This window comes from Acetivibrio cellulolyticus CD2 (genome assembly GCF_000179595.2).
Classification (GTDB): domain Bacteria; phylum Bacillota; class Clostridia; order Acetivibrionales; family Acetivibrionaceae; genus Acetivibrio; species Acetivibrio cellulolyticus.
In genome coordinates this window covers 246,340-304,010 of record NZ_JH556657.1, presented here as the reverse complement: position 1 = coordinate 304,010, position 57,671 = coordinate 246,340, and the positions used below count along the sequence as shown (strand labels likewise).

The following is a 57,671-nucleotide window of genomic DNA, read 5'->3' as shown; positions in this document are numbered from 1 at the left end:
GCTGATACTGAAGCACCAAAAATTGCGGGCATCTGGCCGAATAGTGGTAAGACACTTTCAGCAAACCCTCAAATATCAGTAGTAGCTTATGATAATTACAAGCTTGCTAATCTCAAGGTGGAAATAAAGAAAGCTTCAGATGAAGCAGGAACATGGACTACTGTATTAAATAAGGCGCTTAGTACATATAACGAAAATGTAACCTTCACTTTGGATACATCAGCTTTGTTTGAAACAACTTATATTATAAGAGCTACAGCTACTGATGAAGCTGGAAATGTAAGTGAAATAAAGAATGTTTCCTATGACTTCAATCTTACACCTCCGACTAAACCTGCAGTAACTGCTAAAGCAGGTGGATGGAAGGTTGATCTGACTTGGGAAAGAGCTGCAGAGCCTGATCTTGCAGGTTATAGAATCTATAGATCAACTACTTCCGGTGGAACATATCAGATGATTAAGGAAATAAATGCAGACTCTTACTCTGATACTAGCGTAACACCGGGAATTGCGTATTATTATGTTGTTGACTCAATAGATACCTTCAGAAATACAAATAGAAGTGCGGAAAGTTATGCTATACCAACTTCAGAAGATAGTATCGCTCCAGTAGCGGTTGCAGGAGAAGAACAAATAACGACAACAAATCTTCCGGTATACTTTGATGGAACTTTATCAAAGGACAATAATCGCATTGCAGAATACCTGTGGGATTTTGGTGATGGAACATCTTCCATACAGTCACAACCATCTCATATTTATGCTGCTGCTGGTGTTTACACGGTAAAATTGACAGTAAAAGACCCAGCAGGAAATGCGAACTCTGCGACTACAACTGTTACTGTAAAACCAGCAACTCAGGTTGGAGTTGTTGAAGTTAAGGTTATTGATAATGCAACAGGATCACCTCTTGGTGCGGCAAGTGTAGTTGTTGAATATGCTGATGGCACAAGATACAATACAACAACTAATGGTGCAGGCTTTGTAAACGTAACTGTACCAGCAGGAGATTGTAAGGTTTATGCGTATAAGACAGACTATAAGCCGAACTATATTGCTGCAAAATCTGTTATTGGAACAAAATCTACTGTTACAGTAGGTCTTGAAAGCGGACAATTGGTAGTAGGAGAGCTTACAGTTAATAGAATGACACTTGACCAGATCAAGGACGCAGGTATAGATGTCACTGCACCAGAAAACAACTGGGTATACAAATTTGAAGTGCATCTGGCATTCCAGAACAGACCTTTACCTGTACAGACAATTATGGTTAATGGTAACGGTGGGTTGTTAGGTGGCAGTGGCGGTGGATTTTATATTTCAGGAGGAGGCTCTGGCGGAGGAGGTTATTATGCTTATCCAAAGGCAATACCAGTACCAAACCATCCAGAAATAAGACCAACGATTGCTTATCTTGTAATACCGGGTGAAGCAAGATTCCTTAAAGAATTCTTTGAAGTACAGCTTGCTCTTGAAAATACAGCAGACCCTGTATTTGTTATTGAGCAATCAAAAGCAGTGCTTACATTACCTGATGGATTGGCATTGGCAACAACAAGAGAAGGACAAAGTCTTGAAGTAGATATTGGTGATTTCAAGGGCGGAGAAAAGAAAGAAGTAAAATGGATCATCCGTGGTGACAAAAAAGGAATGTATACTTTGCAAGCTGATTTTACAGGTATACTCCAGCCATTTGGTGAAGAAGTAAGCGCAACATTTAAGAATAAAGAAGCCTTCAGAGTATGGGGCGATGATGCATTGAAGTTGCATATTTATGCTCAGGATAAGGTAGACAAAGGCTATCCATATGACGTAAGATTTGAGCTTGAAAATGTATCTGATATACCTGTATATTATCCGGCGATAGAGCTTTTGGAAAATGGTAAGCAAAACTACTTCTATGCACCAAATCAGGAGCTTGTAAAGAGCGTAGAAACACTTAAAGCAGGAGAGAAGCTGGTAAAAACATATACATTGGTACCTTCAATTACAGGTGATCTTGTATTGAACGCATCATATGTATTAAAAACTGGCGGTAATGCAACAATTGAGTCATTCATACATCCAATGAGCGTACCTGAAAACATGCTTAATGTTGCACCAAAGCTAACTGAGACTCAGAACGGAAATGTTGTAACGCTTTCATGGGGAGCAGTTGCAGGAGCTACAGGTTACAAGATCTACAGTGTAAGAAAAGATCTGAATATGGCAAAAGCTCCTGGCGAGCTTATTGCAACTTTACCGGCGGGAACACTTACCTACAACATAACTGAGACTTCAGGTACAAAGGATTATATTGTTACTACACTTTCTGCAAGCGGGGAGAAAATGAGGCATGCAATAAAATGGCCGGATGTAGGCGACCCAGCACCAGCGGTTATAACAGTAAATCCAAATACAATTGAGGTAAATAAAAACACCGAGCTATGGATTACAGTTAATAATAACGGGTTTCCTGTAAGTGATGGAACTGTGGATGTAGGCTCATACTATACCGGAGTTAAGCTTGACAGCAATGGCCAGGCAAAGGTATTTGTAAATCCTACACAGGCAAATGACTTTACGGTGACTGCATATGATGCGGCACACAATAAGTTGGTTGATACTTTGGTGAAGGTCGTAAACGCATTGAAACCTACTATAGGATACCTTGAAAGCCCTAAGGCAAATCAATCTGTTACAGGAATTGTAAACGTGAAAGGTTGGTTTATCGACCAAAACGGAGTTTCAAAGGTTGAGGTAATGGTGGATGGAAATGTTGTAGGTGAGGCAGTATATGGAGATCTTAGGGCAGATGTATTGGCAGCATATCCGGATTATAATAATGCAAATGCAGGGTTCCACTATGCACTTGATACATCAAAGCTTTCAGAAGGAATACATACATTAAGTATCTATGAAACATCAAAAACAAATGATCAGACATTATTGAAAACTGTAAGTGTAAATGTTGAGTTAAAGTCTATTGGTAGAATAGATTCTCCTAAAGCTTCACGAACCTGTAACGGTAAAGTTGAAGTAAAAGGATGGTTTTTGGATCAATCTGGGGTAACTAACGTAGATGTTTTTGTAGATGGTGTATTCTCAGGAACAGCTGTCTACGGTGGTTCAAGACCTGATGTTAAAACAGTATATCCAAATTACAACAATAGTGCTAACTCAGGATTCCAGTATGTTCTTGATACTACAACGCTTTCAACAGGAACACATTCTGTAAAGGTTTGCGGTACAGGTAACAGTGGAACAATAACAACAATAGGTACAGTTTCCATAACAGTACTTCCAACAATAGGTCGGATTGATTCACCAAAAGCCAATGCAACTATTAGTGGTACAGTGACTTTTAGAGGGTGGATACTTGATCCTAACGGAGTTTCTAAAGTAGAAGTGCTTATAGATAATGCTTTGGTGGGAACAGCTACTTATGGTGACTTAAGACCGGATGTAGAATTAGTGTATCCGTTATACAAGAATGCAAATTCAGGTTTTCACTATGAACTTGATACATCAAAGCTTTCAGAAGGAATACATACATTAAGTATCTATGAAACATCAAAAACAAATGATCAGACATTATTGAAAACTGTAAGTGTAAATGTTGAGTTAAAGTCTATTGGTAGAATAGATTCTCCTAAAGCTTCACGAACCTGCAACGGTAAAGTTGAAGTAAAAGGATGGTTTTTGGATCAATCTGGGGTAACTAACGTAGATGTTTTTGTAGATGGTGTATTCTCAGGAACAGCTGTCTACGGTGGTTCAAGATCTGATGTTAAAACAGTATATCCAAATTACAACAATAGTGCTAACTCAGGCTTCCAGTATGTTCTTGATACTACAACACTTTCAAAAGGAACACATTCTGTAAAGGTTTGTGGTACAGGTAATAGTGGAACAATAACAACAATAGGTACAGTTTCCATAACAGTACTTCCAACAATAGGTCGAATTGATTCACCAAAAGCCAATGCAACTGTTAGTGGTACAGTGACTCTTAGAGGGTGGATACTTGATCCTAACGGAGTTTCTAAAGTAGAAGTGCTTGTGGATAATGTTTTAGTAGGAACTGCTACTTATGGTGACTCAAGACCGGATGTAGAATTAGTGTATCCATTATACAACAATGAAAATTCAGGTTTTCACTATACACTTGATACATCAAAGATTTCTGAAGGTAAACACACTATTACAATCCGTGAAATAAGTAATAAAGTAGACAATGCAATGCTGATTAAGAACGTAGACATCACAGTATCAAAACTACCGTAAAAGGATGGATAGACAGTCCGACAGGAACAACTGATTTAAAAGGAATAGTTTCAATATAGGGTTGGTTCCTTGACTTAAGCGGTGTATGATGATGTGAGAAACGATGTTTTTGATGTATATCCTCAATATGGCAATAAAAACTCGGGTTTTCACTATATGCTTGATACAGTGAAATTATTCAACGGGAAATACACCCTTAAGGTTGTTGAAATTGGGAGTTCATGGCGAACAAATAATCAAACAAAAGGACATAACAATAAGTAATTAAGATGAGTATTAAAAATTGACTTGATTTTCAAGGCTAGGGGCTGTTGCAAAACTAACTAAGAAAGTTGGTATTGTAGCAGCCTTTTTGCAACAAAATGTAACATGCAATTTTTCTGATACTTTTATTGATGTTTACAACAAAAGTTATTTTTTTGATATAATGGTGTTTGGAAATTGGAAATAAAACAAGTTTTACTTTTGAGTTAATACAAACATCTTTACACATAGATAAAAAATAGCTATTAAAGGAGGGGTGAAATGTTTATATTAAGAGTTAAGTCGATATGAGATTCTTAATAGATTGTAAAAATTGATGAAAGTATACAATTAATTCTATTTTAGGGGGTCAACGTGAAATGAAACGTAAATCAAACATAGGAGCGTTGTTATTAGCATTTCTATTAATGATATCTTCTGTTCCTACAAAAGCAGAAACGTTACAAACAGTCAATACCACAACATCAGCTGAGCCATCAGCAATCCCAAGTGCAGCACCGAGCACAGCTGAGCCATCAACAAGCCCAAGTGCAACACCGAGCACAGCTGAGCCATCAGCAATCCCAAGTGCAACACCGACCGCAACTGTGCCGCCAACAATGGGCTCAGGTGGAACGGCAACAAATGAATTACGGAAAGTTATGTTTAATGGAAGTGATTTTGCTACAAATAGCATAAACCTTGATGTACCATCTTCTGAAGCTATGAATGAAATTAAACTTGTTCCATTGACAGGTTATGTGTGCCCTGAAATGATTAATGTCAATGGAAAGGTTTTAAGGAGCGTTGCAGAAGCGGTTTATGGCATAGAATATGACCAAGTGGCAGGTACCATTTCTGGGATTCCAAGTGAAAATCTCATAACAATTGAAGCAAAAGCTCTTGTTGATAATTCATGCGCAATTGCAGAATGTACTGATACATCAGCAAAGGTTTTAGTGGATATAGGTCCGAGCAACCAGACTATTGAAGGTATTACAATAAAAACTGGTAATAATGATTACGGAGCTTTAATTTCTTTTATAGGAAATGTTGTAAATGGTAAGGCGTTATTTTGGCTAACGGATTTAAGCCCAAATACTAATTATATTGTGCAGCCAAAGTATAATGACAACAAGTTGGGCAAAACATTTACATTTACTACAAGAAGTGTTCAGCCAGAAGGAATAAGATCCGTTTGGAATGGTAGCATAATTGATGTAAAAGGCATTAATGGTCTTCAGACAACCTATGGAAATGGTGGGTGGGGATTTAATAATGCTCTTGATGGAAATGTCCAGTCATTTATTACTACATATAATCTTAGCCAAAACGTGAATGAAGTAACAGTTGTATTGCGAAATAATGGAAGCAGTGCTGTTAGCGGTCAGCGTTTTGCTTTTCATGCAGATGTTCAAATCGGCTATAACGATCGCGCACCTATTAGCAATGTACTAAATCAAGGTTTTCTGATGACAGATGGAGTCAATAAACTCTATATAATTAATGAAGGAAATGGAATCAAAAACGGGCACAATCCTCTTGGTGGAATCACTGCTGCGACGACTACCAAATGGTGGGGATACTATTCGGATAGAGGGTATTATTTATATGCTAACCGAGATGGCTTTTCCGATCTAACAGGTACGGACAGTGGTGCTGCTTTTTCTTGGCAAAACATTAGTTTGGAGCCAGGAGAAACTAGAGTGTATACTTTTAAAATTGCGGCAGGCAGCTACGATAGTGGTGATTTGACAGATGTAGAAGCGCCAACTGATCCAACAGGGTTGAAAACTGAATCAAAGGATACTGAAAGTATAAAAATATCATGGACTCCATCTACAGACAATGTAGCTGTTGCAGGTTACAGGGTATATCGTGATGGAATACTCATCAAAACATGTACTGAAACTTCCTATGAAGATACAGGATTGACTCCGGCAACAAGTTACACATATACAGTAGAAGCATTTGACGAGATAGGAAATACTTCAAATTCAAGTCAGAGTTTAGTTGAAACAACACTCATTGATAATGAAGCTCCTTCCATAATCTCAATGGTACCGACAAATGCTATTAGGATTGGAACTTTAAATCAGTTGTTTTTCGGTCCCAATGCCTACATAACTGTAAAAGCACAGGATAATATGGCATTAACAAGTATTAAACTTCAATATTCAACAAATGGAACTACATGGAATGATATAGCTACACAATATACAACAGTTGGACCAAATATAGTAGAAACTGCATATTTTAACTGGAGTACAGCGCCTCTTAATGCTAACGTATCAGTTAGGGCTGTAGCATATGACAAGTCTGGAAATGCAAGTAATGGAACTCCAGTTGGTACCTATGTGGTTGATAATCAAGGTCCAGATAAGGTGACAGGGCTTGAGGTTACAGCACATTCGACATATGTTGTATTAAAATGGAATGATGTTGCGGATCAGGATTTCTCATACTTTATGGTAGAGAAGAAAAAAGATGATGGAACATTTGAGAATGCTGGTACTACAAGTACTACATTAGGTATGAATATGTTAAATCTTATGCCTGATAAATCATATGTTTACAGAGTTGTTGCTTATGACAGGTTTGGAAACAGAGGAACAGTTTCTGATGAGATTACAGCGGTGACACTTAGTGATACAACTGCTCCATGGATAACTGGCATGGGACCAAGTTCAAGCTCATTTACAGATAAAATATCATTATGGGCTAGTGCAAGAGATAATGCAAATGTTTCATCTGTCAAATTTCAGGTTTCAACAAACCTAATAAGCTGGACAGATATAGCAACAATTACAAACTCATACTATAACACTGATTTTACTGCGATGTATGAATATAATGTGTCAGGTCTTGCAGCTGGAAAGATTTATATAAGACCTGTAGCTATTGATCCAGCAGGACTTACAAGTAAAACAACAGAAAGCTTTACTTATGCAGAGTATGTTATTGATCACACAGCACCTGCAGCACCTTCTGGTATTTATGCAGAGCCAGAACCAGGGCTTATTACATTGAAATGGCAACAGAATGCGGAAACTGATCTCAAATCCTATAAAGTATACAGAGCAGAAAATGCTGATGGTCCATTTACATTATTAGCTCAGGATGTTGAATCTCTAGGCTATAGAGATAGAAGCATTGATCAGACTACGACATATTATTACCAAGTATCTGCAGTTGATATTGCGGGTAATGAAGGATCAAAGAGTGCAACAATTTCTGATAAGGCTGCACCTGATACACAAGCACCAAAGGTTTTGGGTATATGGCCGGATAGTGGTAAGACACTTTCAGCAAATCCACAAATATCAGTGGTAGCATATGATAACTATAAGCTTGCAAATCTTAAGGTGGAAATCAAGAAAGCCTCAGATACAGAAGGAACATGGACTACTGTATTAGACAAAGCGATTAGTACATATAACGAAAATGTAACATTCACTTTGGATACATCAGCTTTTCTTGAAACAACTTATACTTTAAGAGCTACAGCAACGGATACAGTAGGAAATGTAAGTGAAATACAGAGTGCATCCTATGACTTCAATCTTGTACCTCCGACTAAACCTGTTGTTACTGCTAGAGCAGGTGGATGGAAGGTTGATTTGACTTGGGCAAGAGCAACTGAGCCTGATCTTGCAGGCTATAGAATTTTCAGATCAACTACATCAGGTGGAAATTATCAGTTGATTAAGGAAATAAATTCAGACTCCTACACTGATACAAACGTTACACCAGACATTACATATTACTATGTTGTTGATTCAATAGACACATTTAGAAATTCAAATAGAAGCGCTGAAGTAAATTGTATTCCAACTACAGAAGATTTCATTGTGCCGGTAGCGGTTGCAGGAAGTGAACAGATAACGACAGCAAATCTTCCAGTATATTTTGATGGAACTTTGTCAAATGACAATCATTGCATTGAAGAATACCTTTGGGATTTTGGTGATGGATCATCTTCTACACAGTCACAGCCATCTCATACTTATACAACTGAGGGTGGTTACACAGTAAAATTGACAGTAAAAGACTCTGCAGGAAATGCTAATTCTGCCACCACAACTGTTACTGTAAAATCAGCAGTTTCGTATGGAATTGTTGAAGTTAAGGTTGTTGATAGTGCAACAGGCTCACCACTTGGTGCGGCAAGTGTAGTTGTTGAATATGCTGATGGCACAAGATATAATACAACAACTAATGGTGCAGGCTTTGTAAACGTGACTGTACCGGCAGGAGATTGCAAGGTTTATGCGTATAAGACAGACTATAAGCCAAACTATATTGCTGCAAAATCAGTTATTGGAACAAAATCTACTGTTACAGTAGGTCTTGAAAGCGGACAATTGGTAGTAGGAGAGCTTACAGTTAATAGAATGACACTTGACCAGATCAAGGACGCAGGTATAGATGTCACTGCACCAGAAAACAACTGGGTATACAAATTTGAAGTGCATCTGGCATTCCAGAACAGACCTTTACCTGTACAAACAATCATGGTTAATGGTAATGGTGGATTGGTAGGCGGCGATGGTGGATTCTATATCCCAGGACCGACAGGAGGCTATTATGCTTATCCAAAGGCAATACCTGTACCAAACCATCCAGAAATAAGACCAACTATTGCTTACCTTGTAATACCGGGTGAAGCAAGATTCCTTAAGGAATTCTTTGAAGTACAGCTTGCTCTCGAAAATACAGCAGATCCTGTATTTGTTATTGAGCAATCAAAAGCAGTGCTTACATTACCTGATGGATTAGCATTGGCAACCACAAGAGAAGGACAAAGCCTTGAAGTAGATATTGGTGATTTCAAGGGTGGAGAAAAGAAAGAAGTAAAATGGATCATCCGTGGTGACAAAAAAGGAATGTATACTTTGCAAGCTGATTTTACAGGTATACTCCAGCCATTCGGTGAAGAAGTAAGCGCAACATTTACGAATAGTGAAGCCTTCAGGGTATGGGGCGATGATGCATTGAAGCTTCATATTTATGCACAGAATAAGGTAGATAAAGGATATCCATATGACGTAAGATTTGAGCTTGAAAATGTATCTGACATACCTGTATATTTTCCTGCTATAGAGCTTTTGGAAAGTAATAAGGAAAACTACTTCTATGCACCAAATCAGGAGCTTGTAAAGAGCGTGGAAACACTTAAAGCAGGAGAAAAACTAGTAAAAACATATACATTGGTACCTTCAATTACAGGCAATCTTGTATTGAACGCATCATATGTATTAAAAACTGGTGGTAATGCAACAATCGAGTCATTCATACATCCAATTAGTGTACCAGAAAACATGCTTAATGTTGCACCAAAGCTTACAGAGACTCAGAACGGAAATGTTGTAACTCTTTCATGGGGAGCAGTTGCAGGAGCTACAGGTTACAAGATCTACAGTGTAAGAAAAGATATGAATATGGCAAAAGATCCTGGCGAGCTTATTGCAACTTTACCGGCAGGAACACTTACCTACAATATAACTGAGACATCAGGTACAAAGGATTATATTGTTACTACACTTTCTGCAAGCGGGGAGAAAATGAGGCATGCAATAAATTGGCCGGATGTAGGCGACCCAGCACCAGCGGTTATAACAGTAAATCCAAATACAATTGAGGTAAATAAAAACACCGAGCTCTGGATTACAGTTAATAATAACGGGTTTCCTGTAAGTGGTGGAACTGTGGATGTAGGCTCATACTATACCGGAGTTGAGCTCGACATCAATGGTCAGGCAAAGGTATTTGTAAATCCTACACAGGTAACTGACTTTATGGTGACTGCATATGATGCAGAACATAATAAGCTTGTTAATACTGTTGTTAAGGTTGTAAACGCAATAAAACCTGCTATTGCATACCTTGAAAGCCCTAAGGCAAATCAATCTGTTACAGGAATTGTAAACGTGAAAGGTTGGTTTATAGACCAAAACGGAGTTTCAAAGGTTGAGGTAATGGTGGATGGAAATATTGTAGGTGAGGCAGTATATGGAGATGCTAGAGCAGATGTATTGGCAGCATATCCGGAGTATAACAATGCAAATGCAGGGTTCCACTATGCACTTGATACATCAAAGCTTTCAGAAGGAATACATACATTAAGTGTCTATGAAACATCAAAAACAAATGTTCAGACATTATTGAAAACTGTAAGTGTAAATATTGAGTTAAAGCCTATTGGTAGAATAGACTTCCCTAAAGCTTCACGAACCTGCAACGGTAAAGTTGAAGTAAAAGGATGGTTTTTAGATCAATCTGGGGTAACTAATGTAGAGGTTTTTGTAGATGGTGTATTCTCAGGAACAGCTGTCTATGGTGGTTCAAGACCTGATGTTAAAACGGTATATCCAAATTACAACAATAGTGCTAACTCAGGCTTCCAGTATGTTCTTGATATTACAACGCTTTCAACAGGAACACATTCTGTAAAAGTTTGCGGTACAGGTAATAGTGGAACAATAACAACAATAGGAACGGTTTCCATAACAGTACTCCCAACAATAGGTCGAATTGATTCACCAAAAGCCAATGCAACTGTTAGTGGTACAGTGACTCTTAGAGGGTGGATACTTGATCCTAACGGAGTTTCTAAAGTAGAAGTGCTTATAGATAATGCTTTGGTGGGAACAGCTACTTATGGCGATTCAAGACCAGATGTAGAATTAGTGTATCCGTTATACAAGAATGCAAATTCAGGTTTTCACTATACACTTGATACATCAAAGCTTACTCCAGGAATACATACATTAAGTGTCTATGAAACATCAAAAACAAATGATCAGACGTTATTGAAAACTGTAAGTATAAATGTTGAGTTAAAGCCTATTGGTAGAATAGATTCTCCTAAAGCTTCACGAACCTGCAACGGTAAAGTTGAAGTAAAAGGATGGTTTTTGGATCAATCTGGGGTAACTAACGTAGAGGTTTTTGTAGATGGTGTATTCTCAGGAACAGCTGTCTACGGTGGTTCAAGATCTGATGTTAAAACAGTATATCCAAATTACAACAATAGTGCTAACTCAGGCTTCCAGTATGTTCTTGATACTACAACACTTTCAAAAGGAACACATTCTGTAAAGGTTTGTGGTACAGGTAATAGTGGAACAATAACAACAATAGGTACAGTTTCCATAACAGTACTTCCAACAATAGGTCGAATTGATTCACCAAAAGCCAATGCAACTGTTAGTGGTACAGTGACTCTTAGAGGGTGGATACTTGATCCTAACGGAGTTTCTAAAGTAGAAGTGCTTGTGGATAATGTTTTAGTAGGAACTGCTACTTATGGTGACTCAAGACCGGATGTAGAATTAGTGTATCCATTATACAACAATGAAAATTCAGGGTTCCATTATACACTTGATACATCAAAGCTTTCTGAAGGTAAACACACTATTACAGTCCGTGAAATAAGCAATAAAGCAGACAGTGCAATGCTGATTAAGAACGTAGACATCACAGTATCAAAACTACCGTAAAAGGGTGGATAGACAGTCCCACAGGAACAACTGATTTAAAATGAATAATTTCAATAAAGGGTTGGTTCCTTGACTTAAACGGAAATATACAGATTGATGATGTTCTGATAGGTCAAGCGGTGTATGGCGAACAAACAGTCAAACAAAAGGACATAACAATAAGTAATAAAAATTGACTTGATTTTCAAGACTAGGGGCTGTTGCAAAACTAACTAGGCAAGTTAGTATTGTAGCAGTCTTTTTTCTTATTTAGATTTATTATTTTGCAAGCAGATATAAATAAAAAGTATTATAATAGGATTGATAATACTAAGTTTTTAACAGGAAATGGAATGTGTGATATGAAGATTTTATTGGAATTAACAATTATATATGAGGAGAAGAATTGAAATGAACATTATAGTAACTGGCGGAGCAGGGTTTATTGGATCAAACTTTATATATTATATGTTAAACAAGTACCCAGACTATCGGATTATTTGTGTAGATTGTCTTACCTATGCTGGCAACCTGTCTACATTAAAGGAAGCGTTGAAAAATCCTAAATTTCGTTTTTGCAAAGTAGACATTCGTGATCGAAAAGCTATCTACAACTTATTTGAAGAAGAACATCCGGATATGGTTGTAAACTTTGCAGCAGAGTCTCATGTTGACCGCTCTATCGAGAATCCGAAAGTGTTTTTAGATACCAGCATAAATGGGACTGCAGTGATGATGGATGCTTGTCGGAAATATGGCATCAAGAGATATCATCAGGTTTCTACCGACGAGGTATATGGTGATTTGCCTTTGGATAGACCTGATTTATTCTTTACAGAGGAGACACCGCTTTACACTAGCAGTCCTTACAGTTCTTCAAAGGCTGGAGCTGATTTACTTGTGCTATCATATCACAGAACCTACGGTTTGCCAGTGACGATTTCTCGTTGCTCCAACAATTATGGTCCATATCACTTTCCAGAAAAACTAATTCCGCTGATGATTGCTAATGCGTTGGCGGACAAGCCTCTTCCGGTTTACGGAAAGGGAGAAAATGTTCGTGACTGGCTGTATGTAGAAGACCACTGCAATGCTATTGACTTGATTATCCATAATGGACGTGTCGGTGAAGTCTATAACATTGGCGGACACAATGAGATGAAGAACATTGATATAGTGAAAACCATCTGCAAGGAACTCGGCAAGTCTGAAAAATTAATTACATATGTGACTGATCGAAAGGGGCATGATATGCGTTATGCCATCGATCCGACCAAGATTCATAACGAGTTAGGCTGGTTGCCGAAAACGAAGTTTACTGAAGGAATCAAAAAGACTATTCAGTGGTATTTGGATAACCGAGAGTGGTGGGAGACTATAATTTCAGGCGAATACCAGAAATATTACGAGAAGATGTATGGCAACCGATAACTTTTAGCAGTAGAAGATAGTATTGTTGGTATAACTGAATAAGTTCTGTAAAATTTGGGGGATGTTCATATAAAATGATAAAATATAAGTATATTTTAAATTTAGCAAATGCTATTGCTTCTATAGCATTTGTGTATTCACTAGTATCCTATGGTTCCGGGAACATAGATTTTATTAGAAAACAAATTTTGCTTATAGCAAGTGTGTGTTTAATATTGATAAACATTATGTGCTTTTTTGGAAAAGTTCCCATATATAGCACTAAAGAATGGGCTAGGCAAACTGAATATACATGGGTGGATACTTTGGGGATAATAATGTCCTCAATAATTGTTGGGCTTTTTGCTTTCGTTTTTTGGCATGGATAGCTTCATTTTGCAGATATTTTTTGGTCATTTGTATTCTGGGGAATAATTATCAATATACTATTAAGAAACTATAATACTAGAAGCTCTCCTGGAGGTAATTCAACATGTTTAATGATGCTATTGGCTTTGACCGTATATACATTGCATGTGGATATTCCGACTTACGTCGTGGAATGTGGAATCGATGGCCTCGCTGGGATTGTCCAAAGTGAATTCTGCTTAGATCTTTTCCAAAATGTCCTGTTTCTTTTCTGTTGTAAGGAAGACAGTAACTTACAAGTATGACAACAATGGCAACCAAATTTCACAGCAAGTAAGCTTTACCAAGGCATATACGCCTGTTAAAGAGGAAACCCTTGGGATTGTTGTTGAAGGTGCAACTACAACAGAAGTAATTGATAGCCATACAGAGGTTACTATCAACAAATTTGATGGTTTTAACAGGCTGACAAAAGTTGAAACCACAAAATCAGGAGTCAAGACAATAACTGAGTTTGTTTACAATGGAGATGATTTGAGAGTAAGAAAAACTGTTAAAAAGTCCTCAAATAATTATACTCCTGTGGTGACAAATTATCTTTACGACAGACAGCATGTTATACTTGAAACTGATGGAAGTGATAATGTAAAATCAAGATATATAAGAGGAATTAACTACATTGCTAGACTTGATGCTTCCGATAAACATTCATACTTTATGTATAACGGACATGGTGATGTGGTACAGACAGTAAGCGAAGCTGGAGTAGTAGAAAACAGCTATGATTACGACATTTGGGGTAATCCAACACTGACTATCCAGCAGTATGATTGTGCCATAAGGTATGCAGGTGAGTTCTATGATTCAGAGACCGCGTTGTATTACCTTAGGGCAAGGTACTATAATCCTTACACAGGAAGGTTTATAAGTGAGGATAGCTACTGGGGTGAGGATACAAATCCACTTAGTTTGAATTTGTATACATATTGTCATAATGATCCTATAATGTTTACTGACCCAAGTGGACATTCTCCATTTAATCCTGGGAAACTTGTTGGCGGAATAGTGGGTCGTTTTGTAGGCGGTGCAGCTGGTAAAAACGTTGAAATGGTAGTAAATAAGGGCCGTGAACTAGGGAAGAAGGAGAAATCTATAAAGGCGGCTAAAGAGATCGTATCAAAAAATCCGATTGAACTAATTTCAGTTAGTGGAGCTATTTCAATAGGTCTTGGAATGGTTTCAATAGGACTTGAAGAAATAAATCAATCAAAACAAGTTTCAGATAACTCTATACCTAAAGTTTCTGAAACCCCTGTAGAAATCAGTAATATTATTGTGAATAAAGGGGAAAAGGGGGCAGTGGTAGAAGAATTACAGAAGATGTTAGAAAGGATTAAGGATAAAAGTGGGAATCCTTACTTTATACTTCCATCTAGCGCTAGGTATGGAACCTTCGGAATTGTTACAGCTGATTCTGTCAATAAGTATATGATTGATAATAACTTGGGCAGTTTAGATGAGGCTGGCGGTGTTGATATTAAAACATGGGAGCATATAAAAAATAATGTTGTTCAACAAGTAGTTGGAGGAAGTTCAGATTTAGATAAAAGCCTTGTTCAAGGAATGGAAGATGAAAATGTAGAGGCTCTCCAGAAAATGCTTGAACAATTGAAAGACGCCAATGGCAAACCATACTTAACAATGCCTGAAAACACTAAATACGGTTATTTTGGTCCTTCAACACTAAAAGCAGTAAATAAGTATAAAATAGATAAAGATATTAAAAATAGTGATTATGATTATGGAGTTGTTACAGATTCAGTCTGGAAGGATATGAGGAAAAGATTATTTAAGCAACTTATGTCTGAACCAGTAAACGGTAAGAACAGCGAAGTTAAGCCTTCTGATAATAACCAACCTAAATCTTCAGAGAGTAAGGGGACGGGTAAACCTGGAGAAATGACTCTTAGTGAACAAGGGCTAAAAACAATAGCTGACTTTGAATTAAGTAAAGCAACAATAAAAGCTTGGGGACTAGGTGCGTATGATGCAAATGGTAATCTAATTGGGGTATATCCTCATTATGTATTTAAAAAATCTGATAATGGCGAGTGGGTTAGCGATGGTGGTATTACAATTGGCTATGGACATTATATAAGTGAAGGTGAGTATAATGATGTTTCTTCAAGTGAACGAGCACTTGTTGATAAATATGCAAAAGGAGCACCAATTTTACCTAAAAAAATACCAAGTAATGGCGTGGCATATAGAGTCCCAGATTCATCACCTGTGCCAATAGCAGAAGTAATGAGGTTATACAAAGAAGATTTATCAGGGTCAGTAAAAGCAGTAAATGTTTTTCTGTCTACTCATGAAATTTCGTTAAAACAACACCAATTTGATATGTTAGTTTCATTTAGTCATAATTATGGAGATGGCTGGTGGAGTAAAACTAATAAAGTGTTGCCCAAATTTATCATCGAGGGAAAAGGTAATTATGATCCTAAGGAGGTTATTAGAATATTTGAGATGCACAGTAATAAAGAGCGGAGAACACAAGAAGCAATTATATTCAATAATGGATATGATAAATAGGAGGTTTTCATGATAAAGAAAAAGGATCTCATTTTAATATTATTAGCCAGTTTGATTTTAACACTATTAGCTGGATGTCAGGTAAATAAACATTTTACTGACAAGAGTAATTCTATAATTGAAAAACAAGCAGAAATTAATAATAGTAAGGGGGGCGAAAATGCAAAAATTATAGCTGAAAACAAAATGACCACTTCTCCTAAAAATAATGATGATGTGTTAAATGGCGGAGATAATAACGAAAAATTAAATTCCAAAAACAAAGATGAATCTAGTCTTGAAATATTTGGAATATGGCATCTGGGGAAAATTGTATTAAAATCGGATGCTTACGATGGTACATCTAAAGATGCTCTTGGTGGTATTGATGAAGAGGAATATGTTGGATTAGAACTGGAATTTACAGACAAATTTCTTCGACTAGGTAAGGATAAATTTTTGAATCCTGAATATACATTGGAGTATATGTCGGTTGCTAAGTATAATGATGGTGGAAAATTTAGATTGCCAGATGTCTATAGTTTTATTCACGATGAGAACGTTAACATTGTGAATAGAGAAAAATATAAATCGTTGTCAGAAGTACCACTTAAATTTTATCAAGCCAGCTTCAAAGAAGATTATTCTATACCAGTAGGTACACAAGTAGTTATGCTAAATAATGATACAATGTTAGTTGGGATTTGGGGGAAGATTATTTTAGCTCGTCGTGTCAAAATGTAAAGTGGCAAGAGATTGTTAGTGGCGGAAGAATTTGGGCATGGGATAGCCAAAAGTATGAATTGGAATAGTATATTAGATTATTACTGCAAAAATCATTCTATGCTGACATAAAACTGCTTCAAACTAGCTAAAATGCAAAAAATCAGCAGCCACAAGGCTTCCAGCTAAATAAACTTACCCGGCAAACCAATAAAATAAAAACCACCCAGAACTTCTATACAAGTACCTTCCATGGTCAAAGGACTTACGTAAGCGGTAAACCAAAGATGAAATAATAAATCGTAAGCTATGGAACACAAAAGCCGTAGTGTAAATCAACACCCAGTCAGGATGGATACAATAATATGTAAGTGCTTCAAAAGATGACGTCTAGCTATATCACGATCATTGCGATAAGCTAATGGTGTCATTTTTTGAAGTATATTCCATTTGTGGGAAGATAGCCATAAGGATTATAAGCTCACAGATGTGCTTGAAATAAGATTTATAGAACTTCCAAAGTTCAGAAAAAAGCAACCGGATATGAGTAAGCCATTAGACAGATGGTTGCTATTTTTAGAGGATTCACCCAAGGAGGTGTTGGAGATGGCTATGAAAGCAGAGCCTGCCATAGAAAAGGCTCAAAAGGTATTAGAATACCTTGGAACAAACGAAGAAATAAGAAGGTATTATGAGTTGAGGGAAAAGGCAATTCATGATGAAATAACTCGTATAACAGGTGCAAAAGAAGAAGGAATACAACAAGGAATACAACAACAAAGACTTGAAGTGGCAAGAAAAATGATTAAAGATGGTTTTGACGATACCATGATTGAAAAGTATACCGGAATTTCCAAAGATGAAATAATGAATTTAAAAAGGGAACAATTTAGTTGAACATTCAAAACCCGTGACGTTTTAACAGTCACGGGTTTGATTTTATTCAATATTTTAAAGATCAATATCGTGGATTTTTACATGAAATGTAAAAAAGCTTTGTAAGTGCTTCAAAACATACAGTAGTGTAATTATCAACTAATTCTGTTATGCTTTCTGATATAAAACTCATGAAGTCAGAAGGCATTTTAAATGGCACAAAGAAAATCCGAGACAATATGGAAGCAGACAATTTCAGATTGCAAAGCCGGTGGCTTATCTGCTAGGAAATGGTGTGAAAAAAGTAATGTAAAATTATCAACGTACAAATATTGGCTCACGAGACTCAATAAGCAAAAGAACTCAGAAACAGATATATGCTGGGCAGAAATGAAGATTCCAGAATAAATGATAAGACATAAGGGTTTTGCTTCTATCACAATACGGTACGACAATTATGTATTGGACATACACGAAAAGACTGATCTTCAGTTGCTAGCAACAGTGTTAAAAGCACTGCGTTCAATATGTTAGGCGGATTTACCCAGGGAGCTGATCATATCTACACAGCCTGTAGTTCCACAGATTTTTGGAAGCAGATTGATGGATTGGTGGCGATTGTGAATCTACAGTTTAAACTCGATCCATTTTCAGACAGCTGTGCTTTCGTCTTCTGCAATAAAAGAAAAACAGCTATTAAAGTTTTGAGATATCTTTATGCCACAAAAAAGGATTTGTTTACCACTTGCACATATGACACCCAGAAGGATGGATACAACAATATTTACACAATTTCTGAAAACAGGTGTTAATTAAGCAGTATTTTTGATAGAATTATACTATAGGGAAGGTGAAAAGCAAATGAGCGAAAAGGGAAGAATACAAGATGATAACTTTATAATGCTTCCAACAATAGATTTTGTGTTTAAATTATTGTTTGGAGATGTAAATCATAAAGAACGCTTAATATCATTGATAAGTGCACTATTGAAAATACCAATAGCAGAATTTGAAGGAATAGAGTTATTGAATTCAGAGTTACAAAAGTTATTTGAAGATGATAAGTTGGGAATACTTGATATAAGAGCAAAAATGAAAGATGGTAAGCAACTGGATATTGAAATACAGGTACTTCCAACAGTATACATGCCGGAGAGATCTCTCTATTATTGGAGTAAAATGTATACAACACAAGCAAAGGAAGGTGATTCCTTTAAGGTTTTAAAGAAGTGTATAACGATAAATATATTAGACTATAAGTTTTTGCCTGTAAAAAAGATGCATACATGTTACCACTTAAAAGAAGATGATACAGGACATCAACTGACAGATGTAATAGAAGTTCACTTTTGTGAATTGGAGAAACTGAGGGACATGACAGATATAAGCGATTTGAATGATCCATCTGTGGATTGGCTTAGATTTATAGGGGCGAAGACGAAAGGAGAGATGGAAATGGCAGCAAACAATAACGAAATGATCAAAGATGCCTATAATTATTTACAGGTAATAAGTAAAGATGAACAAAAGCGTTTAGCATATGAAGCAAGGCAAATGGATCTTATGGATCGCAAAACAAGAGAAGAAGAAGCGGAAGAAAGAGGCCGGAAAGAAGGAATAAAAGAAGGTATAAAAGAGGAGAAATACGAGGTAGCCCGAGAAGCACTAAAGAATGGTGCAGATGTAAGTTTTGTTGCAAAGATAACTAAATTAGATATAGATACTGTTAAGGAAATTCTGAAAGAAATCAGCAATGAATAACAGAAAAAATACTACTTTTTTATGTTTGGTGTTGGAGATGGCTATGAAAGCAGAGCCTGCCATAGAAAAGGCACAAAAGGTATTAGAATACCTCGGAACAAACGAAGAAATAAGAAGGTATTACGAGTTGAGGGAAAAGCAATTCATGATGAAATAACTCGTATAACAGGTGCAAAAGAAGAAGGAATACAACAAGGAATAAAACAAGGAATAAAACAAGGAATAAAACAAGGAATAAAACAACAAAGACTTGAAGTGGCAAGAAAAATGATTAAAGATGGTTTTGACGATACCATGATTGAAAAGTATACCGGAATTTCCAAAGATGAAATAATGAATTTAAAAAGCGATCAATTTAGTTGATATTCTACACCCGTGACGGTTTAACAGTCACGGGTTTGTGTTTTATTCAATATAAAGATCAAAATTACAGATTTTTACCTGAAATGTAAAAAAGCTTTTATATTATTTCTCATAAACTAAAGGAATTTCAACATCAATAACAGCTCTGAGCTTTTCAAGCAAGTCCATCCCTATAAGTCCCGTCAATTCACCTTTTGAGTCAATCTCACCAAAATCCATTTCAAGAGATTTGAATTCAGTATCAGCAATTATAAAATTGTCAACAACCTTTGTAAAAAAGACCAGTTCTCCACCAATTCCATAAGTAGTTGAAATTTCGCCTACATACTCAGGACTGATACCAATATCTTCAACCGCTAACGAATTTATTATGGATTGGGCTGCGCCAGTATCAATAACAACATTTTTAAGAACTTTCTTTTTACCCCCGAAACTAATATTAACATCAGTACAAATAAGTCTGTCAAATTTATAAGTATTCATCTATCTAGCCTTTCTGAATCCAAAAATGTTTTTTATTCTATAATAAATATCAGTATGATAAGTATGATATACCGCCTCATTAGTGTTGCATTTGCCAAGTTCTCGACCTGCTTCCAAATCGCTTGGAATGGTTTTTATAACGTCCATGTCATCAATAATTTTTTTATCATCTTCAATATGTGAGGACAAAACATTAAGTTTTACCCATTGATGAGGGTATATTTCCCTTATTTCCTGCCACTTCATAAAATCACCACCAATTTAGCTTTATAAATTTATTTTATCACATGAGTGTTATTTTTAAAACCTAAAAACACTTTAACCTCCATGAAAATGTTTAACATATATATTAATTCAAGATGAAAATACTTGTTGATCGAAAAGTATGAGTACAATAAGGATTTTTAGTACTCTTTGCAATTACAATTTTAATTCTAGCTAAAACAGGCTTTTTTGGATAATCAATTTTACAAAAGAGCGTAAGCGATGGAACACCATATGTAGTCTAAAAAAGGCAGCTCCATAGGCTAGATATTTGGAGCTGCTTTTTAATAAAATCCTTCTTTTGCAATCTTTCTGATAGTAAACGTTTACTGATGTAAAATTAGTAATATTAATGGTTTTTAAAATATGCTATAATCGAAGTGGGGTGATTTTAATTGTACCGACTAAAAGCAAAAAACGATTTTGTATTTCAGAGGATATTCGGCAGACAAGAAAATAAAGAAATTCTTATAAGTTTTTTGAACGCTGTATTAATGCTAGAAAATGAAAATGCGCTAAGTGATATAGAAATAATAGAAAACACAAGGCTTGAAAAGGATAGACCGGATGACAAATTGGGTATACTTGATATAAAGGCACGGACATTAGAAGGGACACAGATAAATATAGAAATTCAGATTGTCAACCAATACAATATGGATAAAAGAACTTTGTTCTATTGGTCAAAGCTTTATACCGAACAATTGAGTGAAGGCCAGGCATTCAATGAGTTAAAAAAGACAATAACCATAAATATTCTGGATTTTGAATACATTAAAGTAGAGAATTATCATAGTATATTTCATTTGTGGGAAGATAGCCATAAGGATTATAAGCTCACAGATGTGCTTGAAATAAGATTTATAGAACTTCCGAAGTTCAGAAAAAAGCAACCGGATATGAGTAAGCCATTAGATAGATGGTTGCTATTTTTAGAGGATTCACCCAAGGAGGTGTTGGAGATGGCTATGAAAGCAGAGCCTGCCATAGAAAAGGCTCAAAAGGTATTAGAATACCTCGGAACAAACGAAGAAATAAGAAGGTATTACGAGTTGAGGGAAAAGGCAATTCATGATGAAATAACTCGTATAACAGGTGCAAAAGAAGAAGGAATACAAGAAGGAATACAACAAGGAATACAACAAGGAATACAACAAGGAATACAACAACAAAGACTTGAAGTGGCAAGAAAAATGATTAAAGATGGTTTTGACGATACCATAATTGAAAAGTATACTGGTATTTCCAAAGATGAAATAGTAAATTTTAAAAGGGATCAATTTAGTTGATATTCTACACCCGTGACGGTTTTAACAGTCACGGGTTTGATTTTATTCAATATAAAAGATCAATATGGGGATAGAGAAAGGAATAGAAAGCTCACACTTGAAAGTTTATGCGCCAACATATTGACAAATTGTCATTATAGTCGTAAAATCAATTAATTAGGTTGGTAACCTAATTAATTGATTTACAATTGAGAATAGAGAGAGAGGTAATTTATGCAAGAACTAACAAACAAGAAAAAAATGCTGGTCATGATAGCGCTAATGGCCACCATGTTTTTCGCATCCATTAACCAGACCATTATCAGTGCAGCATTGCCCAAAATTATTGCACAACTAGGGGGTATGACGTATTATTCCTGGGTTATTACCATTTATATGCTTACGTCAACCATCTCGACCATTATATTTGGAAAGTTATCCGATATCTATGGGAGGAAGAAGTTTTTACTCTTCGGGATTTCCGTTTTTTTGGTGGGTTCATTTTTAACAGGACTATCTGGGAATATTTTTCAAATGATTATTTTCCGTGGGATTCAAGGTATTGGTGGCGGCATGCTGATGTCCATCACTTTGACTGCAATAGGTGATTTGTATCCTCCGGAAGAAAGAGCGAAATGGACGGGGACCATGATGGCTATATTTGGTCTTTCGAGCATTCTTGGACCAGTGCTCGGCGGCGTTCTGGTTGATTTTGTTGCGTGGAAATGGCTTTTTTGGATGTTTTTACCCGTAGGAGTTATTGCTTTTGTAATGATATGGAGAATGTTTCCTAAGGCAGAGGGGAATAGCAAAGAGTCCATTGACTATTTGGGATCAGTCTTTCTGACAATTACCATTACAGGTCTAATTTTAGGATTCTCATGGGCTGGGTCAAAATACGCATGGGGTTCACCACAAATTATAGGACTTTTTACAGCAACCTTGCTAGGTGTTATAATGTTGATTATTGTTGAAAGTAAGGCTAAGTTCCCGATTATGCCTCTCTCAATCTTTAAAAACAAGGGTGTCACAATTTCCAATGTTGCCAGTTTTGTGATGAGTGGTGGCATGATGGGGGCTATGTCATATATTCCTTTCTACATTCAGGGAGTAAAAGGTATGTCAGCTACGCAATCTGGGTTGTTAAACATTCCTATGTCAATTATGATGATTATCTTCAGTGCATTATCCGGGCGGTGGCTGTCAAAAACAGGTAATTACAGGCTTTTTGCAGCATTAGGCTTAGGTGCGATGAGCGGTAGTATGGTGATTATGGCCAATATGAATAATGTTGTCTGGGCTGCTGTCAGTCTGATTATTTTTGGTGTAGGACTTGGATTTGGTATGACAGTTTTCACGACCGCTGCACAAAATTCTTCGCCACCTTCACAACTAGGTGTTGTTACAGCAACATGCACTCTATTCAGAAACTTGGGTGGGACGATATTTATAGCTGTTTTTGGATCGATTATGAATGCATCTATAGCAAGTAATATGGGAAAAGCTATGGCATCAGGTGCAGGGCCTGACTTCACAAAATTGGATGGTGCAACAGCAGAAAAAATTAAAACGATGGCCACTCCCCAGTTGTTATTGGACAAGAATAAGCTTGAAGCAATACAGGCAAGCCTGCCTAGTCAGGTCCAACAGATATTTGTTGACATGATGGATATGGTTCGTACGGCAATGGGGCAAGCCTTATCATGGGTATTTTATATAGGCGCTTTCCTCTTATTTGTTGGTGTTGTACTTTCATTATTTTTGAAAGTGAAGCCAGGGGGGGTTGCTGAAACTGAACCAGAGAACAAAGATAATGAAGATGACGACATGGAGATGGTAAGCTAAAAAGATACATATACTTGCTTTTGAGGCATTGTTGAATATGCAACGTTAGTGTATAATAGGGTATATATGAAACATTAAATATATACCAACACGAACGAGGTGAACTTATTGCAAAACCAATCCAATAATACTGTTAATAGGTTTGTCGATACATTTGAAAACTTAGTAAGAGCAGAACGTAAAATGCAACCTGCATTAGGTATGAAAAACAGTGAAGTACGTGTTTTGCTTTGCATTGGGTCTCTTTCACATGACAGTCAGCAGGTCATCAATGTTTCACAAATTAGTAATAAGTTGCAGGTTACGTCGCCAACAGTGACTGAATTGATAAAAAGCTTGAGTGGCAAGGGGTATATTGAACGATGTGCGGATGCCAAAGATAAAAGGGTTGTAGATATCAAACTTACGGACAAAGGGGAAAAATTTGTTCAGAAAGTGATGATTTACTATGATGCTTTGTTTTCAGGCCTGATTGAGCGACTCGGCGAAGAGCAAAGCAAAGAATTAATTGAATTGTTAGACCAAGTATGTTTGTATCTGAATGAAACAAAAATTGAAAATGAATAATGACTGAGGGCGAGACGCATGGGTCTCGCCCGACATGTGTGCAATATATAACTTACTTTTGAACTACCTCCAGCAGCTCTTTGGACATTGTCTCAATATCGCCAACAGCTGTGTCAACTTCCTCCATAGAGGCTACCAGCTTTCCGCTCGCCAGGGCAATCTGCTCAATGTCATATAGTGCATTTGTGTTGGTATTCTTAACATCTGCCATTAAATCAACAATTTTTTTGCTAAGTTCTGCTGTTTCTAAAGTATCTCCGTTAACTACAGTGAGCATATTATTAATATCCTTGTTGGCATCAGCTACCTTGGTAAAAGAGTTACGAGCCTCTTCAATGATTGCAAGTCCCATGTCTACAAGCTCAGAACCGTTATCCATGGAGCTGACAGCTTCTTGGGTATCTACTATAATCTTATTTACTGATAGGGAGATATCTTTGGCAGCCTTTTGGGCTTCCTCTGCCAGGTTTCTAATCTCCTGCGCTACTACAGAAAAACCTTTGCCTTGTTCACCGGCTCTGGCTGATTCAATGGCGGCATTGATTGCAAGTAAGTTTGTTTGCTCTGATATTTGAGTGATTACCTCAACAAAATTAGATATTTCACTGGAGCGCTGTTCGAGTTTGGCAATAATTTCCTTGCTCTGTTTGGTTGCTATAGCAATAGCGCTCATTTTCTCTACAGCATTGAACATAACCTGCTCATTGTTTTCCGTTAGTTTTTTAACTTGCTCTGAAAGAGCGCCTATTTGGTTGCTTTCATCTGTTATCTTTTGCAAATTTTCAGACATGTTTGTGACTTCGGATGAGGCATCTTCCATACATTTTATTGAACTTTTTGATCCTTCTGCAAGTTTTGTTGTACGTAAAGCTATATCTTGATTTGATTTAGTCGTGTTTTCAGTCATTAATGAAAGGCTGTTTACAGATTGAGCCAATGTGTTAGATACATCAGTTGATTTTGTTGTAACTGCAATCATCTTTTCGAGCATTTCTTCCTGCTCTTTTGCTCCCATCATGTTGCCAAGCATCTTGCGTGTCCTTTTTGACAGTATTATAAATATGACGGACATCATTGATAATTCAAGTGCTTTGGGTAATATGCCGAATATTACTAGGCCATTTATAGTATCAAAGTTACGATCATTAACACCAGTAGTTGTAAAGGATAGCGCTTGGGCAGCTGAAATAAAGACAACAGATAATATGGATGTATACCAACTTAGCTTTCTTGAAAAGAATAGGCTTGATACTGCCAGCGGAAAAGCAAATAATACGACAACATGATACTTTAAAATTACTGTTATTATGCTTACCATAAGTACAACTGATGTCACTGTCACATATTTAACCCATGAACCTTGTTGTTTTAGTACTACAACAATTAAAATTGGTATAGAAAGTAAAATTCCAGATGCAATTGAGGCGATTGTCATATCCAACATAGGTACTACGAAGATACCTGCAAGATTTAGAATATAAGCAGCTAAAATAAACACATTTGAGCATAGTGTAACGATTGAAGAAAACTTATTAGCTTCCATTTCGTTTTGCATCAGAATTGAGTTTTTTTCCATTAGCATTTTCTCCTCTATTAAGTTAAATTTGCTATTAGGTTACATTATAATTATTCGACAAATTTTGAAAACTTCCTTCTATGGCAGGGATAAAATGTTCATACATTTCTGGCAGAGATAGTTTATTTGAGTAGAATGATAAATGTATGGAATAATAAAGTAAAATTATATATAATAGTTGTGCTAAACGTATTAATTATACGTATAAACTTTCATACACACAACAGGAAGAACATATTAAACGCACGAAAGGACTTGCTAAATGAGAAAGAAAGTTAATTTGGCTCTACTGGCCTCAAGTATACTAGTTGTTATAATGGTAGTAATAATATTTGCATTTTCAACTCAGAAAGGACAAAACTCTGTTAGCATATCAGAACGCATTGTTGATTTTTTGGTTAGTAAAGTGGGCTTACGGAACTTTATTGAGAATAATGAATGGCTTTATAAAAATCGTAATTACATATTTAGAAAGATTCTGCATTTTACAGAGTATGCAATTTTGGCGACATTAACGTTTAGGTCGCTAAAACTAAGGAAAATAGGACTTAAAAAGGTTTCAATGTTCACATTATTCTTTGTATTTGTTGTTGCAGCAGCAGATGAGTTTTATCAGAGTCATATACCCGGACGTAACCCACAAGTAAAAGATGTTTTAATTGACACATCAGGAGCACTTACTGCAGTTTTGACTATTTTATTTAATACAAGATTATTTGGAAAACTTAAAAAAGATGGAGCTTATTAATAAGCTCCATCTTTTTTAAATATGTTAAGAACAGTTTTAAGAATAATCTTTACGTCAAGCCATATGGACCATTCGTCTATATATTTTGTATCAAGCTTTACAACTTCATCAAAATCTGTAATGCTGCTGCGGCCGCTTACTTGCCAAAGTCCTGTTAAACCAGGCTTTATACTTATTCTGCGTCTGTGGTAAGCTTCATATTTGCTGACTTCATCCAATGTTGGAGGTCTTGTACCAACAAGGCTCATATCGCCTTTGAGCACGTTTATAAACTGAGGGAACTCATCAAGGCTTGTCTTTCTTAAAAACCTTCCTACTTTTGTTATTCGAGGGTCGTTCTTAATTTTAAACATAAGCCCTCCGCCTACTTCGTTCATTTTTGAGAGCTCAGTTTTTTTATTATCAGCATCTGTGCACATTGAACGGAATTTGTAAAGCTTGAATACTCTTCCGTTAAGGCCAACTCTATTTTGAGCAAATATAACAGGTCCAGGTGAATCAAGTTTTATCGCAACACCAACAAATATGGAGATTATACCTGTTAAAAAGAGTCCTACCAGTGCACCGCAAATATCTATAAAACGTTTAAAACACAGCTGGGTGCGGTTTAGTGATACTGTATGGAATGTTAGCATAGGCAAAGTTCCGATACAGGTAAGGTGGGTTTTGGAGATTTTTAAGTCATAAAGGTTAAGTACCATTCGAACGGTAATACCCATTTCTTCACACAGAAGTACATATTGTTCAACTTCTCCTGTATAATTCTTAGGAAGCGCAAAAACAACCTCATCGACAATATTTTTCTTAATAATCTCCTCAAGGTTGTCTATATGACCTAATACATAGGGTGATTTGGAATCTTTTGAGTCAACACGGACATAACCGAGTATATTCATATTTATATTGGTTTTTTGTATATAGTTTGTGAATTGGCGGGCGACATTAGGTGAACCTGCAATAATAACTCTCAGAGCTGTATTTGTATGTCGAGAGCTTCTTTTTATATAAAATATATAAAGTAGTCTTTCAGAAAGCAGTAAAGTTAATGTGCAGATTACATAAATTACAAACAAGAATCTGCTAAACATTGTCTCTTTTACAAAGAATATCATGGAGGAAAGAAACAAACTTGAGATAAATGTTGAAAACAGAGAATTACGAATTATTCTGTCGAAATAGCAAAAGGTGGTTGTATTATACATTCCCAAAGTTTCCATACTAAACATCCATACTGGTATAAATACGATCAATATCCAGAGATATTCCTTTATATTACAAAGATTGGTAAACTGTGAAGTTATGTAATATGAAATGAAATATGATAGAAATAAAAAAATTATGTCCAATTGAAGCTGAATGACATTTGTATAAGCTTGTTTATTTAGTTTATGCATACTTCTCCGCCCTCACTAATAATTAAATATACAAAAAAGTTATATCTATAAGGAATATTTTAGCACTAAATCGTAGAAAAATAAAGACTTGAAACTTTATTTTGAAAATTTATTAGTTAAAATTTGCTTACTAACGTTGCTATATGAGTAAGTTGAAAATAAATGGTCTATATGCTAACATTAGTATCGTTAAGAATTTCATTATGATTGAAAGGAAAAGGACATGCAAACATTTTCTGATAAGTTGATACAAAGAATAATTAGTGATATTGGTGTTTATAGCCGAGGAATGAAATTAGTTAATAATGTCAGAAAATTTCAATATATAGAGGATGAAAGGCGCATTAATGCAATTGTACAGGGAACTTATGATTATAATGTAGAAATAGAACTAAATGAAAACGGTTCGGTGGGAAGTTATAGATGTGATTGCGAGGCGTTTAGGTCTTATTTTGGTGCGTGCAAACATATTGTAGCTGTTATGAAGTATGCTAATTATTACTGTGAGGATGAAAGAGAGCAAAAGAGCATTTCGGGTAATAGACAACTTTTAAACAGCAAGAGTGCTTTAAATAGTGACTTTTTACCTATTGCAGAATTAGGATTGGATTTTAGGAGGAAAAGGCAAAAAGCCAATCTATGGATTGAACAAAATATTGTTTTAGAGACAAATTTTCCATACTTGCAGCTTGAATTGAAAGTTGGGTTGGAGAAGCCCTATAAAGTTAAGAATTTTACTGAGTTTTTTGATGCAATTGATAAAAGAATACCTCTGTATTTTGGTATAAATTTTACTTTTCAGCCGGATACAATGTATTTTTCAGGATTAAATAAAGAAATATTGGATTTTTTAATAAAATTAAACGAAAAGGAACAATTTGAAAGAAATTTTCACGACCCATATGGTTTTGCCAGCGATAGGAATTTAGGCAGTATAAGAGCAAACAGAATAGTTCTTATTGAAGACAATATGAAGAGGTATTTTGATATTGTAAAAGGCAGCGGAATACCTACTGGTATAATCGGACAGCCCAATGCCATGTGTGAGGTAATTGATGATTTAGAAATCCAAATGGATATAAAGCAAGTAGATGATTTGCTTGTTCTAGAAGCTGATTACAACAAAGATGAGAAGATTATGCCGTTGACACGGGATTATGAATTGGTTATGAATCCTTTTTCACACAGGATTTATAGAATTCCGGAGGATAAGGCCAAACTTATTGAAAAAATCCATAAAATTCGCCTGCGTAAGGATAAACCTATATTTCAGATTCAAAAAAAAGAGCAGGAGCAGTTTATTCGTGAATTCTTCAAACCTTATAAAGATAAATTGAAGGTGTCTATTGATGCAGATCTGGAAGAAAAAATGACTCAAAAAGATTTGGTTACACGGATTTATTTTGATGTCATAAGCAATGGTGTTTGTGCAAAGATTAATCATTGTTATGGTGAAACGGTTGTGAATCCGCTGGACAGTAAAGCAGAGTCTACGGATGATTACTATATGAGAAATTATGAACAGGAAGAACAGGTTTGGGATTTTCTTAAGTCTGTAGGGATGTATGAAAACAAGGGGTTAATGATTCTAGACGATGATGAGAAGCTTGTAGATCTGCTAAATGGAAGAATTGAGGAGTTAAAAACTCTCGCAGAGGTTTATTATTCTGAAGAGTTTAAGAAAATTCAAATCAGGTCGGTCAAAAAGATGCAGATGGGAGTGAGGCTTAACACAGAATCAAACCTTTTGGAATTTGATTTCAATATAGAAGATTTTGATGACACAGAGCTTCATAACCTTTTTCATTCTATAAAGCAAAAGAAAAAATATTACCGCTTGAAAAATGGCACGATTTTAAAAATAGATAATGAAGAACTTATAAATGTTTCAAAGCTTATTTACGACTTAAGCCTTGATACCAGAAAAATCAAGGATGGTTTATTGGACCTGCCTGCGAACAGGGCATTATTTGTTGATAATTTCATTAATGAAAGAAATATGAGTGATTTTCAGCGAAACGACAGGTTTAAGGAGCTTGTACAAGATATAACCCAGTCTAAGGATCAGGATTTTAAACTTGATGATACTCTATCTGAAGTTTTGAGAGATTATCAAAAGTTTGGATACAAATGGCTTAAAACTCTTTCGCGTTATGGTTTTGGCGGAATACTTGCAGATGATATGGGGCTTGGGAAAACTCTTCAGGTTTTGGCATTTATTAAGGAAGAACGAAAAACAGACAAAAGGCCGTGTCTTGTTGTGGCGCCTACATCTTTGGTGTATAACTGGAAGTCCGAAGTTGAAAAGTTTGTTCCTGATTTAAATGTAGAAGTTGTTTATGGATCAAAAGCTGAAAGGGATATTCTGTTAAACACCGGTAAAGAAAAAGATATTATAGTTACTTCCTATGGCTCCTTGAAGAGGGATATAGAGCGTTACCGGGAGATGGATTTTTCCTATATATTCGTAGATGAGGCACAGCATATTAAAAATCCCAATACACTTAATGCAAATAGTGTGAAAAGCCTCAAGGCAAAGGGATATTTTGCAATGACTGGTACGCCTATTGAGAATTCATTGACAGAGCTCTGGTCGATATTTGATTTTATTATGCCAGGTTATCTGATGAGCCACAATAGCTTTGTCACAAAGTTCGAGAAGCCGATTGTTCAAAATAATGATAAGGAGATTTTAAATACACTTTCGAGATTTATAAGGCCATTTATATTGAGAAGACTTAAGAGTGAAGTTTTGCAAGAGCTTCCTGAGAAAATCGAGAGCAAAGTTGTTGCGGATATGACGAAAGAACAGAAAAAATTGTATGCAGCTTTTCTAAAGCAGGCACAGGGCGAGGTGGCTGCTGAAATCAGAGAAAAAGGAATTGAAAGAAGCAAAATCAAAATACTTGCTCTTCTGACCAGATTAAGGCAGATATGCTGTCATCCAGCTATGTTTGTTGAAAATTATAAGGGCGGAAGCGGAAAATTGGATACACTGCTCGAAATAATTGGGGATTCAATTGATTCCGGACATAGATTGCTATTGTTTTCACAGTTTACCAGTATGCATGATATTATTGGAAAAGCCCTTAAAGAATCCGGGAAGAGTTATTTTTATATCGATGGCTCAACTAAAGCAAAAGAACGTATAGATATGGTAAATAGGTTTAATAACGGTGAAAACGATTTATTTTTGATTTCCTTAAAAGCTGGAGGTACTGGTTTGAATCTTACAGGTGCTGATATGGTTATTCACTATGATCCGTGGTGGAACCCGGCTGTTGAAGATCAGGCTACGGACCGCGCATACAGAATTGGTCAGACGAAGGCAGTTCAGGTATTTAAGATTATTACAAAGGGTACTATTGAAGAAAAGATATATGAGCTTCAAGAGAAAAAGAGAGGCCTTATAAATAATGTAATTCAGCCAGGTGAAAACCTTTTGACAAAACTCAGAGAGGAAGAAATTCGAGAATTGTTTCAACTTTGATGAAAGGATCACATTGGTAAAAAAATATTGATGAGATTATTAATAAATCATTGCTCAATAAATATTTTTTTGGTATAATGTATTTCATTATCGTTAGGTTCAAACTATTTAATGGTTTATGTGGATGCAGACGGTGGTATGAGGATTATTTGTAATTAATTGCAATAATCGAAGTGTTAATTATTATTTTCTGGTATAAAAGAATTAAAATGGCGAATTTGCCGTGATTGCTTAGTAAATAATTGTTGACACGGGTTTGATTAGTATTATATAATATGTTGTGTGCTATATTTAGATTAGTTCCCAATAAAATCCACAGTAATCGATGTAGTTTAGTCTTAGCACAATTGTTACCATCGGAGGGAGGGAAATACGTGTCTGAAGTTAGAGTTAAGGAAAATGAGTCTCTTGATAGTGCTCTTAAGAGGTTTAAGAGGCAATGCGCTAAGGCAGGCGTATTGGCAGAAGTAAGAAAAAGGGAGCATTACGAGAAGCCAAGTGTTAAAAGAAAAAAGAAATCTGAAGCTGCAAGGAAAAGGAAGTTCAAATAATGGAGGATAATAATATGTCCCTTAAAGAGAGATTGCTTGAAGATATGAAGGCAGCCATGAGGGATAAGGACTCAATCCGAAAGAATGCGATCCAAATGGCTAGGGCGGCGGTGCTTCAGGTTGAAAAGGATAATAGAGTTACCCTTGATGACGATGGTATAATTGAAATTATAGCAAAAGAAGTTAAGAAAAGAAGAGATTCAATGCCTGACTTTGAAAAGTCCGGCAGGCAAGATCTTGTTGATGGGTTAAAAGTTGAAATTGACGTACTTTTGCAGTATTTGCCACAACAGCTCACTGAGGTAGAACTAGAAGCTATTGTAAAAGATGCTATTCAGGATACCGGAGCAAGTTCAGCCAAAGATATTGGTAGGATTATGCAGTCAGTTTTGCCTAAAGTAAAAGGGCGAGCTGATGGAAAGATCATAAATCAAATCGTAAAGAAGTATTTAGGATAAAGCTCGATGTAAATCGAGCTTTTTTAATTACCCTTATTTCTCAAGAAGTGAAAGATGCATAAGCTCAGAAGCTTTTATTTGAACTATTTATATAAATACTTTATAATAAGTCCATTACTATAATTTCCGAAATGCAGGTGATTAGGTGGATCAAAACAAACTATGGGTTATAAATAAAATTCCTGAAGAAAAAATTCTAAAAATATCAAAGCAGTGTGGGATATCTGCTCTTCTTGCCAAAGTTTTTTTGAGCAGGGGAATTGAAGATGAAGATTATATAAAGGAATTCTTGAATCCATCAATGAATGACCTGTTCGATCCTTTTTTGCTCAGGGATATGGAAAAGGCAGTTGAAAGAATAATAAATGCCGTGGAAAAAAAAGAAAAAATAATTATTTTTGGAGATTATGACGTTGATGGTATAACCAGTACGTCTATTTTGTTTGATTTTTTAAAAAAAGTAGGAGCTAATGTTGGATATTATATTCCCGATAGGAAGGAAGAAGGATACGGACTTTCGATAATCGCGGTGGATAAGGTTATTGATGACGGAGCTTCATTGATAATAACCGTTGACTGCGGCATAACTGCCTTTGAAGAGGTAAGACATATAATCGAAAGTCATGTGGATATCATAATTACTGACCATCACGAGTGCAAGGAAGAGTTACCTGAAGCTTATGCTTTAATTAATCCATGCAGGCATGATTGTTCATATCCATTTAAAGAATTGGCTGGAGTTGGGGTTGTATTCAAGCTCGTTAAGGCTCTGTGCATAAAAATGGGGCTTACGGACGAATCGGTCAATTACCTTGACCTTGTAGCACTTGGAACTGTTGCAGACGTAGTCCCGCTGATAGAAGAGAATAGAGTTATAGTCAAATACGGTTTGCAAAAGATTGAAAACACTTTAAATACAGGTCTTAAAGCTCTTATTGATGTATCTGGAAGTAAGGACAAGCAGATTACATCCTATGTCATAGGTTTTGTACTTGCACCAAGAATTAATGCAGCAGGCCGAATAGGGGATGCCTCTAGGGCAGTAAGACTTTTAACTACGGATAATGAAGATGAGGCGGCTCAGATTGCAAAGGAATTGAGCGAGCAAAACACTTACCGTCAGGAGACAGAGCATAATATATTATGTGAAGTTATGGCCGGGATAGAGCAGTACGTGGACCTTGATAAGGAAAAGGTTATTGTTGTTTGGGGAAAAGGGTGGCACCATGGAATTATTGGTATTGTAGCTTCAAAAATAACAGAAAGCTATAATCGTCCATGTATTCTGATAACAGTTGAGGATGGAATGGGAAAAGGGTCGGGCAGAAGTATAGAGGAATTTAACCTTTTTAAAGCACTTATGGATTCTTCAAGTCTTCTTGAAAAGTTTGGAGGCCACGAACTTGCAGCAGGACTAACAATAAAAGAAGATAATATTCAGGAATTTAAAACTAAGATAAATGCTTATGCCAATTCGATACTGAATGATTCTGACCTGGTTCCTAAAGTTAAGATAGATATTGAAGTTTCAAAGGAAGATATTTCAGAAGAAAGTGTCAGACAACTTGATTTAATGTCTCCATTTGGGGCAGGTAATCCGAGCCCTGTTTTTGCATATCGAAATCTGGTTATTAAGGATATAAGAGCTGTTGGCAATAATAAACATATCAAGATTACATTTAGAGATAAAGAGACTGATTTTGACGCAATCGGGTTTAGCAGGGGTTATCTTGCTGAAGTTTACAGTGAGTCAGATATTCTTGATGCGGCGTGTTCGTTGGAGATTAACTCGTGGAACAACAGGGAAAGTGTTCAGTTAAATATAAAGGACTTAAAAGTTTGTGAAGATACACTTCTTCAAAACGAATATTTTTACAGTTTAGATAATGCTATTGATTTTAAGAATGGTTATGACGATAATAAAATTAATTCATTTTTGGATAGGCTTACAGTAGTGGGCCTTTTGGAAGAGTTTGGACAAGTTGGTTCACAAGTTTTTCCTAAGAACCGGAAGCTTGCAATTCTTCTAAACTCCGTAAATAGCTTGAAAACCCTTACGAGTAAGCTAAAAAGCATAAATATGAGATTTAAGGTATTCTATAATGAAATAGATATCTTTGATGATAATGAGGTGTGTTTAGTTGTAAATGCGCAGCCGGGGAAGTTTAATGAGTCGCGCTTTGACAAAGTGATGATTTATGGGGAGTGGATTTGCAGAAATTATTTACATTTTATTGTAAGTGGCATTGACGTAGATAGAATATTTATTTTGGACAAAATATGTTTTGAATTTACTCAAGACGATATAATTGTTGAAAGACGCGACATGGTTGCTGTATATCAATATATCAGGTCTAACTTTAAAAGCGATTTTATAATTGAAGATTTGTTCCGGTTTGCAAATGCTGTTTCTAAGAGTTATCGGATTAATATGAATTATTTTAAAGTAAAAAGGATTATTGAAACATTTGAAGAATTAAATCTATTAAAAAAATCGGAACACGGTAAATACGGTATGACTGTATCAATGCTGGATACCGGAGGCAAAAAGGCGGATCTTGAAAGCTCCGACATGTTCCAAAGCTTTAAAGCGTTTAAAGAACGTATTTCAATGCAAAGGAAAATAATTAGTTAATGCGTGGGACATCTGTCCTGCAAAAAACATAAACAGGAGGAGAGATTATGGATTTAAAGTCAAAATTGAGAGAGGTTGCTGATTTCCCAAAGGAAGGGATTAACTTTATTGATATAACTACCGTACTTCAGGACGGTGAGGCGTTGAAAGACTGTATAGACCAGATGATACAAAAGATACAGGGTTTCGGGGACTTTGATGTTGTCGTTGGACCTGAATCAAGAGGATTTATATTCGGGACGCCTATAGCTTATGCTATGGGAAAAGGTTTTGCTCCCATAAGAAAGAAGGGGAAATTGCCTTACAAGACTATAGGTGTAGAGTATCAACTTGAGTATGGAACTGATAAGCTCGAAATGCACATTGATGCAGTAAAAAAGGGTGATAAAGTAGTTATAGTAGATGATCTGCTTGCAACAGGAGGTACTACCGAATCAAATATCAAGCTTGTTGAACAGCTTGGAGGAGAAGTAGTAGGGATTGCTTATTTTATAGAGCTTTCATTCTTAAATGGCAGAGATAAATTGAAGGGATATAAAGTTCAGTCTATTGTGGAGTATTAATGCAGCATAGAGCTTGGGGGAATTACTAATGAGTGATGGTTACAGCCGTCTGGTAAAAAAAATAAGCAAGTATAATCCTAATTGTGACTTTACATTGCTTGAGAAGGCTTATTTAATCTCAAGGGAAGCTCATGATGGGCAGCAAAGAGTTTCAGGAGAGCCATTTATTATGCACCCTATGGAGGTTGCAAATATACTGGCTGAATTGGAACTTGACTGCACTGCTATAGTTGCTGGCATTTTGCATGATACAATAGAGGATACCACTTACACATATGAACAGCTTAAGGATAAGTTTGGGGAAGAAGTGGCATTACTTGTAGACGGTGTAACCAAATTAGGTAAGATCCCTTACACAACAAAAGAGGAGCAGCAGGCTGAAAACTTGAGAAAAATGTTCCTTGCAATGTCAAAAGACATCAGGGTAATACTTATAAAGCTTGCCGACAGGCTTCATAACATGCGGACTTTGAAGTATATGGCTCCGGAAAAGCAGATTGAAAAAGCAAAGGAGACTTTGGAGATATATGCTCCTCTTGCACACAGGCTTGGTATATCCAAGATCAAATGGGAGCTTGAAGACCTGTGCTTACGGTACTTAGATCCCAAAGGTTATTACGATCTGGTAGATAAGATCGCAAAGAAGAGAAGGGAAAGAGAAGCCTATATCGAGCAAATTGTTTTAACTCTCAAGGAAAGAATAGCAGAGCTAGGTATTGAAGTGCGTCTGGATGGCAGACCCAAACACTTTTACAGTATATATAGGAAAATGGAGCAGCAGACAAAGACACTCGATCAAATATATGATCTCTTTGCTTTTAGAATTATTGTAAGTTCTGTTAAAGATTGCTATGCCGTTTTAGGACTTGTTCACGAGATATACAAGCCTATGCCCGGCAGGTTTAAGGATTATATTGCCATGCCGAAGCCTAATATGTATCAGTCACTGCATACAACAGTTATAGGCCCGGAAGGAGTTCCTTTTGAAATTCAGATCAGAACGTGGGACATGCACAGGGTAGCTGAAGTAGGGATTGCTGCGCATTGGAAGTATAAGGAAGGTAGTAAGGGTGATAGTGATGACAATAAACTGGCATGGCTGAGGCAGCTTCTGGATTGGCAGAAGGAAATGCGTGATCCCAACGAGTTTATGGAAACTCTGAAGGTTGATTTGTTTACCGATGAGGTTTTTGTTTTCACTCCAAAGGGTGATGTTTTTAGTCTTGCAGCAAGCTCAACTCCAATAGATTTTGCCTACTCCATACACAGTGCGATAGGTAACAAGATGGTTGGAGCAAAGGTAAATGGGAAGATAGTTCCTATAGAGTATGAACTTAAAAACGGTGATATAGTTGAAATTCTCACTTCTTCAAATGTCCATGGACCCAGTCGTGACTGGTTAAAGATAGTTAAGACTTCTCAGGCGAGAAATAAGATAAATCAATGGTTTAAGAAAGAAAAAAGGGAAGAGAATATCATAAGGGGTAAGGAAATGATAGAAAAGGAGCTTAAAAAGCAAGGCCTTACCTATAGCCAATTGTTCAAACCCGAGTGGGTCGAAATATTACTGAGAAAATACACATTTAATACAATGGATGATCTTAATGCCGCAATAGGTTACGGGGCAATGACTGCCAATAAGATTATATCCAGACTTAAGGAAGAGTACAGAAAGACTCTCAAGGTAGAAGACCTGGCCTTGCAGACAGCAGAAACAGTTTCACAAAAGCCAAATCAGAATAGAAAGAGTATTCCTGAAAATGGAGTGGTCGTGAAGGGGATAGAAAATTGTCTTGTTAGGATATCAAGGTGCTGCAATCCTGTGCCAGGTGATGACATAACCGGTTATATAACCCGGGGCAGAGGCGTTTCTGTTCACAGATCCGATTGCGCTAATGTTACAAACAATATTGATGGCGATACAAGGCTCATAGATGTTGATTGGTATATGGCAAACAATAATGTATCCTATAACGCGGAGGTAACTGTCCTGGCAAACGACAGAACAGCCTTGCTTATGGAGATAACAAACGTGATTGGGGAATCCAAAATTCCGTTAAAAGCTATAAATGCCAGGACCACGAAGGATCAGATTGCTGTGATGAATCTTACCATGGAGATAACAAACACCGAGCAGCTTGAGAAGATTATAAAGAAGCTCAAAAAGGTGGATGGCGTATTTGAGGTTACAAGAAGCAAGCAATAAAGGAATGAGTGAAATTGTACCGGAATTTATATTTTTAATATTTCCAAATAAAGTATGAGGGGTATTTTTAGATGCGGGCAGTAGTTCAAAGGGTTGCCTATTCAAAGGTGACTGTTGATGGTGACGTGACAGGTGAAATACAAAAGGGGTTAAACGTGTTGTTAGGCATAGGCCAGGAGGATAGTGAGAAGGATATTGAATATCTGGCTGAAAAGATAATAAACTTAAGAGTTTTTGAGGATAGCAGCGGAAAGATGAACTTATCCCTTTTGGATGTAAACGGAGAGCTTCTGATTGTATCGCAGTTTACACTATATGGTGACTGCAGGAAGGGTAAGAGGCCAAGCTATGATAAAGCTGCAAGACCGGAGATTGCTGATGGGATATATAATAAATTTGTAGATTACTGCAAACAATACGGTATAAAGGTTCAGACAGGGAAATTCCAGGCAATGATGATGGTTGAAATACAAAATGACGGCCCTGTTACATTATTAATTGATAGTAAAAAAGAGTTTTAGAGTGCATTAAAATCATTTGTCATAAATAGGACTAGCTTAGGAGGGCTAAGCATGGAGATGAAATGTTTCAGCAGAGGGATTTTTGGTTCCAACAGTTATATTGTTTGGGAGGGAACCGAAGGAGTTATTATAGATGCTGGAGTATCAGATGAAGAAGTAATGAAGTTTGTTGTGGATAATAACATTAAGATTAACTATATTATTCTCACTCATGGACATATAGACCATATATATTATGCTGACAGTCTTCGTGAGCAGACTGGTGCAAAGTTGATAGTACATAAAAATGATAATAAGGCATTAATTGATCCTAATTTAAACGGAAGTTTAATGTTTGGGCGTGATATGGCATTCAATGAAGCTGATAAAACGGTGGAGGATGGAGAAATAATTAATGTCGGAGATCTTAAGATTGAAGTTATACATACCCCAGGACACAGTTCTGGAAGTATGTGCTTAAAGATTGATGGCAAATTATTTAGCGGGGATACATTATTCTACCTTGCTTATGGCAGGACTGATCTGAGTGGCGGGAGCCAAAAAGAATTGGATAACTCATTTAGAAACAAGTTATTAAAACTTGAAGACAATATAGAAGTTTATCCAGGGCATGGCAATTCAACTACTATTGGCTTTGAAAAGAAAAACAATCCATATATAAAATCTCTATAGTGTCTCATAGATTGTATAGTTTTTAGGTTTGCAGGATGAATTCAGATTATTACAGGATGGAGTTTGGAAAGTGATTTATTTAAAGCTTGACGGTTATGACTTTCAATATCAAATTGAGGATGTATTGAAGCTGTTTTTCAAAGATGAAAAAGTGACTTTAGAAAACGGTAACAATTTTGATGAAGAAGGAATTGTTATTCAATGCTCGGTAAGACGGTTTAAATGTCCAGAGGATGAACATAAGCTTTCTTTTGAATTGATGACGTGCCTTAAAGTTGATGGTAAGTTGTTATATCAGTTTACAAGTGATATAACGGCACTAATGATAGAGATTAATGAAAATGGCAGCTATGAAGCAGGAAAGGTTCTCAAAAGAGAGGTAAAACGACAGGTATATAAAGCTTTATCAGGATATACCGGTCGGGAAATGCCCTGGGGTATTTTGACGGGCATAAGGCCTGCAAAAATAGTGCATGAAATGCTTGATAGGAAGCTAAAAAAAGAACAGATTATGGATGAACTTGTTAATTACTACTTCGTATCAAGGAATAAAGCGGCTCTTCTATATGAAGTTGCGCTATCGGAAAAGATTATTTTAGACAGCGCAAATGCAGACATGGTAAGTATATATATTGGTATTCCATTCTGTCCCACACGATGTCTTTATTGTTCGTTTACATCAAACCCTGTAAAGAAGTATGAGAAAATGGTTGGAAGCTATATAAAAGCGCTTAGAAAAGAAATTAAAAGTGTCGGAAAGATTTTGGCTGACAAAGGTTTAAAAATTCAGAGCATATATATTGGAGGCGGTACACCTACGGCAATTGATGCACAGCATTTAGGTGAGCTTCTTAAAGAAATAGAAGACACTTTTTGTATGGATGATGTTAAGGAATACACTTTAGAGGCTGGCAGACCTGATTCAATTACGGAAGAGAAGCTTGCAACAATCGCAAGAAGCAGGGTAAACAGGATAAGTATTAATCCTCAGACCATGAAGGATGAGACGCTTGTCAGGATTGGAAGAAGCCATACTTCAGGAGACATTATTGAAGCATTCAATCTTGCAAGGGAGCTGGGATTTGATAATATTAATATGGATGTTATTGCGGGACTGCCAGGGGAAGATATTAATGACTTTATGTATACTCTAGATGAAATTAAAAAGCTTGCCCCCGAGAGTATTACCGTACATACAATGAGCGTTAAGAGAGCCTCGAGGCTTAACGATGAAAAGAACAGCTACGACCTTACCGATGAGGATGAAGTCACAAAGATGGTGGATTCCGCCTACGAATTTATAAAGGATATAGGCCTTAAACCTTATTATTTATACAGACAGAAAAACATACTGGGGAATCTTGAAAATATAGGATATTCCAAGCCGGGAGCCGAAAGTATTTACAATATACAGATAATGGAGGAACGGCAAACAATAATAGCTCTGGGAGCTGGGGCAACTACAAAATTGGTTTACCCGAAAGAGGATAGAATTGAAAGGGTTTTTAACGTCAAGAGTGTTGAAGAGTATATTTCAAGGATTGACGAGATGATTGGAAGAAAAGAAAATATGAGGTTTTAATAATGGAAAAGAGTATTCTACTTGATTTAAAGTCAACAGAAATACTATCCGAGTTAAACGTTACAGAATTAAAACAGTACATAGTAAAAAAACATCCGGGTGAAGACAGGAAAAAACAGTCTTTAGTGTTTGCTGATGCTGTAAAGAGAATAGTGAGCAGCAAAATTCCGGAATGTGATTCACATGCACATGAGCAACTAAAAATGCATGTTATTAGTAATGCGCTTAAAAAGCCAAACTTTTCAGTAGATTGCAGCGATGTTTTCGTTTCAGTACTTGAAATGAGATGGAAGGACAATGCATTGCTGGATAGTTTTACGCAGTGGATAAATTCTGTTCTAAAAGCAGATATACCAGGTGAAATCGTGAAAGAGTTTGTATCAGAGCTTTATTTTGCGTTGGATGAAAATCCTGACTTAAGTATTGAAAGTATTATTCAAGATACTTATGAAGTGCCAGACAGTAATGAGGAACTTATAGAAACCGGTGAAGCTGAATTTAGCGCGGAAGTAAATAAATTTGAAAAAACAGATGAAGTAATTCATATAGATGATGTAGATGGAAATAGTGAAATAGAAGAAATAGAAGAAATAGAAGAAGTAGAAGAAGTAGAAGAGATAAGAGAAATAGAAGAGATAAGAGAAGTAGAAGGGTTAAGAGAAGTAGAAGAAATAAGAGAAGTAGAAGAAATAAGGGAAATAGAAGAAATAAGAAAAATTGTTGATGATAAAAATATTATAGTAGTAAGCGAGAGATTGCCAAATAAGAAATGGAAGATTAAAGAGTTATTTGATTTTAAAGATGTTAAGAAAAATACTATTCTTGTATGTTTGGTATGTTTAATCATTTTAAATGCAGGTGGGATTTATTGGTTAGGTCATTTGTATTTTGCTGATAAGGAAGAAAAACAGGTTCAGGTAGTTGTTAAAAATGTGGTAGATGCTCCGAATCAAGAAATTGTAGCTAGAAAACTGAGTATGAGAGCGACTGCTTATGACCTTTCATACGAAAGCTGCAAAAAAAACAGAGACCACCCTGAATACGGCATTACATATTCAGGTAGGAAGGCTGTTTTAGGAAGGACAGTGGCTGTTGATCCCAAAACAATACCTTTAGATTCAGACTTATACATTGTTTTCCCAAAGGAATACAGCCACTTAAATGGAGTTTATGTTGCAGAAGATATTGGAAGTGCTGTAAAGGGTGATATTATCGATATATTTTTTGGAGAGGATAGAGCTGGGGAAAACACCGTAAGCCAAAATGTAAAAGAATTTGGAGTTCGGAATGTAGAGGTTTATGTATTGAAGTAGGCTGATTAAAATAAAGATTTGGTCTTGACAATTATATGTCATCCCGCTAAAATATATTTAATTATATAAAAGTTGCTGTTTTAAATTCAGCATTATTCAGCTTATAAATTATAATTTAATTAATGACAATGAATGGGAAAAGTAGCCGACGCTGCCTTAAGGGAGAGTGTATCGTGACTGGGAGTACACTTAGGATACGGTTTGGTGAACGAACACCCGGGAGTCGGTTGGTTGAAAGTTTTTTGATGATTAGATCGATCCGTAAGTTCTGCGTTAATAGAACAATGAGTGGGCATGGAAATTCTATTCCGGCCTATTAGGGTGGTACCACGGGAATAATAACCTCTCGTCCCTGACAAGTTAGTCAGGCGAGAGGTTTTTTAGTTGAAAAATTAAGTGTAAAAAATTATTGAAATATCTTGGAGGTAATTATGTTGATAAAAGCACCAAAGGGAACAAAGGACATACTCCCATCCGAAGTATATAAGTGGCAATATGTAGAAAAGAAGATTTCTGAGCTATGTAGTAATTTCGGTTATAAGGAAATCCGTCTTCCGGTTTTTGAACATACAGAATTGTTTCAAAGAGGCGTTGGAGATACTACGGACATAGTACAGAAAGAAATGTACACTTTTATGGATAAAGGTGGAAGAAGTATAACTCTAAGGCCTGAGGGGACTGCCGGAGTTGTTCGCAGTTATATTGAAAACGGTATGGCTTCATTGGCGATGCCTATAAAGCTTTATTACAATATTACAGCCTACAGGTATGAAAATGTACAAAAAGGCCGTTATAGGGAGTTCCATCAGTTTGGTGTTGAGTGCTTCGGATCAAATGGACCTTTAGTTGATGTAGAGATAATAAGTATGTTAAGCATGTTTTTTGAAAGACTGGGGATAAAGGATGTTGAACTGAATATAAACAGTATAGGATGTCCTAAATGCAGGGGAGAATACAATAAAAAGCTGTTGGAATTCTTCAAACCTAATCTGGATAAACTATGCGGCACATGCAAGACAAGATATGAAAGAAATCCTCTTAGAATTATAGATTGTAAGGAAGAAACCTGCAAGATATACACAAAGGATGCACCTGCACTGGTTGATAATTTATGTGAAGACTGCAGCAAGCACTTTGAAGGATTGAAAGAAGGTCTTGAAAACTTAGGAATTAAGTATAACATTGATAAGAATATAGTTAGAGGCCTTGACTACTACACAAAGACAGTTTTCGAGTTTGTGTCAAAGAATATCGGAGCGCAAGGGACTGTTTGTGGTGGAGGCAGATATGACGGCTTGATAGAAGAATGTGGTGGTAACCAAACACCGGGTATAGGCTTTGCAATCGGGATTGAAAGACTTCTGTTGGTAATGGAAAGCCAGGGTATAGAAATACCAAAAGCGGAAGCTATTGATGTTTATATTGCTTGTATAGGTGAGCAGGCACAGAAATATGCCCAGAAGCTTGTTTATAAAATCAGGCAGGAAGGGTTTAGTGCTGAGACTGATTTAATGGGCAGGAGTGTTAAAGCTCAGATGAAATATGCCGATAAGCTGGGTGCTGTATATTCTCTTGTTTTAGGAGATACTGAAGTAGAAAGCAATAAGGCAGTTCTAAAAAATATGCTGACAGGTGAGACTAAGGATATAAGCTTAGATACGCTAATAGAGCGTTTGAAGATGTAAATACAACTACTTATTATATATTGGAGGAATTATTATGGGTGAATCAATTTTAGGACTGAAGAGGACGCACAGATGTGGCGAGCTTGATGCTTCACATGTAGGGCAAAAGGTTACTGTTATGGGCTGGGCTCATAAGAGAAGAGATCTTGGTGGAGTAATATTTGTTGACATGAGAGATAGAACCGGTATTCTTCAGGTAGTATTTAATAATGAAATCAGCGGTGAAATATTCGGGAAGGCTGAGGCAATCAGAAGTGAGTATGTTCTTGCTGTTGTAGGTGAAGTTGTAAGAAGGTCTCCCGAGACTGTTAATTCCAAAATACCAACAGGGGAGATAGAAGTTATTGCAAACGAGCTCAGGATTTTGAGCAGTTCTGAAACTCCACCAGTATATATTGAAGAAGATACTGATGTTAATGAAACATTAAGGCTTAAACACAGATATCTGGATTTGAGAAGACCTGATATGCAGAGAAATCTTATTTTAAGGCATAAGGTTGCAAAAATTGCCAGAGACTATTATGACGAAAATGGATTTTTGGAAATCGAAACACCTATGCTTACAAAGAGTACTCCTGAAGGTGCAAGAGACTATCTTGTTCCAAGCAGGGTTCATCCGGGAAAGTTTTTTGCTTTGCCTCAATCACCCCAGCTTTTCAAACAGCTTTTAATGGTATCAGGCTTTGACAGATACATTCAGATTGTAAAGTGCTTCAGGGATGAGGACTTAAGAGCTGACAGACAGCCTGAATTCACACAGATAGACCTTGAAATGTCTTTTGTAAACGTTGAGGATGTTCTGCAAATAAATGAAGGTTTTATAAAAAAAGTTTTTGATGAAGCATTAGGTGTCAAACTTGAAACTCCATTCTTAAGAATGACTTATCAGGAGGCAATGGACAGATTCGGATCTGATAAACCTGATATAAGGTTTGGACTTGAACTTATAAATATATCCGATATGGTTGAAAACTGCGGATTCAAAGTATTCTCCGATGCAGTTAAGAATGGTGGAAGTGTAAGAGCTATTAATGCAAAGGGTTGCGGCAGAATTTTCAGCAGAAGGGAAATAGACAGCCTTGTTGAATTTGTAAAGATATATAAAGCTAAGGGAATGGCATGGATTGTAGTTGAAGAAAATGAGCTCAAATCTGCCATTACAAAATTCTTTAGTGAGGATGAAGTTAAGGCTATACTTGAGAGAGTTAAGGCAGAACCAGGTGACTTGATATGCTTCATTGCAGATAAAAATGAAGTGGTATACGATTCTTTGGGACAGTTAAGGCTTGAAATAGCAAGAAGAACTAACCTCATAGACGAAAAAGAATTTAAATTCTTATGGGTTACAGAATTCCCATTGCTTGAGTATGATGAAGAAGAAAAACGCTGGGTGGCAAAACACCATCCGTTTACTTCACCTATGGATGAAGATTTGCAATACCTTGACACTGATCCTGGCAAGGTAAGAGCAAAGGCATATGATATTGTTTTAAACGGTACTGAAATTGGTGGTGGAAGTATTAGAATACATGACCAATTCCTTCAGTCAAAGATGTTTAGTTTGATAGGTATAAATGAAGAACAGGCAGCAGATAGGTTTGGTTTCCTGCTTGAAGCTTTCAAATACGGTACACCTCCTCATGGCGGTCTTGCCTTCGGTCTTGACAGGCTTGTTATGATAATGGCAGGAAAGAGCAGTATTAGAGACGTAATAGCATTTCCAAAGGTACAGAATGCTTCAGATCTTATGTCAAATGCTCCGGATATAGTTGAAGATAAGCAGATTAAGGAACTTCATATAAAGTTAAGTAATCAATAAGTATTAAAATGGATGGAAGGGACCTTTTTACAGGGTTCCTTTTTTTTATAGGAAATTCCAGATGTTTCTTAAGTTTTATGTACTTTCGCTGCTGAATTAAAAATATATTAAGTAAAGTTTACTTGAAAAAAAGCTATAAATTATATACAATTTATAAATATGGATTTATATAAATGGACCTATAGGTTATTATACCCTATTATATTAAGGAGGAATTCTTACGAATAAGCATCCAGTTTTAAAAGAAGTTCTGGATTGGTTGGTTCACATTGCTATAGCAGTAGTTTTAGGTGTTCTTATAGTTACTTATGTTGCACAGATTACTATTGTCAATGGGAGTTCTATGGAAAAAACACTTCACAATGGTGATAGGCTTATTATCGAAAAGGTGAGCCCAAGGTTTGGCAATATACATCGTGGGGATATTGTTACAATTGATGACCCGGAAAAAATAGATAAAGAGAGAAGCCCTATTATAAAGAGAGTAATCGGAGTTGAAGGTGATCTTGTTGAAATAAACGATGGTAAGGTGTTTGTCAATCAAAATGAATTGAAAGAGGACTATATAAATGGAGATAATACACTTGTTGTTGAGGAGAATTACAGTAAAGTTAAGGTTGAGGCCGGCTGTATTTATGTGCTCGGTGACAACAGGCTTCCAGGTGCAAGCTTAGATAGTCGATCGATAGGTCAGGAAAGTATAGATAAGGTAAATGGAAAAGCTTTATTAAGATTTTTCCCATTTAATGGCTTTAAGTTGTTCTAATTCGAAGTTGCAGCAGACTCGTGTAAGTATATATTGCTTTGGACAAATAATTAGAATATTTTCTTTGATTGACATATAAATATATAGATATATAGATATATATTATTACATGGTAGAATATACAAATTCCTATATTAGGAATAATGCTTGCCTCGTATATTCTTATTAGTGTAAAATGCTTTATGTAAACATAAGTATAGATTAGATAAGAAATAAAGGTTAGGCTATTATAAGGGTTGATGTAGTTGAAAGGGGTGTGGATGCGGCTTAAATTTGGCTGCGTTATCTATGAAGAAATTATTGCATGTAGGACTGGATGTAGGATCGACCACTGTAAAGTTGGTTGTACTTGATAAATTTGATAAAGTATTATTTAGTAAATACCAACGGCACTATTCAGATATTAGAAAAACAATATTTTCACTCATTAGCGAGGCTTATAATTTATTCTCAAATGAAGAAATTACTATAATGGTAACCGGATCGGGCGGTATTTCCGTTTCAGAATGGATAGGCATATCATTCATTCAGGAAGTTGTTGCCAGTACAAAGGCTATTGAGACTTTTATTCCGCATACCGACGTTGTAATAGAATTAGGCGGAGAAGATGCAAAGATAACATACTTTGGCGGTGGAATCGAACAAAGAATGAATGGTACTTGCGCTGGTGGTACAGGTGCATTTATTGACCAGATGGCATCTTTGCTTAAGACTGATGCGACAGGCCTTAATGAACTTGCTAAGGGGCATAAGGTAATATATCCGATTGCAGCAAGATGTGGAGTTTTTGCAAAGACAGATATACAACCTTTGATAAATGAAGGAGCAGCAAGAGAAGATATCGCAGCTTCAGTTTTTCAATCTGTTGTAAATCAGACTATAAGCGGATTAGCTTGCGGAAAACCCATAAGGGGAAATATAGCGTTCCTTGGAGGACCTCTGCAATTTCTTTCTGAACTCAGGAAAAGGTTTGTTGAGACGTTGAAGATTCCTGATCATCAGATTGTTTTCCCAGATAATGCAGAACTCTACGTTGCGTTAGGGGCAGCATTGTCATCTAAAGAGTTGAATGTTATATCTTTTAAGTCTTTGGAAAGCAAGCTTCATCTTTTGAACGAAGTTATAGTACATGAGGTTGAAAGATTGGACCCCCTATTTAAAAGTGAGAAGGAACTGGAAGAATTCCGCAAAAGACACAGTGTTTCCAAGGTCGGGACAAGAGATATAGAAAGTTTTGAAGGAAACTGTTTTTTAGGAATTGATGCTGGGTCTACAACTACAAAAGCTGCTCTTATTGATGAAAATGGTGCAATACTTTATTCATATTATGGCAGTAATAACGGGAGTCCATTAAATTCAGCAGTTAGTATATTGAAGGACATATATACGAAACTTCCTAAAAAGGCCAAAATAGCTAATTCCACTGTTACTGGATATGGTGAAGGGCTTATTAAAGCGGCACTTGAAGTTGATATTGGAGAAATAGAGACTATTGCACATTACAAGGCAGCAGAAAAGATACTGCCTGGTGTAGACTTTATTTTGGATATCGGCGGACAGGACATGAAATGTCTTAGGGTAAAAAATGGTGTTATAGATAGTATAATGCTCAATGAAGCATGTTCTTCCGGCTGCGGATCTTTTATAGAGACGTTTGCTTACTCACTGAATATGAATGTCAAAGACTTTGCCAATGAGGCACTGTTGGCAAGTCAGCCTGTTGATCTGGGTTCCAGGTGTACAGTATTTATGAATTCAAGGGTAAAACAGGCGCAGAAGGAGGGGGCATCAGTAGGGGATATATCCTCCGGGTTGTCCTATTCGGTTATAAAAAATGCCCTTCAAAAGGTTATAAAGATAAGGAATCCTGAAGAAATCGGAGAAAAGGTTATTGTTCAGGGTGGAACTTTTTATAATGATGCAGTATTGAGAAGCTTTGAACTTATTTCAGGGAAAAAGGCTATAAGGCCTGACATAGCAGGACTTATGGGGGCTTATGGGGCTGCCTTGATTGCTCATGAGAGATTTGAAAACGGATATATCAGCACTCTGGTGAGCGAGGACAAACTTTTAAATTTTAATATGAAAGTTTCAATGAGAAGATGCAGTTTGTGTGGCAATAACTGTTTGTTGACGGTAAATAAATTTGATGGCGATAAGGAGTTTGTATCCGGCAATAGATGTGAAAAGGGCGCAGGCATTGAGGAAAAGAAGGAAAATGTTCCGAATCTTTATGATTTCAAGTATAAAAGGCTTTTTTCCTATGTTCCTTTAAAACGTGATCAAGCATTCAGAGGAACAGTAGGAATACCTAGAGTGCTTAATGTTTATGAAGACTATCCTTTTTGGTTTACATTTTTTACAGAACTCAAATATAGGGTAGAGTTGTCCCCTAGATCTTCTAAAAAGATATATGAGCTTGGAATAGAGACTATACCTTCAGAGTCTGCATGTTATCCTGCGAAGCTTGTTCATGGTCACATTATGAGTCTTGTGAACAAAGGTGTAGATATTATTTTCTATCCATGCCTTCCATATGAAACTAATGATTACAAGGATGCAGACAATCATTTTAATTGTCCGATAGTTACTTCATATCCTGAAGTAATCAAGAATAATATGGATGTAATAAAAGAAACAGGAATAGTATTTAAGAATCCGTTTTTACCTTTAGATAACAAGAAGCGTTTGACCAAAAGGCTTTATGATGAGTTTAGCGTATTTGGCATCACAATGGCCGAAATTAGAAATGCAGTTGAAAAAGCATGGAAAGAGTTCGGAAGTGCAAAACAAGATATAAGAAATAAGGGAGAAGAGGTTGTTAAATATCTTGAAGAGAACGGCAGGAAGGGAATAGTACTTGCGGGAAGGCCTTATCATGTCGACCCTGAGATTAACCATGGGATTCCAAACATAATCACCAGCTTTGGAATGGCTGTTCTTACTGAGGATTCAATTGCTCATTTGGGAAAAGTTCAGGCTCCACTGCGCGTTGTTGATCAGTGGATGTATCATTCAAGACTATATAGAGCAGCAAGTTTTGTTAAAGATAAGAAAAACCTGGAGATTGTTCAGCTTAACTCATTTGGTTGTGGTCTTGATGCTGTTACTACCGATCAGGTTGAAGAAATATTGCACAGCAGCGGTAAGATATATACTGTCTTAAAAATTGATGAGATTGATAACCTTGGAGCAGCAAAAATACGTATCAGATCGTTAAAGGCGGCAATGGATGAAAGAGATAAGAATGGATATGAGCTTACAAACGGCGATTCAAGCTGCAAAAAGTTAGCCTTTACCAAAGCTATGAGAAAAAAACATACTATTTTGGTTCCTCAAATGTCTCCGATTCATTTTCAGTTCTTGGAAACGGCGTTTAATGCTTCGGGGTATAACGTTGAAATTTTGCCGTCGGTTGACCGTAAAGCGGTAGATGAAGGGCTTAAGTATGTAAATAATGATGCATGTTATCCTTCTATCATTGTTGTTGGTCAGGTTATTGAGGCATTAAAATCGGGAAAATATGATTTAAATAACACTTCGGTAATGATAAGCCAGACTGCCGGGGGATGCAGAGCTACAAATTATATCGGCTTTTTGAGAAAAGCATTGAAAAATGCGAATTTACCACGTATACCGGTAATCTCTTTAAACTTTGCCGGCCTTGAAAAAAATCCGGGATTTAAGAAAACACCAGGGTTATTAAACAGGATTCTTATCGGATTGGTTTATGGTGACCTTTTAATGAGAGTACTCTACAGGGTAAGGCCTTATGAGAAAATAAAAGGGTCTGCAAACCTTTTATACAATTCTTGGGTAGAAAAATGTAAAGAGTCGGTTACAAGTGGAAAACACAGTGCTTTTAAGGAAAATATATATAAAATTGTAGAAGAGTTTGATAACTTAAAAATCAACAATGTTGAAAAGCCGAAGGTAGGTCTTGTAGGAGAAATACTTGTAAAATTCCATCCAACAGCAAATAACAATGTTGTTGATGTGATAGAGAAGGAAGGCGCAGAAGCTGTAATGCCAGATTTGGTAGATTTCTTGCTCTACTGTGCTTATGACAGCAATTTCAAACATACGTATCTGTCGGATAAGAAAACTACAAAAGTAATAAAGAATATAGCTATTGACTTTATTGAGTATTATAGAAAAGATATGAGAAAGGCACTGGAAAAAAGTAAACGCTTCCATGCGCCTTGCACTATATATCAACTTGCAGGCCTTGCATCACAGATTCTGTCCTTAGGGCATCAGACAGGAGAAGGATGGTTTTTGACTGCTGAGATGATAGAACTTATAAATAGTGGAGCTCAAAACATAGTATGTATGCAGCCGTTTGCATGCCTTCCAAATCATGTTACAGGTAAGGGTATGATTAAGGAACTTAAGAATAGATACCCCAAGGCAAACATTACTGCTGTGGACTATGATCCTGGAGCCAGCGAGGTTAATCAGTTGAACAGGATAAAGCTTATGATGTCGGTAGCGTTTAAAAACTTTGAGGCTACTGATGTTACTGAACATGAAGAAGCTGAGGTTCAACCTGTAGAACGTAAAAAGAGAAGGGTTAAAACCACAATATAAACTAAGGAATAGCTGAAATATTATTTTAAATTTTTCAATTAAAAAACTACTTTGGGGCTACCAAAGTAGTTTTTCTATGTAAAGTAAATGTATTTTCGTTGTTTATATATAGGTGGATTTAAATTTTGAAGTTAGTATATATGTAAATATAATGTACTTTACACACTATTAGTTAAAAATAAATGTGGATATTCGGAGAATTGTGCGTAACTTTACAGACTTTTCGAGAATAACAGAATATTGTCAATACTTAAGATGTTCAAGTATGGGTCATTGGTATTTACACTTTTTGTGAATTTTAGATCTTGTAAACGATTTTGATGTCCGCAGCACTCGCATTGGAAGTTAAGTCCGTTGAGTTTTGAGATTTCGCCTTCAGATAGACTAAGGATTACAGATTTACAATTGTAGCACTTTAATGTCTTAAAGTCGTACATACTTATTAATCCTCCTTTTAGTTAATTGATTAAATTCTGTAGATTTGATTAGGAATTCTGAAAATATAACTTCGGCTATTCCTTGGTGAATATACAAGACAAATCTAATTTTATATGAAATTTGTGCCAAACAAAAGCAATAGACTCAAATTATGTTTAATCGACACAAAAATCGATGTTGTAAATCATTTTGTTGCAGTAAATAAAGGAATAAAACCGACTGGAAACTAAGCGTTTACAAATTGTGGTTTAAAAATAAGCATTTTTGTCAATTATCATTAGTAGGTCTACTTGTAAAGAACATACAAATAATACCAACATAAAAGAAATACACTTATATTATATATTTTTTTATTGTACTAATCAATAGGTGTCATAAAAAAAGTTTCCAGTGAATATTATTAAGATTAATAAAAAGAAAAATTCACAATTGGATAAGTAAAATATATCCATAAACGGAGGACAAAATGAAAAAGAGGTATAAGTACAAAAAAGTAAGAATGATAATGATTACAGCACTAAAGATAATGATAGTAATGGTTGCAGCTTTTCTGGCGATTAAGATAGGCGTAAGGGCAGGAAACTTTGTTTATAGTTCCGATAACGCCATTATTGCAAGCGTTGATGTTGAAAACTACAGATCCGCTTTGAAAAATTCACTTCCTATCATAGACACGATATATAACAGCGGAACATCAAGCAATTCATTATCAGGCCAGTTAAAAGGAATTATGAGTGACATATTTCATTTTGATTTAAACAGCCCTATAACAATTCTAAACGCACAATCCTCCTTATTTGATAATTATTTTAACAATGACTATCAGAAACTTTTAGCGCAAAGAAACACCACTGATAAGACGCAATTTAATTTTTCAGAAATTGCAAAAGAAGATGATAAAGAAGAGCAAAAAGAACAGCAATATGCCGATCCTGTAATAAGCAGCATATACATAGATGAATCAGAAGAAAGTAAGCTTACTGATGACGATGCGGTTTCATATGGAAAAATTGCTATAACAAATGAGACTAAATATAAAATAGACATTGAAGATATTATGAAAGAGCCTCTTAAATTGAATTTCAATAAGAAGGGACCACAGGTGCTTATTTATCACACACATACAACTGAAAGCTATCTGAAAGATATTAGTCAGCTCTATAAGAAAGGTGTTGCAAACAGGAATAGTGATACAAGGTGGAATGTTGTAAGAGTGGGGGAAGAACTTGCACAGGTTTTAAGGAAGCAGTATGGTATTGAGGTAATACACAATGCCACTGTACATGATTATTCAGGAACTTCAGGTGCTTATGGCAGATCACTTAATACTGCAACCAACATATTAAAGAGCTATCCATCGATAAAAATGGTAATTGATCTTCATAGAGATGGTCTTAAAAATAAGAAACTGAGAGTAGCAACCGAGGTAAACGGTAAGAAGGCTGCAAAAGTGATGTTTGTAATGGGTACAAATGCAACAGGACTCAACCATCCTAATTGGAAGCAAAATCTGAAACTTGCCATAACGCTTCAGCAAAAATTAAATGAAAAATATCCTGGACTAACAAGACCTATATTTATCAGCCCAAATAGGTTCAACCAGCATCTGGCAAATGGGTCGATGATTATTGAAGTTGGAGGAGATGGAAATACGATGAGTGAGTGTCTTGAAAGTATGAAATATGTGGCAGAGGTTATAAATGAAGTTGTAAATAATAAATAAAGTTTTTTAAGGTTATAATATAGAAGATAGCAATATTATATGTATCGGAGATAGCGATGAGCAGGGTTCAAAGGTTTAGAGAAATAAGGTACTTTAGAATTAAGATAATAATGGCAGTTTTGTTTTTTATATTGGTACTTTGTGTCGGGATTGGCGCTACAGATTATTCTATGAGTGGCTTAATTGGTGAAGAAAATGGCTTTAGGATATTTTCTGCCCATCCATATGGTGAAGACTATTACAAGATAAGCATTTTTGACAATGATGTGTATATTAATACAAAATATATAGCAAGAGATTATAATAGACTGACTGATTGGTTTGGAAAACATAAATAGAAAAGAATATTTACAAAAAATTACTCTTTGTGTATAATAATTAAGTGCTAAAATTACCATATTCAACAAATACAAGGAAGTTTGAGCTTTTACCGAGATATAACAAAGGATTGTTTTATGGACTGCTTTAAAAATCAAACACTCAATTACTTGTTTGGTGGTAATTGTAGTGTTTTTTCATGCTTATCAGGGATGATTAAAGCATCCAATATTTGAAATTATGAAAATTTGTGCAACCTTAGTTTACAACCAGAAAAGGAGACTGCTTGATGAAAAAAATTGTTTCTGCTATTTTATTGACGCTTATGATATTACAGGGTATTGGATTTAATTATACAGCAGTTTATGGCAATGATAGGTATGTATTGTTTGAAGAGAATTTTGATGGTTTATCTGATGGAAGTATACCGCAGGGCTGGATAAGCAAAGAAGGAACCAAGTTGTCAACGGTTGGAGTAAAAAACGGTGCATTTGAAATTGATGCAAGAGCAAATACTGATAATCCAACCAGGATACTTTTGCCTGAGTATTTGGGCAAATTTGGTAATTATATGATTGAAGCCGATATAACTAATTTAGCTTCAAATGATAAAGAGGTATGGAATTCATTAATGTTTAGAATCCAAAACAATGACTATCCGTACTACCAAATGAAAGTGAGAAAGAATACGTCCGAGTCAAACGGAGTTGAATTTGCGGAACGGAATTCGTTAAATGCCTGTAATGTAATAAAACGAACTTTCTTCTATGAAGATTTAAGTGGAGTAAAAGCGTATCATTATACTGTGAAGGCTTATGATAATAAAATACAAGGATGGATCAATAATGTACCATTAATTGATATAGATACGGATGGTTCTTATAGTACAGGTGGAATTGGATTTCAGGCTAATGGAAGTGCAATTAGAATTGACAATATTAAAATAACCTTATTGGAAACACCACTTACTACACTGACAAAGCCGGAAGACAGCTATACCAGAGTTAGAGAAGCTGAAACCAAAATAGTTATGGCACCGTCAATAATTACAGAAATAAAAAATAAAAAGGAATTAAGAGAGTTAATATCTAATGGACAAGCTGCAACTGCTATTCTTACAATTAATAAAAACCTTGAAGTTCTAGCAAATGGTACTGACTATGTTTTTGGAACAGTAAGTTCTATGTATGAATTAATGAAATCGAAAGTAATTCCTGCATTTAGAGTGAGTGATTCAGACTCTGCAAAGGCAATTTCTGATTATTTGAAAAGTAATTCAATAGAAGACGTTTTTGTCATTTCGAAGAAGCCGGAACTTGTTAAACAAGCCAGGGAAAACTATGCCTTTATAAGAGGGATTGTTGAATTTGATAATGTGCCCTCAGATACAGATATAAATGGATTGATGCTTATAAGAAACATTACAAACAGTAATATTTCAAAAATTGCAGTTATTCCTACAGAAGCTGCAACAAAAAGCAATATTCAATACCTCCAGCAAAGATTAATTACTGTATGGACAAAAGAAACAATAAAAAACAGTGATTCTGAGCAAAAGCTTATTACATTTCATGAGATGATTACAGCGGGATCAAACGGTATTGTAACAAATGCACCGGAAAAGGCCATGCAAGCATTATCAATCTATAACCATGATACAACGATTGTAAGAACCCCATTTTTAATTGGGCACAGAGGGGTTCCGGATCTTGCGCCGGAAAATACCATAGAAGGCAGTGAGCTTGCTTTTAAGCTTGGAGCTGACATGGTTGAAAACGATATCCAGCTTACAAAGGTTGGAGCGGATGGAAAACAGCATTTGGTAATCATGCATGATGATACTATTGATCGTACTACCAATGGGACTGGAGAAATTGAGGGAAAGACTTTGGAGGAAATCGAGACCTATTTTGTCAATAAACAGTTCCCGAATGAATATCCATCGGCAAGGATCCCTACACTGGACCAGTATTTTCAAAAGTTCACAGGCAGAGATCAGGTGATTTTTGTAGAGGTTAAAAGTGATGATCCTGTAACTATTGATCGTTATACAGAATTGACAAAAACAATGGGGGCTGACGAACATTTAGTGACTATTTCTTTTAAAAGAGATCAGTTGAAAAGGACAAAGGATCAAATGCCTGAAATGTCAATTGGTTACCTTTGCTATGGAGCTGCTAATGGAGATATTTATGGTTCACTTCGTAATGATTTGTGGCAAGTTCAGAAAACAAATTCCAGCTTGATGGCCAATTATTATGGAATTGACAGTAAGTTTTTGGAGGCAAGCAAACATAGAGGAATGAACATCTGGCTTTGGACTTTTTCTGATAAGGCTTCAATTAAAAAATACTTTAAAATGGGTGTTTGCGGTATGACAACAAATTGCGCTCAGGTGTTTTCTGATTGGGCTGTCGATATTACTACAAATCAAAGCCGTATTTCTATGAAGAAAGGTGAAGAAAAATTACTTAGGGCCAATATAAAAACGTATAAAGGAGAGGCTAAAGAAGTTGTGCCTGATGTTGTGGTGCTCAGCGGTAACAATAATATTGAAGTAAATGGTAATAGCATTAAAGCAAAAAAGTCCGGCGTTGCTTTTGTAATGCTACGTTATACTGCAAGACTTTCAGATGCCGAAGGGGATACTTATGATATTTATACAAGGCCTGTAAGAATACAGGTTGGGGAGGATTCTGTTTTTCGGACTGGTGTTTAAGTGAATTAAAAATGTAATGATAATAAATATTTACAATAAAACTTGTTTTATGTATAATATCCTAGGAACCAGATAGTGCAATTTTATGAAAACAAGAATATCTGTGTATTTCGGGAATATAAAAAAATTATGACATAATACTATAGATAGAGGTCATAAAAAACGAACACTTAATTACTTGTTTGATGGTAATTGCAGTGTTTTTTATTATATATAAATATTGATGCAGAAAAAGTAATTAAAAATTCACAGGGTCTTACATGGCATCATCATCAAGTTACAGGCAGAACGCAATTAGTTCCAACATCAATTCATAGAACAGGTCATTTAGATGGAAATGCAATCTGGGGAGGAGGAATAAGATAATGAAATCAATAGAATGGAAAAGGCCAGATAAGCCTATAAATCGTGAGGATATTGCAAAAGTGGAGCAAATATTTGGTGCTAGTTTTCCTGAAGATTATGTTAATTGTATACAACTATATCATGGGGGGAAAGCGAAACCTAATGGTGTAGATCTTAATGGTAATGTTAGAGTATTTGCCAAGTTGTTATCATTTTTGGATGATTCTTTTTATAACATCGTTAATACATATATTAATAACAAAGATAGATTCATGGATGGAATTTACCCGTTTGCTATTGATCCTGGTGGAAATTATTTCTGTTTCGATTTTAGGAAAGACAAAAATAATCCGACAATTGTATTTTGGAATCATGAGATAGCAGTAAATGCTAGCGACTACGATCCAGAAGATTTAAAACGGTTTAGTCTTGAAGAAGCTCAAGAAAGAGCAATGGAGAAGGTTTGTAATAGTTTTTCAGAATTGCTTGGTATGTTACACGATTAAAAGAACGATGCTGTAACAAGTAACAAAAGCATATTTGGCATATCAAGAGTGGATTAATTATCAGGAGGATTTACAAAGAAGGTCTTACTGACATCTGCTTTTTCATCTTTATTGCTATAAACGATTTTTATAAATTTGCTTTAATCCAGATAATATATTTCTATTTAGATTTTAATCATTAAGTAAGTGGGGAGTGTGTTAAGAAATGATTTCAAAGAAAAATAAAAATGTAAATACTAGCATTAGATTATTAACAAAACTAATGTTAATATTTACAGCGATTATTTTATTTCAGTTAGCTGCCATGTCTGTATATGCAGAATCTGAAATGAAGTATTTAGGCACTATTGATAAAGACAAAACAACCATTTATAGTGCTAATAGTAAGGGGCAAGTTGTAGGTAGTTATATTACAAATGGTACCGAAGTACGCGCATTTTTATGGGAAAAGGGAGTTTTTAAGGATTTAGGTACCCTTGGTGGAACTTATACAAAGGCTTATGCAATGAATGATAAAGATCAAGTAGTGGGTGTTTCTAAGACTAAAGAGAACAAATACC

The 57,671-nt window shown here is 36.0% G+C and carries 41 protein-coding genes and 1 other annotated feature (2 of these 42 only partly in view); of the genes, 36 read left to right on the top strand and 5 right to left on the bottom strand.

What is annotated here, in order from left to right; all coding sequences use genetic code 11:
* From ACECE_RS0213360 to ACECE_RS0213300, 12 genes are all read left to right on the top strand, one after another.
* Positions 1-4,266: the final stretch of an Ig-like domain-containing protein gene (locus ACECE_RS0213360; protein ID WP_010247979.1), read on the top strand. The gene continues 8,469 nt to the left of window position 1, outside the view; 4,266 of the gene's 12,735 nt are visible here — the last part of the coding sequence; its start codon lies off the left edge, out of view; it ends in the stop codon at positions 4,264-4,266.
* Positions 4,267-4,359: 93 nt separating this feature from the next.
* On the top strand, positions 4,360-4,530 hold the full coding sequence (locus ACECE_RS31150) for a hypothetical protein (protein WP_205410183.1): 171 nt from the start codon (positions 4,360-4,362) through the stop codon (positions 4,528-4,530).
* 359 nt (positions 4,531-4,889) lie between these two features.
* Positions 4,890-12,011: an Ig-like domain-containing protein gene (locus tag ACECE_RS0213345; protein WP_083878619.1), complete on the top strand. Its 7,122-nt coding sequence runs from the start codon at positions 4,890-4,892 to the stop codon at positions 12,009-12,011.
* A 390-nt stretch (positions 12,012-12,401) separates the two neighbouring features.
* Positions 12,402-13,421, top strand: a complete 1,020-nt coding sequence (rfbB, locus tag ACECE_RS0213340) for a dTDP-glucose 4,6-dehydratase (RefSeq protein WP_010247971.1) — start codon at positions 12,402-12,404, stop codon at positions 13,419-13,421.
* Between the two features lie 74 nt (positions 13,422-13,495).
* On the top strand, positions 13,496-13,789 hold the full coding sequence (locus ACECE_RS31495) for a hypothetical protein (RefSeq protein ID WP_010247969.1): 294 nt from the start codon (positions 13,496-13,498) through the stop codon (positions 13,787-13,789).
* 235 nt (positions 13,790-14,024) lie between these two features.
* Positions 14,025-16,364 (top strand): RHS repeat-associated core domain-containing protein, encoded by a 2,340-nt coding sequence (locus tag ACECE_RS0213325; protein ID WP_010247967.1) that lies wholly within the window; start codon positions 14,025-14,027, stop codon positions 16,362-16,364.
* Positions 16,365-16,373: 9 nt separating this feature from the next.
* Positions 16,374-17,087, top strand: a complete 714-nt coding sequence (locus ACECE_RS0213320; RefSeq protein ID WP_010247963.1) for a hypothetical protein — start codon at positions 16,374-16,376, stop codon at positions 17,085-17,087.
* 429 nt (positions 17,088-17,516) lie between these two features.
* Positions 17,517-17,963: an Rpn family recombination-promoting nuclease/putative transposase gene (locus ACECE_RS27520; protein ID WP_010247960.1), complete on the top strand. Its 447-nt coding sequence runs from the start codon at positions 17,517-17,519 to the stop codon at positions 17,961-17,963.
* A 192-nt stretch (positions 17,964-18,155) separates the two neighbouring features.
* The gene (gene tnpA / locus ACECE_RS31785; protein WP_010247956.1) at positions 18,156-18,350 is read left to right on the top strand and encodes an IS66 family insertion sequence element accessory protein TnpA; all 195 of its coding nucleotides are present in this window, start codon (positions 18,156-18,158) and stop codon (positions 18,348-18,350) included.
* Between the two features lie 119 nt (positions 18,351-18,469).
* Positions 18,470-18,754 carry an IS66 family insertion sequence element accessory protein TnpB gene (tnpB, locus tag ACECE_RS29435; protein ID WP_010247953.1) on the top strand — a complete coding sequence of 95 codons (285 nt, stop codon included), beginning with the start codon at positions 18,470-18,472 and terminating at the stop codon, positions 18,752-18,754.
* A 49-nt stretch (positions 18,755-18,803) separates the two neighbouring features.
* The gene (locus ACECE_RS0213305; RefSeq protein WP_010247950.1) at positions 18,804-19,703 is read left to right on the top strand and encodes an Rpn family recombination-promoting nuclease/putative transposase; all 900 of its coding nucleotides are present in this window, start codon (positions 18,804-18,806) and stop codon (positions 19,701-19,703) included.
* A gap of 21 nt (positions 19,704-19,724) precedes the next feature.
* On the top strand, positions 19,725-20,066 hold the full coding sequence (locus ACECE_RS0213300) for a hypothetical protein (protein WP_010247945.1): 342 nt from the start codon (positions 19,725-19,727) through the stop codon (positions 20,064-20,066).
* A 102-nt stretch (positions 20,067-20,168) separates the two neighbouring features.
* On the opposite strand, the gene ACECE_RS0213295 is transcribed toward ACECE_RS0213300, so the two are convergent.
* Positions 20,169-20,549, bottom strand: a complete 381-nt coding sequence (locus ACECE_RS0213295) for a retropepsin-like aspartic protease (protein WP_010247942.1) — start codon at positions 20,547-20,549, stop codon at positions 20,169-20,171.
* Positions 20,550-20,795, bottom strand: coding sequence for a hypothetical protein (locus tag ACECE_RS0213290; protein ID WP_010247939.1), 246 nt, complete (start codon positions 20,793-20,795; stop codon positions 20,550-20,552).
* Between the two features lie 413 nt (positions 20,796-21,208).
* On the opposite strand from ACECE_RS0213290, the gene ACECE_RS0213285 reads away from it, so the two are divergent.
* The 3 genes from ACECE_RS0213285 (at position 21,209) to ACECE_RS0213275 (ending at position 24,493) form a co-directional block, all read left to right on the top strand.
* On the top strand, positions 21,209-22,102 hold the full coding sequence (locus ACECE_RS0213285; protein WP_010247936.1) for an Rpn family recombination-promoting nuclease/putative transposase: 894 nt from the start codon (positions 21,209-21,211) through the stop codon (positions 22,100-22,102).
* 213 nt (positions 22,103-22,315) lie between these two features.
* Positions 22,316-23,926: an MDR family MFS transporter gene (locus tag ACECE_RS0213280; RefSeq protein ID WP_010247932.1), complete on the top strand. Its 1,611-nt coding sequence runs from the start codon at positions 22,316-22,318 to the stop codon at positions 23,924-23,926.
* Positions 23,927-24,034: 108 nt separating this feature from the next.
* On the top strand, positions 24,035-24,493 hold the full coding sequence (locus ACECE_RS0213275) for a MarR family winged helix-turn-helix transcriptional regulator (RefSeq protein ID WP_010247929.1): 459 nt from the start codon (positions 24,035-24,037) through the stop codon (positions 24,491-24,493).
* Positions 24,494-24,545: 52 nt separating this feature from the next.
* On the opposite strand, the gene ACECE_RS0213270 is transcribed toward ACECE_RS0213275, so the two are convergent.
* Positions 24,546-26,069 (bottom strand): methyl-accepting chemotaxis protein, encoded by a 1,524-nt coding sequence (locus tag ACECE_RS0213270; RefSeq protein WP_010247926.1) that lies wholly within the window; start codon positions 26,067-26,069, stop codon positions 24,546-24,548.
* 262 nt (positions 26,070-26,331) lie between these two features.
* On the opposite strand from ACECE_RS0213270, the gene ACECE_RS0213265 reads away from it, so the two are divergent.
* A complete protein-coding gene (locus ACECE_RS0213265) occupies positions 26,332-26,817 on the top strand; it encodes a VanZ family protein (protein WP_010247923.1) in 486 nt (161 codons plus the stop codon).
* Here the strand turns inward: ACECE_RS0213265 and ACECE_RS0213260 are convergent.
* Complete coding sequence (locus ACECE_RS0213260; RefSeq protein WP_010247920.1) at positions 26,814-28,211, bottom strand: sugar transferase; 1,398 nt, start codon at positions 28,209-28,211, stop codon at positions 26,814-26,816. The two genes, ACECE_RS0213265 and ACECE_RS0213260, sit on opposite strands and share 4 nt — an antisense overlap.
* A gap of 289 nt (positions 28,212-28,500) precedes the next feature.
* Between ACECE_RS0213260 and ACECE_RS0213255 the strand changes: the two genes are divergently transcribed.
* The 14 genes from ACECE_RS0213255 to ACECE_RS0213190 all read left to right on the top strand — a co-directional run bounded on the left by ACECE_RS0213255 (position 28,501) and on the right by ACECE_RS0213190 (position 51,062).
* Positions 28,501-31,701, top strand: a complete 3,201-nt coding sequence (locus ACECE_RS0213255) for an SNF2 helicase associated domain-containing protein (protein WP_456049019.1) — start codon at positions 28,501-28,503, stop codon at positions 31,699-31,701.
* A 374-nt stretch (positions 31,702-32,075) separates the two neighbouring features.
* On the top strand, positions 32,076-32,252 hold the full coding sequence (rpsU, locus tag ACECE_RS0213250; RefSeq protein ID WP_010247912.1) for a 30S ribosomal protein S21: 177 nt from the start codon (positions 32,076-32,078) through the stop codon (positions 32,250-32,252).
* Positions 32,253-32,266: 14 nt separating this feature from the next.
* Positions 32,267-32,710 (top strand): GatB/YqeY domain-containing protein, encoded by a 444-nt coding sequence (locus ACECE_RS0213245; RefSeq protein ID WP_010247909.1) that lies wholly within the window; start codon positions 32,267-32,269, stop codon positions 32,708-32,710.
* A gap of 145 nt (positions 32,711-32,855) precedes the next feature.
* Entirely contained in the window at positions 32,856-35,345 is a 2,490-nt protein-coding gene (gene recJ, locus ACECE_RS0213240; protein ID WP_010247906.1) for a single-stranded-DNA-specific exonuclease RecJ, read from the top strand.
* Between the two features lie 47 nt (positions 35,346-35,392).
* A complete protein-coding gene (locus ACECE_RS0213235) occupies positions 35,393-35,908 on the top strand; it encodes an adenine phosphoribosyltransferase (protein ID WP_010247903.1) in 516 nt (171 codons plus the stop codon).
* A gap of 28 nt (positions 35,909-35,936) precedes the next feature.
* Complete coding sequence (locus ACECE_RS0213230; protein WP_010247901.1) at positions 35,937-38,114, top strand: RelA/SpoT family protein; 2,178 nt, start codon at positions 35,937-35,939, stop codon at positions 38,112-38,114.
* Positions 38,115-38,185: 71 nt separating this feature from the next.
* Complete coding sequence (gene dtd / locus ACECE_RS0213225) at positions 38,186-38,635, top strand: D-aminoacyl-tRNA deacylase (RefSeq protein ID WP_010247898.1); 450 nt, start codon at positions 38,186-38,188, stop codon at positions 38,633-38,635.
* Between the two features lie 51 nt (positions 38,636-38,686).
* Positions 38,687-39,307 (top strand): MBL fold metallo-hydrolase, encoded by a 621-nt coding sequence (locus ACECE_RS0213220; RefSeq protein ID WP_010247895.1) that lies wholly within the window; start codon positions 38,687-38,689, stop codon positions 39,305-39,307.
* A gap of 70 nt (positions 39,308-39,377) precedes the next feature.
* On the top strand, positions 39,378-40,889 hold the full coding sequence (gene hemZ, locus ACECE_RS0213215; protein WP_010247893.1) for a coproporphyrinogen dehydrogenase HemZ: 1,512 nt from the start codon (positions 39,378-39,380) through the stop codon (positions 40,887-40,889).
* A gap of 2 nt (positions 40,890-40,891) precedes the next feature.
* Entirely contained in the window at positions 40,892-42,202 is a 1,311-nt protein-coding gene (locus ACECE_RS30485; RefSeq protein ID WP_010247889.1) for a 3D domain-containing protein, read from the top strand.
* A 119-nt stretch (positions 42,203-42,321) separates the two neighbouring features.
* Positions 42,322-42,559, top strand: a binding site (T-box leader).
* 74 nt (positions 42,560-42,633) lie between these two features.
* On the top strand, positions 42,634-43,887 hold the full coding sequence (gene hisS / locus ACECE_RS0213205; protein ID WP_010247886.1) for a histidine--tRNA ligase: 1,254 nt from the start codon (positions 42,634-42,636) through the stop codon (positions 43,885-43,887).
* Positions 43,888-43,921: 34 nt separating this feature from the next.
* Positions 43,922-45,706, top strand: a complete 1,785-nt coding sequence (gene aspS, locus ACECE_RS0213200) for an aspartate--tRNA ligase (protein WP_010247885.1) — start codon at positions 43,922-43,924, stop codon at positions 45,704-45,706.
* A gap of 259 nt (positions 45,707-45,965) precedes the next feature.
* The gene (gene lepB, locus ACECE_RS0213195; protein ID WP_010247882.1) at positions 45,966-46,472 is read left to right on the top strand and encodes a signal peptidase I; all 507 of its coding nucleotides are present in this window, start codon (positions 45,966-45,968) and stop codon (positions 46,470-46,472) included.
* 288 nt (positions 46,473-46,760) lie between these two features.
* Positions 46,761-51,062 (top strand): 2-hydroxyacyl-CoA dehydratase, encoded by a 4,302-nt coding sequence (locus tag ACECE_RS0213190; RefSeq protein WP_026073835.1) that lies wholly within the window; start codon positions 46,761-46,763, stop codon positions 51,060-51,062.
* A 212-nt stretch (positions 51,063-51,274) separates the two neighbouring features.
* On the opposite strand, the gene ACECE_RS30195 is transcribed toward ACECE_RS0213190, so the two are convergent.
* Positions 51,275-51,499: a hypothetical protein gene (locus ACECE_RS30195; protein ID WP_083878613.1), complete on the bottom strand. Its 225-nt coding sequence runs from the start codon at positions 51,497-51,499 to the stop codon at positions 51,275-51,277.
* 467 nt (positions 51,500-51,966) lie between these two features.
* On the opposite strand from ACECE_RS30195, the gene spoIIP reads away from it, so the two are divergent.
* From spoIIP to ACECE_RS29425, 6 genes are all read left to right on the top strand, one after another.
* A complete protein-coding gene (gene spoIIP, locus ACECE_RS0213185; protein WP_010247878.1) occupies positions 51,967-53,223 on the top strand; it encodes a stage II sporulation protein P in 1,257 nt (418 codons plus the stop codon).
* A gap of 56 nt (positions 53,224-53,279) precedes the next feature.
* Positions 53,280-53,561 carry a hypothetical protein gene (locus ACECE_RS0213180; RefSeq protein WP_010247877.1) on the top strand — a complete coding sequence of 94 codons (282 nt, stop codon included), beginning with the start codon at positions 53,280-53,282 and terminating at the stop codon, positions 53,559-53,561.
* A 269-nt stretch (positions 53,562-53,830) separates the two neighbouring features.
* Positions 53,831-56,260, top strand: a complete 2,430-nt coding sequence (locus tag ACECE_RS0213175) for a glycerophosphodiester phosphodiesterase family protein (protein ID WP_010247874.1) — start codon at positions 53,831-53,833, stop codon at positions 56,258-56,260.
* Positions 56,261-56,452: 192 nt separating this feature from the next.
* Positions 56,453-56,626: an HNH endonuclease gene (locus ACECE_RS32340; RefSeq protein WP_010247872.1), complete on the top strand. Its 174-nt coding sequence runs from the start codon at positions 56,453-56,455 to the stop codon at positions 56,624-56,626.
* A complete protein-coding gene (locus ACECE_RS0213165) occupies positions 56,626-57,111 on the top strand; it encodes an SMI1/KNR4 family protein (RefSeq protein WP_010247870.1) in 486 nt (161 codons plus the stop codon). The genes ACECE_RS32340 and ACECE_RS0213165 overlap by 1 nt, the downstream gene beginning before the upstream one ends.
* A gap of 205 nt (positions 57,112-57,316) precedes the next feature.
* On the top strand, positions 57,317-57,671 hold the start of the coding sequence (locus ACECE_RS29425) for an HAF repeat-containing protein (protein ID WP_010247868.1). It continues 1,871 nt past the right edge of the window; 355 of the gene's 2,226 nt are visible here — the first part of the coding sequence; it begins with the start codon at positions 57,317-57,319; the stop codon falls past the right edge of the window.

Excerpts from the sequence above, each read along its gene's own strand:
- tnpA (WP_010247956.1), top strand. The coding sequence starts at position 18,156 with ATGGCACAAAGAAAATCCGAGACAATATGGAAGCAGACAATTTCAGAT.
- ACECE_RS0213175 (WP_010247874.1), top strand. The coding sequence starts at position 53,831 with ATGAAAAAAATTGTTTCTGCTATTTTATTGACGCTTATGATATTACAG.
- ACECE_RS0213325 (WP_010247967.1), top strand. The coding sequence starts at position 14,025 with ATGTCCTGTTTCTTTTCTGTTGTAAGGAAGACAGTAACTTACAAGTAT.
- ACECE_RS0213165 (WP_010247870.1), top strand. The coding sequence starts at position 56,626 with ATGAAATCAATAGAATGGAAAAGGCCAGATAAGCCTATAAATCGTGAG.
- ACECE_RS30195 (WP_083878613.1), bottom strand. The coding sequence starts at position 51,499 with ATGTACGACTTTAAGACATTAAAGTGCTACAATTGTAAATCTGTAATC.
- ACECE_RS0213220 (WP_010247895.1), top strand. The coding sequence starts at position 38,687 with ATGGAGATGAAATGTTTCAGCAGAGGGATTTTTGGTTCCAACAGTTAT.
- ACECE_RS0213260 (WP_010247920.1), bottom strand. The coding sequence starts at position 28,211 with ATGCATAAACTAAATAAACAAGCTTATACAAATGTCATTCAGCTTCAA.
- ACECE_RS30485 (WP_010247889.1), top strand. The coding sequence starts at position 40,892 with ATGGAAAAGAGTATTCTACTTGATTTAAAGTCAACAGAAATACTATCC.
- ACECE_RS0213280 (WP_010247932.1), top strand. The coding sequence starts at position 22,316 with ATGCAAGAACTAACAAACAAGAAAAAAATGCTGGTCATGATAGCGCTA.
- ACECE_RS0213305 (WP_010247950.1), top strand. The coding sequence starts at position 18,804 with ATGAGCGAAAAGGGAAGAATACAAGATGATAACTTTATAATGCTTCCA.
- tnpB (WP_010247953.1), top strand. The coding sequence starts at position 18,470 with ATGTTAGGCGGATTTACCCAGGGAGCTGATCATATCTACACAGCCTGT.
- ACECE_RS0213265 (WP_010247923.1), top strand. The coding sequence starts at position 26,332 with ATGAGAAAGAAAGTTAATTTGGCTCTACTGGCCTCAAGTATACTAGTT.
- ACECE_RS0213255 (WP_456049019.1), top strand. The coding sequence starts at position 28,501 with ATGAAATTAGTTAATAATGTCAGAAAATTTCAATATATAGAGGATGAA.
- ACECE_RS0213190 (WP_026073835.1), top strand. The coding sequence starts at position 46,761 with ATGAAGAAATTATTGCATGTAGGACTGGATGTAGGATCGACCACTGTA.
- dtd (WP_010247898.1), top strand. The coding sequence starts at position 38,186 with ATGCGGGCAGTAGTTCAAAGGGTTGCCTATTCAAAGGTGACTGTTGAT.
- ACECE_RS0213235 (WP_010247903.1), top strand. The coding sequence starts at position 35,393 with ATGGATTTAAAGTCAAAATTGAGAGAGGTTGCTGATTTCCCAAAGGAA.
- ACECE_RS0213245 (WP_010247909.1), top strand. The coding sequence starts at position 32,267 with ATGTCCCTTAAAGAGAGATTGCTTGAAGATATGAAGGCAGCCATGAGG.
- ACECE_RS0213300 (WP_010247945.1), top strand. The coding sequence starts at position 19,725 with ATGTTTGGTGTTGGAGATGGCTATGAAAGCAGAGCCTGCCATAGAAAA.
- aspS (WP_010247885.1), top strand. The coding sequence starts at position 43,922 with ATGGGTGAATCAATTTTAGGACTGAAGAGGACGCACAGATGTGGCGAG.
- hisS (WP_010247886.1), top strand. The coding sequence starts at position 42,634 with ATGTTGATAAAAGCACCAAAGGGAACAAAGGACATACTCCCATCCGAA.
- ACECE_RS31495 (WP_010247969.1), top strand. The coding sequence starts at position 13,496 with ATGATAAAATATAAGTATATTTTAAATTTAGCAAATGCTATTGCTTCT.
- ACECE_RS0213295 (WP_010247942.1), bottom strand. The coding sequence starts at position 20,549 with ATGAATACTTATAAATTTGACAGACTTATTTGTACTGATGTTAATATT.
- ACECE_RS0213230 (WP_010247901.1), top strand. The coding sequence starts at position 35,937 with ATGAGTGATGGTTACAGCCGTCTGGTAAAAAAAATAAGCAAGTATAAT.
- ACECE_RS0213345 (WP_083878619.1), top strand. The coding sequence starts at position 4,890 with ATGAAACGTAAATCAAACATAGGAGCGTTGTTATTAGCATTTCTATTA.
- spoIIP (WP_010247878.1), top strand. The coding sequence starts at position 51,967 with ATGAAAAAGAGGTATAAGTACAAAAAAGTAAGAATGATAATGATTACA.
- ACECE_RS0213270 (WP_010247926.1), bottom strand. The coding sequence starts at position 26,069 with ATGGAAAAAAACTCAATTCTGATGCAAAACGAAATGGAAGCTAATAAG.
- ACECE_RS0213320 (WP_010247963.1), top strand. The coding sequence starts at position 16,374 with ATGATAAAGAAAAAGGATCTCATTTTAATATTATTAGCCAGTTTGATT.
- ACECE_RS0213290 (WP_010247939.1), bottom strand. The coding sequence starts at position 20,795 with ATGAAGTGGCAGGAAATAAGGGAAATATACCCTCATCAATGGGTAAAA.
- rfbB (WP_010247971.1), top strand. The coding sequence starts at position 12,402 with ATGAACATTATAGTAACTGGCGGAGCAGGGTTTATTGGATCAAACTTT.
- ACECE_RS0213180 (WP_010247877.1), top strand. The coding sequence starts at position 53,280 with ATGAGCAGGGTTCAAAGGTTTAGAGAAATAAGGTACTTTAGAATTAAG.